Below are 56170 nucleotides of genomic sequence, written 5' to 3' on the forward strand. Positions count from 1 at the left end.
CGGTACGACCGGTGGCGGTACGACCGGTGGCGGTACGACCGGTGGCGGTACGACCGGTGGCGGTACGACCGGTGGCGGTACGACCGGTGGCGGTACGACCGGTGGCGGTACGACCGGTGGCGGTACGAACGGCGGCGGAACGACCGGTGGCGGTACGACCGGTGGCGGCACCAACGTCGTCACCAATCCGGTGATCGTACAGCAAGCGAGGGTCTTGGTGGAGAAGGCGACACAAGGGTTGCCGGGCACCACGGAGACGCGGAACCTGCCGCATCAGTCGATTGGTTCCTTCGAAAGTTCGCCGAGCTTTGGGTGGCTGGGCAAGGAACAGCTTCCGGGCAATCGTACGGTCGTGATGCATTTTGCGACCGATGTTCAAGCGGATACGGGCACCGGCGCAGCAGGGCTGAGTGCGCCGGGTGCGGTAAAGCCGGCGGACGAAGAGAAGCAGGACGCTTGCCAGGTTGGCGGTTCGCGCAACATGTGCGGTCCGGTGGTGGCGAGTGGGTTACCGTATCCGGGCAATAGCGTGATCACGCCGATGGTGCGCTTCACGACGCGGTGATCGGACTTCGGGTCTGATTGCACGACCCCGTCCCCGGCGTGGATGCCGGGGGCGGGGTTTTTGTTTTATTTTCCGGCGAGTTGGCGACGGAGAGCGTTCTATATGCGCGCTATATGCGATTGCCCGGAATCGCTCTCGAATTGCTATGCGTCGCGGGCCTAATCGCGCTTCCCTGAAGGCACCGCCATGAAGCGGCTGCCACGCCTTGGGGACGCGAATGTATTTGTATCGTATTGTGATCGCAGGGGTCTTTTGCGCGCTGCCGACACTGGCCCAGGCGCAGGACGAACCGCCGAAGGTGGTGGTGAGCGGGGCGGCGGCGATCGCGTCGGATTACCGGTTCCGGGGGGTCTCGCAGACCGACCGGAACATGGCGGTGCAGGGCGGGATCACGATCGCGCATCAAAGCGGCGTCTACGTCGGCACCTGGGGCTCCAATCTGGCCGGCTGGGGCACGTTCGGCGGCGCGAATATGGAGCTCGATCTCATCGCGGGATACAAGACGAAGCTCAACGACGCCGGAACGCTCGACATCGGGCTCACCTGGTACATGTATCCGGGCGGAGCGGCGAAGACCGACTTCGCCGAGCCCTATGTCAAGCTGAGCGGCACGACCGGCCCGGCGACGCTGACCGCCGGGGCGGCCTATGCGCCCAAGCAGCAGGCGATCGGCAAATGGTACGCGACCGGCGCCGATGCCGCCGCGGCGACCTACACCAGCCCCGGCGCGAAGGACGACAATCTGTACCTTTGGGGTGACGGTGCCGTCGCGGTGGCGGGGACGCCGGTTACAGCCAAGGCGCACATCGGGCACAGCTGGGGGCAGGACGGGCTGGGGCCGAATGCCACCGCCGTCGCGCCGACCGGCGCGTACTGGGACTGGTCGCTGGGCGCGGACGTCACCTTCGACAAGCTGACCCTGAACGTCAGTTACGTCGACACCGACATCACCGCGCGCCGGTCACGCTACCTCCAGCCCAGCTTCAGCGAAGGGCAGGACGGCACCGGATCGATTGCCGGCGGCACCGTCGTCGCGTCGCTGACCGCCGCCTTCTGAACCGGGAGACGATGCCATGCAGGATTTGCTGTGGATCGCGATCATGATCGGGCTGGTGGCGGCGACGCTCGCCTTCGTCCGGCTGTGCGACAACGCCTGAGGAGCCACGCGATGACCCTCGACCTCTGGCTCGCCGCGCTGACCGCGGCCGGGCTGCTCATCTATCTGGTGGCGGTGCTGATCCGCCCCGAACGCTTCTAGAAGGAGGCGATCCCATGACACTTCAGGGCTGGTTCCTGATCCTCGCCTTCACCGGCATCCTGCTGGCGCTGGCCAAGCCGGTCGGCCTGTGGCTGTTTGCGCTCTACGAAGGGCGGCGCACGCCGCTCCATGCGATCCTCGGCCCGGTCGAGCGGGGCTTTTACAGATTGTCCGGCATCGACCCCGCCGAAGAGCAAGGCTGGCGGCGTTATGCGGTGCACATGCTGCTGTTCAACGCGGCGCTGATGGCCTTCACCTATGCGGTGCTGCGGTTGCAGGCGGTGCTGCCGGGCAACCCGCAGGCGCTGGGCGCGCCGAGCGAGCATCTGTCGTTCAACACCGCGATCAGCTTCACGACCAACACCAACTGGCAGAGCTATGGCGGCGAGAGCACGATGTCGAATCTCAGCCAGATGCTGGGGCTGACGATCCACAACTTCCTGTCCTCGGCGACTGGGATCGCGCTGGCCTTCGCGCTGTTCCGCGGCTTCGCGCGGCGCGAGGCCAAATCAGTCGGCAACTTCTGGGCGGACGTGACGCGGATCACGCTCTACCTGCTGCTGCCGCTCTGCGTGGCGCTGACGCTCTTCTATATCGCGAGCGGCGTGCCGCAGACGCTGGCCGGGGTCGTCGACGTGCAGACGCTGGAGGGCGCGCGCCAGTCGCTCCTGCTCGGCCCGGTCGCCAGCCAGGAAGCGATCAAGATGCTCGGCACCAATGGTGGCGGGTTCTTCAACGCCAATTCGGCGCACCCGTTCGAGAATCCGACCGCGCTGACCAACCTGATCCAGATGCTGTCGATCTTCGTGATCGGCGTCGGGTTGACGTGGACGTTCGGCAAGGCGGTCGGCAACACGCGGCAGGGCTGGGCGATCCTCGCGGCGATGATGATCCTGTTCCTCGCCGGCACCGCCGTCAGCTATTCGGCGGAAGCGGCGGGCAATCCGGTGCTGCATCAGCTCGGCGTCGCGGGCGGCAACATGGAGGGCAAGGAAGTGCGGTTCGGCATCGCCGCCTCCGCGCTGTTCTCGGTCGTCACCACCGCGGCGTCGTGCGGCGCGGTCAATGCGATGCACGACAGCTTTACCGCGCTGGGGGGACTGGTGCCGCTGTTCAACATGCAATTGGGCGAGGTCGTGATCGGCGGCGTCGGCGCGGGGATCTACGGCTTCCTGCTGTTCGCGATCCTCGCGGTGTTCGTCGCCGGGCTGATGGTCGGGCGGACGCCCGAATATGTCGGCAAGAAGATCGAGGCGCGCGAGGTGAAGCTGGCGGTGCTGGCGATCGCGGTGCTGCCGCTGATGATCCTGGGGCTGACCGCTTTGTCGTCGGTGCTGCAACAGGGGCTGGCCGGGCCGCTCAACAAGGGGCCGCACGGGTTCAGCGAGATCCTGTACGCCTTTACCAGTGCGGTGGCGAACAACGGCTCCGCCTTTGCCGGGCTGACCGCCAATACGCCTTATTACGACGCGCTGCTGGGCGTCGCGATGTGGGTCGGGCGGTTCTTCATCATCGTGCCGATGCTGGCGATCGCGGGCAGCCTTGCCGCCAAGAAATACACGCCGGAAAGCGCGGGGTCATTCCCGACCACCGGCGGGCTGTGGGTGGGGCTGCTGGTCGGCATCATCCTGATCCTCGGCGGTCTCACCTTCCTGCCGAGCCTCGCGCTCGGTCCCATCGCCGATCATCTCGCGATGATCCGCGGCCAGCTCTTCTGATCGGGCACAACATGGCCAAGCAGACCAAAAGCCTCTTCACCGCCGACCTCGTCCTTCCGGCGATTTCGGCCTCGTTTCTCAAACTCAATCCGGCGCAGCTGATCCGCAACCCGGTGATGTTCGTCACCGCCGCCGTCGCGGCGCTGATGACCGTGCTGCTGGTGATCGGGCATGACGGGCTCGGCATCGGTTTCAAGGTGCAGCTGGTCATCTGGCTGTGGCTGACGGTGCTGTTCGGCACCTTCGCCGAAGCGCTGGCGGAAGGGCGTGGCAAGGCGCAGGCGGCGTCGTTGCGCGCCGCCAAGGCCGAACTGACCGCCAAGCGGCTGAAGCGCGACGGGCGCGACTATGACAACGTGCCCGCGAGCCAGCTGAAGATCGGCGACGTGGTGCTCGTCGAGACGAACGACCTGATCCCGTCCGACGGCGAGGTGATCGCGGGCGTCGCCTCTGTCAACGAGGCTGCGATTACCGGCGAGAGCGCGCCGGTGATCCGCGAAGCCGGCGGCGACCGCTCGGCGGTGACCGCGGGAACGCGCGTCATCTCCGACGAAATCCGCGTCAAGGTGACGGTAGAGCCGGGCAAGGGCTTCCTCGATCGCATGATCGCGCTGGTCGAGGGCGCCGAGCGGCAGAAGACGCCGAACGAGATCGCGCTGACATTGTTGCTGGTCGGGCTGACGATCATCTTCCTGATCGCGGTCGCGACGATTCCGGGCTTTGCGATCTATGCCGGTGGGAGCATCCCGGTCGCGATCCTCGCCGCGTTGCTCATCACGCTGATCCCGACGACGATCGCGGCGTTGCTGTCGGCGATCGGGATCGCGGGAATGGACCGGCTGGTGCGGTTCAACGTGCTCGCCAAGTCGGGACGCGCGGTCGAGGCGGCGGGTGACATCGACGTGCTGCTGCTCGACAAGACGGGCACGATCACGATCGGCGACCGGCAGGCGTCGGAGTTCCGCGCGGTCGGCGGCGCGAGCACGGCCGAGCTGGCCGAGGCGGCGTTGCTCGCCAGCCTTGCCGACGAGACACCCGAGGGACGCTCGATCGTGGTGCTGGCGCGCGAGGCGTTTCATGTGACGACTGCGCAATTGCCCGACGATGCCGAGGTGATCCCGTTCACCGCGCAGACGCGCATCTCGGGCGTGAAGACCGGCGGCGCGCTGATCCAGAAGGGCGCGGTCGATTCGATCCTGCGCGCCAACGACGGTAGCGGCGCAACCGCGGCGGCGACCGAGCTGCGCCGGATCACCGACGAGATCGCGCGCGCGGGCGGTACGCCGCTGGCGGTGGCGCGCGACGGGCGGTTGCTGGGCGCGATCTTCCTGAAGGACGTGGTCAAGGCCGGTATCCGCGAACGCTTCGGCGAGCTGCGCACGATGGGGATCCGCACGGTGATGATCACCGGCGACAATCCGCTGACCGCCGCGGCGATCGCGGCCGAGGCCGGGGTCGACGACTTCCTCGCGCAGGCGACGCCCGAGGACAAATTGGCGCTGATCCGCAAGGAGCAACAGGGCGGCAAGCTGGTCGCGATGTGCGGCGACGGCACCAACGACGCACCCGCGCTGGCGCAGGCCGATGTCGGCGTGGCGATGAACACCGGCACGCAGGCGGCGCGCGAGGCGGGCAATATGGTCGACCTCGACAGCGATCCGACGAAGCTGATCGAGGTGGTCGGGCTCGGCAAGCAACTGCTGATGACGCGCGGGGCGCTGACGACCTTTTCGGTCGCCAACGACGTCGCGAAATATTTCGCGATCATCCCGGCGATGTTCGTCGCGCTGTATCCGGGGCTCGGGGTGCTGAACGTGATGGGGCTGGCGTCGCCGCAATCGGCGATCCTGAGCGCGATCATCTTCAACGCGATCATCATCCCGTTGCTGGTGCCGCTGGCGCTGAAGGGCGTGGCGTACCGGCCGATGGCGGCCGGGCCGCTGCTGGCGCGCAACCTCGCGGTCTATGGTCTGGGCGGGCTGCTCGCGCCGTTCGTAGGGATCAAGATCATCGATGTGGTCGTCGGCGGGCTCGGGCTGGCGTGACGATCGAAGCCCCTCCCCCTCGGGGGAGGGGTTGGGGTGGGGTGGTTGTGGCGCGGGTCCGTTCCCGCTCCACCCCACCCCCAGCCCCTCCCCTCAAGGGGAGGGGAGCGAAGGGAAACAGATATGAACACCGACATCAAATCCGCCGTGCGTCCGGCGATCGTCATGACGATCCTGTTCGCGATCCTGCTCGGTCTGGTCTATCCTGTTGCGATGACAGGCATTGGCCAGATGATCTTCCCAGCACAGGCGAACGGCAGCCTTGTCCGCGATACGTCGGGGCGCGTGATCGGCTCGACCGTGGTCGGGCAGGCGTTCGTGGCGGGGCGCTACTTCCAGACGCGGCCGTCGGCGGCGGGCAAGGGCTATGACGGGCTGTCGTCGTCGGGGTCGAACCTCGGGCCGACCAGCAAGGCGCTGGCCGAGCGCGTGACGCAGGACGTCGCGACGCGGCGCGGCGAGGGGGTGACGGGCGGGGTGCCCGCCGATCTGGTCACCGCGAGCGGGTCCGGACTCGATCCCGATCTGTCGCCCGCCGCCGCGCTGGCACAGGCGCCGCGCGTGGCGCGGGTACGCGGATTGCCGGTCGCGCGGGTGCGCGCGCTGGTCGCGGCGCAGATCGAGCCGTCTTTGCTCGGCGAGGCGCACGTCAACGTGCTGGCGCTCAACCGCGCGCTGGACGCCGCCGCGCGCTGATGCCGCCGAACGGCGACGCCCGGCCCGACCCCGACGCCCTGCTGCGCGCCGCCGCGCAGGAGGGGCGAGGGCGGCTGAAGATCTTTCTCGGCGCGGCGCCCGGCGTCGGCAAGACCTATGAGATGCTGTCCGAGGGCAAGGCGCGGCGGCGCGACGGGGTCGATGTGGTGGTCGGCGTGGTCGAGACGCATGGCCGCGCCGAGACCGAGGCGCTGACGCGCGGGCAGGAGATCGTCGCGCGGCGCGCGGTCAATCATGACGGGCATGTGCTGCACGAGATGGACCTCGACGCGGTGCTCGCGCGCGCGCCGCGGCTGGTGCTGGTCGACGAGCTGGCACACACCAATGCGCCGGGCAGCCGGCATCCGAAACGCTACCAGGATGTCGAGGAACTGCTCGCCGCCGGGATCGACGTGTACTCGACGATCAACATCCAGCATGTCGAGAGCCTCAACGACGTCGTCGCCAGCTTCACGCGGGTGCGCGTGCGCGAGACGGTGCCGGACAGCATCCTCGAGGCGGCCGAGATCGAGGTGGTGGACATCCCGCCCGACGAGCTGATCGAGCGGCTGAAGGCGGGCAAGGTCTATCTGCCGGCGGAAGCGACGCGCGCGCTGGGGCATTTCTTCTCGCGCTCGAACCTGTCGGCGCTGCGCGAGCTGGCGCTGCGGCGCGCCGCGCAGGCGGTCGATGCGCGGATGCTCGACGACGTGCGCGCGCTCGGGCTCGGCGGGACATGGGCGGGGAGCGACCGGATCGTGGTCGCGATCAGCGAACTGCCCGGCAGCGACGTGCTGGTGCGCGCCGCCAAGCGGATCGCGGACGGGCTGCGGGGGCCGTGGACCGCGCTGTTCGTCGAGACACCGCGCGCCGCGCACTTCAGCGATGCGCAGCACGCGCGGGTGGCGGCGGCGATGACGCTGGCGACGCAATTGGGAGCGGCGGTCGCCACCGTGCCCGCGCCCAGCGTGGTGGAGGGGATACAGGGGTTCCTTGCGGACGCGCGCGCGACGCAACTGGTGCTCGGCAAGTCGCCGCGCTCGCGGTGGTTCGAGCTGCGGCACGGGTCGGTGGTCGACCGGCTGGTGCGCGATACGCCCGACGTGACGGTGCACGTGCTGCCGGTGGCGGCGGGGCGGAGCGAGCGCGGCGCACGGCGACCGGCGCGATGGGGAGCTCCGTCGGGCTATGCGGTGACGGGCGCGATGGTGGCGGCGGTGACCGCGGCGGCGAGCGCGCTGGTGCATGTGATCGACCTCGGCAATGTCGCGTTGCTGTATCTGCTGCCCGTCATGGCGGCGGCGAGCCTCTACGGGTTGCGGACCGGGCTGTTCGCGGGAATCGCCTCGACGCTCGCGTACAATTTCTTCTTCCTGCCGCCGGTGGGGACGCTGAGCATCAACAATCCCGAGAATGTCATCTCGGTCGTGGTGCTGCTGGGTATCGCGTTCGCGACCAGCCAGTTGACCGCGCGGGTGCGGGCGCAGGCCGACCTCGCCGCCGCCAGCGCACGCACCAATGCCACGCTCGCCGGGTTCCTGCGGCAGATCGCGGCGGTCAATGACGCGGATCAGGCGGCGCGGATGATCTGCGACGACGTGCGGCGGTTGCTTGACGTGCATGTCGTGCTGCTCGGCGCGGCGGCGGGCGGCGCGCTGGAGGTGCTGGCGGCGAGCGATCCCGGTTATCGGCTGGACGCGATGGACAATGCCGCCGCCAATTGGGCGTTCGACACCGGCAGCGCGGCGGGCAAGGGATCGGGGACGCTCGCCGCTTCCGAGTGGCTGTTCCAGCCGCTCAGGGCCGGCGAGCGGACGTTGGGCGTTTTGGGGGTCGCGAACGACGGGGGCACCAATCCGGTGCGCGCCGACCAATTGCCGCTGCTGAGCAGCCTGCTCGACCAGTCGGCGCTGGTGCTGGAGCGGCTGCGGTTGCAGGCGGAGATGCGCGATCTGGACGTGGTGCGGACGCGCGACCGGCTGCGCGCGGCGTTGCTGTCGTCGGTGAGCCACGATCTGCGCACGCCGCTGACCGCGGTGATCGCCGCCGCCGACCAGCTCGATCACGGTGCGACGCCGGAATTGATCGGCACCATCAAGGGAGAGTCGGCGCGGCTCAACCGCTTCGTCGCCAATCTGCTCGACATGGCGCGGGTCGAGGCGGGGGCGATCCGGCTGAACGTCGAGGCGATCGACCTGAGCGACGCGGTGACTGGCGCGGCACATGACGCGCGGCGCGCGCTGGAAGGGCATGGCGTACGGCTCGACGTACCGCCCGACCTGCCGCTGGTGCGCGCCGATCCGCAATTGCTGCATCATTGCCTGCTCAATCTGCTCGACAATGCGGGGCGCTACGGCGATCCGGGCAGCGAGATCGTGATCGAGGGGCGGCACCGGTTCGGCGAGTTGCGGCTCTCGGTGCTCGATCATGGGCCGGGGCTGCCGCCGGGGCACGAGGCGGAGGTGTTCGAGACCTTTACGCGGCTGGAGGGCTCGGACCGCGCGATCGGCGGTACCGGGCTGGGGCTGGCGATCGTCAAGGCATTTGCGGAGGCGATGGGGATGATGGTCGAGGCGAGCAACCGGAGCGACAGGGTCGGCGCGTCGTTCGCTCTCGTCTTTCCGGCGGCGCTGATCGTCCGCGATACCGCGATCGAAGGGCTTTCCTGATGCCTGCCAAGATCCTGATCGTCGATGACGAGCCGGCGATCCGGCGGCTGCTGCGCAACACGCTGACGCGCGCGGGCTATGAAGTTGTCGAGGCCGGCAATGCCAAGGACGCGTTGCAGCAGGCGGCAGCGGAGCATCCGGCGGCGATCCTGCTCGACCTCGGCCTGCCCGATCGTGACGGGCTGAGCCTGATCCCGCTGCTCCATGCCGGCGGGGAGGTGGTGATCCTTGTCGTCTCGGCGCGTGACGCGGTCGACGAGAAGGTCGCCGCACTCGATCTCGGCGCGGACGATTTCGTCGGCAAGCCGTTCGACACCGAGGAATTGCTGGCGCGGCTGCGCGTGGCGCTGCGGCATCGCGGGCCGCCGATCGAGGCGCAAAGGAGCGTGACGCGCGGCGATCTCGACATCGATCTCGACCGCAGGATCGTGCGACGCGGCGGCGCGGAGGTGCATCTGACGCGCAAGGAGCATGACGTCCTGGCGATGCTGGTGCGGCATATCGGTCGGATCGTCACGCACGACAAGCTGCTCGACGCCTGCTGGGGCGGCGACGAGGATGCGCGGATCGAATATCTGCGCATCGTGATCCGCAATCTGCGGCAGAAGCTGGAGGCGCCCGCGCCGGTCGGCAGCGTGATCGCGAACGAACTGGGGGTCGGCTATCGCCTGCGGAGCGATGGCGCGATTTGACGTGCGCGCGCAGAGCGACGATGGACGGCGGCGACGCGGTCGGCGTCCTTGCCACAGGGGTTGATGTGTCGCGACGCGGCGAGACGAAAATCGGCTATATCAGCGGCCCCGTCGACGCGCGGGTGGTGCACGACAGCTGGCGGAGCGGCGAACCGCTCGGCTATTTCGGCACCAGCTATCTGCTGCAATTCTTTGACGTCGCCGACGCGCTGGGCCGTGACCTGATCGTCACCACCAGCGCGGACACCACGCGCTATGACGAGGTGCGCGCGGGCGTCCATATCATGAACCGGCCGCGACGCGTGGCGGGTGGTCTCCGCTACCACCTTGCGGAGATCGCCTGGCTTTGGGCGCGGGTGCGCGAAACCGTGGCGGGCGGGGCGCGGGTGATCGTGCTGACCGACGCGATGTTCCATTGGTGGGCGCTGGTGCCGTGGCGCTGGCGTGGGGTGCGCTTCGTCAATGCGCTGCATTGCGCGATCCTGCGTCCCGCCGCGCGCGAACCGCTGACCCGGCGGGTGCTGGGGCGGTTGCTGGCGTGGCTCCACTATCGTTTCGGCGACCCGACGCTGGCCGCGTCGCCGTTGATCGTCGAGCAGGTGAAGGCACTGTCGGGCGGGCGGATCGACGCGACGCTGTTCCTGCCGACCTATGCACCGGCGCAGTTCGCGACGATCGCGCCGCCTGCCGCCTCGCCGCGAGACGACTTCCATGTGCTGTTCGCCGGGCGGGTCGAGCGTAACAAGGGCGTGTTCGACATGCTGGAGGCGTGTCGCCGGCTTCATGCCGAGGGCGGGCGGCGGATCGTCTTCCACATTTGTGGCGAGGGCACGGCAAGCATGGCGTTGCGCGACGAGGTGGTGCGCAGCGGGATGGAGGCATCGTTCCTGCTCCATGGCTTCTGCGACCGGGCGGCGTTGACGCAGCGCTTGTCGGAGAGCGACGCGGTGGTCGTGCCGACGCGGAGCGACTTCGAGGAAGGATTCGCGATGATCGTCGCCGAGGGCGTGATCGCGCGACGACCGGTGGTGACGTCTCGGGTGTGCCCGGCGCTCGAACTGGTGGCGGAGGCAGCGGTCGAGGTCGCACCGGACGATGTCGCCGGCTACGCCGCGGCGCTGCGTGCGCTGGCGAGTGACGGGGGGCTGTATGCGCGCAAGGTCGCGGCGGCCGAGGACCTGCGCGCGGCGTTCTTCGAGGAGGCCAACGGCTATGGCGCGAAGCTGCGCGGGGTGTTGCAGCGGTTGACCGGCTGACCGGAACGCGGCGTTTCGCTGCCAGTTGTTGCGGGATGGAACGTGGCAATCCAGCAGCGGCGATGATCCGCGATTTGCAGGAGCAGATGGAGGCGGCGGCGGCGGCGCTCGACTTCGAGGAGGCGCGGCGGCTTCGCGATACGATCGGTTTGTTGCGGAACGGTGCGACGATCGAGGAAGCGGCGGTGGCGGACGGCTTCACGCGCCAGCAGCCGGGCGCGATGGGGCTGGGGACCAGTCGCCAGCAGGTGGTGCCGCCGGAGGGGTGGAAGCCACCGCGGAAGCCGGATCTGATGACGCGAGGGAAGCGGTAAATCTTGCCGGTATGACGTCCAGGTCATGGTCACTGTGCGCGTAGCGAAGCAATCCAGCGCCGGATCAGGACGCCTTGGGTTGCGTCGCTACGCGCACAATGACGGATTGGTCGAATGGCGCCCGATGCGAAAGGTCATAAAGAACAAGCGGATCCCGGATCAGGTCCGGGATGCCGGCTTCCTCAGGTCAGCGCCTCGCGCAAGCCGGCGATGAGCGCGGCGTCGGTTGGAGCGTGGGCCGCGAACACCAGCCCGACGTCGCGGCTTGCGTCGAAATCCTCCAATGGCACGCGCACGACGCCGTCGGCGTGGAAGCTCCCTGGCATGACGGTAATTCCCAGCCGCGCGCGGACGTGCGACAGCGCGCGGTCGTCGCTGGTCGTGCGCGCGGGGAAGAACGGGCGGACGCCGCGCGTGGTGAAGAAGCGGCTGGTCTCGGACAGCATCTCGCAATGGCGGCGGACGATCATCGGTTCGTGCGCGATTTCCTCGGCGCGCAGCGATGCGCGCGCGGCGAGCGGGTGGGTCGCGCCGATCGCCAGCGCATAGCCCTCGGTAAGCAGATGCTGCCGCGCGCTGCGGTCGTCGCCGTCGCGCAGGATCGTCAACGCGGTGTCGATGCGCCCGCGCGCGAGCCGTGCGCGCAAATCGCGCTCGTTGCCCTCGACCAGTTCCACACGGTCGCCGCTGCGCGCCGCCAGCCAGCGCTCGATCCAGGCGCGTGGGATGGTGGTGAGAACGCCGAGCCGCAGCAGCGGCGCGGCGGCGGCACCGGTCACCGCGCGTTCGGCGGCGGCGAATCCGCTTTCGATCGCGCGGGCGTGGGCGAGCAGGCTCGCGCCGGCCTCGGTGAGCGCGACGCGGCGGTTGGTGCGGTTGAACAGCGTGCGGCCGAGCGATGCCTCCAGCCGGGCGATGCCGACCGACAAGGTGGGCTGCGCGACGTTGCACGCGGCGGCGGCGCGCGAGAAATTGCCGGTGTCGACCACCGCGAGGAAATAGCGCAGGTGATAGCGGTCGATCATAGACCGCATCTATACCCAGCTTCAGTGCGTTTCAATTTTGTGGGGGCTGGCTGGCGCTGTAAAGCATAGCCGAAGCGGAACGGCGTTCCTCTCCCCGTTCGTGCTGAGCCTGTCGAAGCGCGTGTTCCCGGGGCACGCCCTTCGACAAGCTCAGGGCGAACGGTGGCGATGGTCGGACCCGCGCGAGAAGATGTTCCGTGACAAAGCGACGGCGGATAGGAGAGAGCGATGGACCTCGATTTCGGCTTGGGCGAGATGGCGGACACGATCCGCGAGACGGTGCAGCGCTTTGCGGCCGACCGGATCGCGCCGATTGCGGCGCAGGTCGATGCCGAGGATCGCTTCGCGCGCGAGCTGTGGCCGGAGATGGGCGCGCTCGGGCTGCACGGCATCACCGTCGAGGAGGCTGATGGCGGGCTGGGGCTCGGCTATCTGGAGCATGTGATCGCGTGCGAGGAGGTCAGTCGCGCCTCGGCGGCGATCGGGCTCAGCTATGGGGCGCATTCCAACCTTTGCGTCAACCAGATCCGGCGCTGGGGCTCGGCCGAGCAGAAGGCCAAGTATCTGCCGAAGCTGATCTCGGGCGAGCATGTCGGCAGCCTCGCGATGTCGGAAGCAGGCGCGGGGTCGGACGTCGTGTCGATGAAGCTGCGCGCGACGAAGGTCGAGGGCGGGTGGCGGCTGAACGGCACCAAGTTCTGGATCACCAACGCGGCCTATGCCGATACGTTGGTCGTCTATGCCAAGACCGATGTCGAGGCGGGCTCGAAGGGGATTACCGCCTTCCTGATCGAGAAGGGCTTCGACGGTTTTTCGATCGGGCAGAAGATCGACAAGCTCGGGATGCGCGGCTCGCCGACCGCCGAACTGGTGTTCGACGATTGCTTTGTTGCCGACGAACAGGTGATGGGGCCGCTGAACGGCGGGGTGAAGGTGCTGATGTCGGGGCTCGATTACGAGCGAGTCGTGCTGTCGGGCATCCAGCTGGGCATCATGCAGGCGTGTATCGACACGGTGCTGCCCTATGTCCGCGAGCGCAAGCAGTTCGGGCGCCCGATCGGCGAGTTCCAGCTGATGCAGGCGAAGGTCGCGGACATGTATGTCGCGCTCAATTCCGCGCGGGCCTATGTCTATGCGGTGGCGAAGGCGTGCGACGCGGGGCGGACGACGCGCTTCGACGCGGCCGGGTGCATCCTGCTCGCGTCGGAAAGCGCGGTGAAGGTCGCGGGCGAGGCGATTCAGGCGCTGGGCGGCGCGGGCTATACCAAGGACTGGCCGGTCGAGCGGTATTGGCGTGACGCCAAGTTGCTCGACATCGGTGCGGGGACCAACGAGGTGCGGCGGATGCTGATCGGGCGCGAGTTGATCGGGCACGACGCGCCGAGGGCACAATGACGGCGATCCGCTCGCTGGTCGACGCGGAGTCGGAGACGTTCGCGGCCAATGACGCGCACAACCGCGCGCTGGCGGCGGCGTTGCGCGAGAAGGTGGCGCAGAGTGCGCTGGGCGGGTCGGAGCAGCATCGCGCGCGGCATGTCGCGCGCGGCAAGCTGCTGCCGCGCGAGCGGGTCGACCGGCTGCTCGATCCGGGTGCGCCGTTTCTGGAAATCGGCGCACTGGCGGCGAACGGCATGTATGATGACGGCGCGCCGGGCGCCGGGATGATTGCGGGCATCGGGCGGGTGTCGGGGCGCGAGTGCATGATCGTCGCCAACGACCCGACCGTGAAAGGCGGCGCGTACTTCCCGATGACGGTGAAGAAGCATCTGCGCGCGCAGGAGATCGCGCGCGAGAACCGCTTGCCGTGCCTGTATCTGGTCGACAGCGGCGGGGCGAACCTGCCGCACCAGGCCGAGGTGTTCCCGGATCGCGAGCATTTCGGGCGGATCTTCTTCAACCAGGCGCAGATGTCGGCGGAGGGGATCGCGCAGATCGCGTGCGTGATGGGGAGCTGCACCGCGGGCGGCGCCTATGTGCCCGCCATGTCCGACGAGAGCGTGATCGTCCGCAATCAGGGAACGATCTTTCTCGCCGGGCCGCCGCTGGTGAAGGCGGCGACCGGCGAGGTGATTTCGGCCGAGGAGCTGGGCGGGGCGGAAACGCATGGGCGGCGCTCGGGGGTGGTCGACCATGTCGCGGAAAATGACGAGCACGCGCTGTTGATCGTGCGCGACATCGTCGCGACCTTGGGCAAGCCGCGCACGCCGGATGTGGCGCTTGCCGCGCCGCGCGCGCCAATGCTCGACGCGGAGGAGCTGTACGGGATCGTGCCGCAGGATGTGCGCGCGCCCTATGACGTGCGCGAGGTGATCGGGCGGATCGTCGACGGCTCCGAGTTCCACGAGTTCAAGGCACTGTATGGCACCACTCTCGTGTGCGGCTTTGCGCATATCTGGGGAATGCCGGTCGCGATTCTCGCCAACAACGGTGTGTTGTTCAGCGAGTCGGCGCTGAAGGGCGCGCATTTCATCGAGCTGGCCTGCCAGCGGCGCATCCCCCTGCTGTTCCTCCAGAACATCTCCGGCTTCATGGTCGGTGGGAAATATGAGGCGGAGGGGATCGCGAAGAACGGCGCGAAGCTGGTCACCGCTGTCGCGACCGCCTCGGTGCCGAAGATCACATTGCTGATCGGCGGCAGTTTCGGCGCGGGCAATTACGGGATGTGCGGGCGGGCTTACTCGCCGCGGTTCCTGTTCAGCTGGCCGAACGCGCGCATCTCGGTGATGGGAGGCGAGCAGGCGGCGAGCGTGCTGGCGACGGTGCACCGCGATGCCGAGACGTGGACGCCCGAGGAAGCCGAGCGCTTCAAGGCGCCGATCCGCCAGAAATATGAGGACGAGGGCAATCCCTATTACGCGACCGCGCGGCTGTGGGACGACGGTATCATCGACCCGGCCCAGACGCGCGACGTGCTGGGGCTGGCCTTTGCTGCGACTCTGAACGCGCCGGTGCCAGAGCGCGCGCAGTTCGGCGTGTTCCGGATGTGATCGAGGAGAGACGATGATGATCCTGCTGATGCTGCTCTTGCAGACCACGCCGGTCGCCCCGATCGTCAAGGGCACCGCCCTGCCGCCGCCGGGCACCGAGGAGGCGCAGGTGATGGCACCGGTCGAGGCGCTGCTACGCGCGATCGAGACAAGCGATGGTGCCGCCGCGCTTGCCGCGACCTTGCCCGAGGGCACGATCACCGCGACGCGCACCGGGCCGGACGGCATGCCGCAGCGGCAGACGGTGCGCTGGGGCGATTGGGCCGCGAAGCTGAGCCCCGAGCCCGGTCCGGCGGTGGAGAAGCAGGGAACGCCGGCGATCGAGATCGACGGCAATCTCGCGATGGTGTGGGCGCCATATACCACGCTGATCGCGGGCAAGCCGAGCCAGTGCGGCTATAACCTCTTTGACGTGGTGCGCGGGGCGACGGGGTGGAAGATCCTCAACGTCACCTATTCCGCGCGCAGCGAGGGCTGCACGCCATGATCGCCTCGCTGCTGATCGCCAATCGTGGCGAGATCGCGCGCCGGATTATCCGCACCGCGCGCGCGCTGGGTATCCGCACGATCGCGGTCCATTCCGACGTCGATGCGGACATGCCGTTCGTGCGCGAGGCCGATGAAGCGGTGTGCATCGGGACGGCTTCGGCAGCGGACAGCTATCTGCGGCAGGATCGCCTGCTCGATGCGGCGCGTGCTACGGGCGCGGAGGCGATCCATCCGGGCTATGGCTTCCTGTCCGAAAATGCCGACTTCGCCGAGGCGGTGGTCGCGGCCGGGCTGGTGTGGGTCGGCGCGTCGCCCGCGGCAATCCGCGCGATGGGGCTGAAGGATGCCGCCAAGGCGCGGATGATCGCGGCGGGGGTGCCGGTGACGCCGGGCTATCTGGGCGCGGACCAGTCGCCCGACCGGCTGAAGGCAGAGGCGGACACGATCGGCTATCCGGTGCTCATCAAAGCGGTCGCGGGCGGCGGCGGCAAGGGAATGCGGCAGGTCGACGCGCCCGGCGACTTCGCGGAGGCGCTGGCGAGCTGTCAGCGCGAGGCGGCGGCGTCGTTCGGCGACGATCGCGTGCTGATCGAGAAATACATCCTGTCACCGCGCCACATCGAGGTGCAGGTGTTCGGCGATACGCACGGGCAGGTGGTGCATCTGTTCGAGCGCGATTGCTCGCTCCAGCGCCGGCACCAGAAGGTGATCGAGGAAGCGCCCGCGCCGGGGATGGACGTAGCGACGCGCGCGGCGGTGTGTGACGCGGCGGTGCGTGCGGCGAAGGCGGTCGATTACGTCGGGGCGGGGACGATCGAGTTCATCGCCGACGCCTCCGAGGGGCTGCGCGCCGACCGCATCTGGTTCATGGAAATGAACACGCGGTTGCAGGTCGAGCATCCCGTCACCGAGGCGATCACCGGGCAGGATCTGGTCGAATGGCAATTGCGCGTCGCGAGCGGCGAGCCGTTGCCCAAGGTGCAGGACGAACTCGCGATCACCGGCTGGGCGATGGAAGCGCGGCTGTATGCCGAGAATCCGTCGACCGGGTTCCTGCCGTCGACCGGGCCGCTGGAGCGGCTGCGCTTTCCGGCGGGCGTGCGCATCGACAGCGGGGTTGAGGAGGGCGGGGCGGTGACGCCCTTTTATGACCCGATGATCGCCAAGCTGATCGTCCATGGCGCGACGCGCGCACAGGCGGCGCAGCGGCTCGCGACGGCGGCGGCGGGGACGCAGGTATGGCCAGTGCGAACCAACGCCGCGTTTCTGGCGCGCGCGGCAGCGCATCCGGACTTCGTGGCAGGGCACGTCAATACCGGATTTATCGCGCGCCACGCCGAGGCGCTGATTCCGCCGGCTGAGCCGTCTTCGCGTGTTGTGGCGGCAGCGGCGGCGGCGCTGTTGCCGGCGGCGGGTGCGACGCCATGGACGGCGTTGCGCGGATTCCGCGCCAACGCCGCGCCTTCGGTACAGGTGGCGGTCGAGGTGGCGGGTACGCCGTATGTCGCGGAGCCTGCGGCGTTGCCGGGCGCCGAGGTCGCGGACGGCGTGCTGTTCACGGGCGGCGAGGCGTGGCCGTTCGGCGCGCGGCGGGCGGATCATCTCGGCGGGGCGAGCGAGGGCGACGGCGCGCTGCTCGCGCCGATGCCGGGGCGCGTGATCGCGGTGCCGGTGGCGCAAGGGCAGCGCGTCGCGCGCGGCGAGCGGTTGCTTGTGCTGGAGGCGATGAAGATGGAGCAGGCGTTGCTCGCGCCGTTCGACGGCGTGGTCGCGGAGTTGAAGGTCAGTGAGGGCGCGCAGGTGAGCGAGGGCATGTTGCTCGCGCGGATCAGCGCGGGAGACGAGTGATGGCGGGGCGGCACTATGACGAATGGCAGGTCGGCGACCGGATCGTCCACGAGATCCGCCGCACCGTCACTGAAACCGACAATCTGCTGTTCTCGACGATGACGCACAATCCGCAGCCGCTGCACCTCGATGCCGAGGCGGCGAAGGCGAGCGAGTTCGGGCAGATCCTCGTCAACGGCACCTTCACCTTCGCGCTGATGGTCGGCCTTTCGGTGGGCGATACGACGCTGGGGACGCTGGTCGCCAATCTGGGGTATGACAAACTGGTGATGCCGAAGCCGGTGTTTATCGGCGACACGTTGCGCGCCGAGACCGAGGTGCATGCGCTTAAGGACAGTCGCTCGCGGCCGGAGGCGGGGATCGTCACCTTCGCGCACCGGCTGCTCAACCAGCGTGACGAGGTGGCTTGCCAATGTCTGCGCACCGCGTTGCTCAAGCGGCGCGCGGCATGAGGCTGCGCTCGCTGCTGTTCGTGCCCGGCGACCGGCCCGAGCGCTTCGATAAGGCCGCTGCGAGCGGGGCGGATGCGCTGATCCTCGACCTGGAAGATGCGGTCACCCCTGCGGCGAAGGCAGCGGCGCGGGCGGCCGTGGCGGCGCGGTTGCGGGCCGGGCGCGGAGGCGTGGCGGTCTTCGTGCGGGTCAATCCGCTCGGGACCGCGTTGCTCGACGAGGATCTCGCGGTGCTGGGCGGACTGTCGCCGGACGCCGTGGTGTTGCCGAAGGCGGAGGGGGCGGCGAGTGTTCGCGATCTCGCGGCGCGATTGGCGGCGGCGGGGATCGTCGCGCCGATCCTGCCGATCGCGACTGAGACGCCGGCAGCGATCTTCCAGCTTGGCAGCTATGCGGGATGCGGCGTGGCGCTTGCCGGACTGACGTGGGGGGCGGAGGATTTGCCGGCTGCGATCGGGGCGGCGACCAGCCGCGAGGAAGACGGGCGATTCACCGCGCCTTATGAGCTGGCGCGGTCTTTGGCGTTGTTTGCTGCACATGCCGGGGGGCTGGCGGCGATCGAGACGGTCTATCCGGCGTTTCGGGATGACGCGGGGCTGGCGGCCTATGCGGCGCGGGCGGCGCGTGACGGCTTCACGGGGATGATGGCGATCCATCCGGTTCAGGTCGCGACGATCAATGCTGCCTTTAGCCCCAACGATGAGCAGGTCGCGCATGCGCGGGCGGTGGTGGCGGCGTTCGAGGCAGCGCCGGGGGCGGGGGTGTTGCAGCTCGACGGCAGGATGATCGACGCGCCGCATCTGGTGCAGGCGCGGCGGTTGCTGGCGCGGGTTTGAGCCTTCTTACATCATTGCGAGCGTAGCGAAGCGATCCAGAGCCGGATCACGACGCCCTTGATTGCTTCGCTGTGCTCGCAATGCCGGCGGGGGGCGGACGGAACCGCGCGCCATCCTCCCGCGCTCTGCCGCCATGCAGGATGATGAAGTTCCCAATGCCCGCCATCGTGCGGTGCCGAGCGGGCGGCTAGCGCGGCTTGGCGGGTTCGGGCGGCTGGCGGGCGGGGTCGCGGGCGGAATGCTCGCCGAGGGCGCGCGGCGGCTGGCGGCGGGTGAGCGGCCGAAGGTCGGCGACCTGATCCTAACGCCGGGTAATGCGGCGCGCGTCGCCGACCGGCTGTCGCACCTGCGCGGCGCGGCGATGAAGCTGGGGCAGATGATCTCGATGGACGCGGGTGACGTGCTGCCGCCCGAGTTGCAGACGATCCTCGCGCAGCTCCGCAACCAGGCGTACCGGATGCCGCCGCAACAGCTCGACCGCGTGCTGCGCGAGGAATGGGGCGCGGACTGGCGGCGCCGCTTCCGGCATTTCGAGGCATCGCCGGTCGCCGCCGCGTCGATCGGGCAGGTGCACCGCGCAACCTTGCCCGATGGGCGGGTGCTGGCGATCAAGGTGCAATATCCGGGCGTTGCTGACAGCATCGGCTCGGATGTCGACAATGTCGCGACGTTGCTGCGGGTGTCGGGACTGTTGCCGGGGACGCTCGACCTCAAGCCGCTGCTTGCGGAGGCCAAGCGCCAGCTCGCCGAGGAAGCCGATTACGTCCGCGAGGGCGCGGAGTTGCGCGCGTACCGCGAGCGGCTGGCGGGCGATACACGCTATGTCGTGCCGGCGCTGGAGGAAGCGCTTACCACGAAGCGCGTGCTGGCCATGGAGTTCGTCGCGGGGCGGCCGATCGAGGCGCTGACCGAGGCGTCGCAGGACGAGCGCGACGTGGCGATGACATCCCTGATGACGTTGGTGTTGCGCGAGTTGTTCGAGTTCGGGGTGATGCAGACCGATCCGAACTTCGCCAATTACCGCTGGCAGCCGGAAACGGGCGCGCTGGTGTTGCTCGACTTCGGTGCGGCGCGGCGCGTGCCGACAGAGACGGCGGCGGGGTATCGGCGGCTGATCGAGGCCGGGCTGGCGCGCGATCGTGATGCCATCCGCGAAACGGCGGTGGCGGTCGGGTTTCTGGGCGCGGCGGCGGCGCACGCGCATCGCCCGGCGATCGATCGGATCATCGCGGCGATCGACGAGGCGCTCAACCAACCGGGCGCGTTCGACTTCGGCGATCGCGCGTTCGTGCCGGTGGTGCGCGAGGAGGCCAAGGCGATGATCGCTGACCGGGCGACGTGGCATGTGCCGCATGTCGAGACGTTGTTCGTCCAGCGCAAGGTGAGCGGGACGGCGCTGCTCGCGGCGCGGCTGAAGGCGCGGGTCGATGTGCGTGGGTTGGCGGCGGCGGCGGTGGATTAACACCCCGCCCGCTATTGTAGACTTGCGCCCAGATCGTGGCGCTTCGACCGCATCCAGGCGACTCGGGTAGCCGCTGCCCGACAATAGCAACCACCATACTGGGTCGAATAGCCGATCACCGCGGGTGGTCCGCAGGCGGAAGCTTGGGCGATCCTTGCGGCGAAACGAACGCATCGGCTCAGCCGGCTCATCAGGACGCACGTCCAGTAAAAGCCACCTTGACGGCACTGCAACAAAACTTCCATATTCGTATACGGTATATGAAAAGTAGGCGGCAATTGCTGGCGCCTACAATGGTTTGAAGGGGGGCAAGTCACATGAAGGCTAAGATTGTGTTGCAGCTGGCCGGGGGGTGCGCTGCTCTTTCGATCGCGTCGATGGCGCAAGTGGCTCGCGCGAGCGACTTAGGCGCCGTTGCCGGACAGGATGCACAAGAGCCAGCACCACGGACGCCCGCCGCCAGCGCAAGCAACGAAGTCGTCGTCGTCGGTCTTCGCCGAAGTGTGGAGAAGGCAGCAGAGAAGAAGAAAAACGCAAAGCAGATCGTCGACTCAATCGTTTCAGAGGACGTCGGCAAGCTGCCCGACAACAATGTCATCGATGCGTTGGCACGCGTCACCGGCGTCCAGATCGACCGCTCGTTTGGCGAGGGCAGTGATTTGACGATCCGCGGCTTGAGCGACGTGCAGACGACCTTGAACGGCAACAATACAAACCTCGGTTCCGGTCGGGCGCTCAATCTAGCCGACATCCCGTCCGAGCTGATCAAGTCTATCGACGTTTACAAGACCCGGTCTCCCGATCAGGTGGAAGGTGGCATCGGCGGCAGCGTCAACGTCGAGCTGCGCCGTCCGCTCGACTTCAAAAAAGGGCTGACCGTCGCAGGAAGCATCCGCGGGGTGTATAGCGACAATCCCAAGAAGGTCAGTCCGTTCGGCAGTTTGCTCGTGTCCAAGCGCTTCGATACCGGCATTGGCGAGATCGGTTTGCTGGTTAACGGGTCGTACCAGAAGAACTTCTATCGTGAGACATTCGTCGCCAGCGAGGGTGTCGAGCAGTTCTGCTGCACCTTCCGCGCGCCTGATCCAAATGCCGGCCAAATCATACCTCAAACGCCGCGCCTGACGCTGTTGCCAACCACGCTGCGCGATATTGCGATCCCGTACCGCGTTCCTTACGGACTGGACGACGGATATAGCAAGCGAAAGTCACTCAACGTCTCGGCGCAATGGAAGCCGAGCGACGGCCTGAATTTCATCCTTGAGGGCAGTTATTTCGGGGCCGACAATCGGAACCAGAATGACGGCTTGTATCTTCAGACCCGCGACGTGCGCCTGTCGAACGTCGTGTTGCAGCCGGATGGTGCCACGGTCCGCTCGGCGACGGTGAATGCGTTTACGCCCGGTGGCACCGACCTCCCCGCCGGCTTCACTTCAAACGCGTCCCGTAGCCAGTCGTACCTGTACACCACCAATGCCGAGATGAATTGGCATACCGGAATTGCGCGGATTCATGTCGGCGCACAGTATAACTGGAGCAAATCCAGCAGGTATGGCACGCAAGTCCTGCCGCAGTTGCGGGGCGCGAGCAGCGCCGACGTGGATTTCGCGTCGGACCGTTTCAATGGTATCGGACCCTTCATCAGCTTTTCCGGCATCGACCTTACTGACGTCAACAACTATGTTGTGGATCGTTTTCAGGATCTGCGCGACAGCAACGAAAACAAGGAGTTTGCCGCGCAGTTTGACGTCGAACTCGCGGTAAGTGACACCGGACTGATCCGTCGTATCAAAACGGGTTATCGCTTCAACCATCGGCTGCCCAGCCGGTCCTCTGGTTATCGCGACGGCTACCCACGCATCGATGGTGCGAAGGTTCCGCTGTTCGCGTTTCCCGGAGCCGACGCCATCGCGCCGGTCAGCGCGCTGGTGCCGGGCGCGGAGGCGCTGACGTGGTTGCATATTCCTGGCCAGACGCTTCAGAACAATATCGACGCGATCCGTCAATATATCCGGGCTAACGATCCAGAGGACGCCGAAACGTGGGAAGGCGATCGCCCGCCGGCGGATCGCGGGCAGAATTTCGTATCGGAAGAAATGATTTCGGCCTTCTACGGGCAGATCGACTATCGCTTTGACATCGGCTTCCCGGTCGACGGTTATTTCGGTGGACGATTGACGAACACGTTCGGTTCGGCGTCCAGCACCAATTTCCGCTATGGTCCGAACATACCGAACGAGCCTTTGATCGAAACTGGCTATGGCAGGGCCAATTATCTGGACTTCATGCCCTCGGTCGTCGCAATCCTCCACTTCACGCCAAAGGTTCAGCTTCGTCTGTCATTTACGAGGAATATCGAACGGCCTAGCTTCTATAGTACGCGACCGTCCGCAATCATCGACGACTACCGTAACCCCACCACGGTTTATGCCGGCAATCCCACGTTGCGGCCGAACGTATCGGCCAATTACGACGCCAGTCTTGAGTATTATTTCAAGGACGGCTCGGCGTCGCTTGCCGGTTTCGTCAAGAAGCAAAGCGGGCTGCTGTTCGGTTTCGAACGGCCGGTGAGCAGCCTCTCCGCTTATGGCATCGATGGTCCGGGCTTGATCGCGTCGGAGTATAATACGGGGAACGGGACCGTCGTGGGTGTCGAGAGCCGTGTGGAGAGCTTCTTCCGGTTCCTGCCCGGCCTGTTGCGCAACTTTGGCGCCAGCCTCAACGGCACGTACATTCCCACCGCGACGCAGAAATTCCCGTATCCTGATGGCACGCCGAACGTGCCCGGAATGGATGACGTCGATGGCCTGTCCCGCTACACGGGTAATGCAGCGCTATATTATGAAAGCCCGAAGTTCAGCACGCGTATCAGCTACAATTACCGGTCCGGATACCGGAACGGCATCAGCCTGTACTATCCGCAATACTCGCCGTTTACGCTGGAGACTTCACGGCTCGATGGGGCGGTGAACTACACGCCCGTAAAATTCCTTACGCTATCGATCGAGGGCACCAATATGTTGCGCAACAACACCGTAACATATTTCGGAAAGGACCGGTTGTTGCCGACGGGCGCACGCCTTCAGCCTCGTACGATCCAGGCAAGCGCGCGCTTCCGCTTCTGATCCTGAGGTGATCGATCGCGGCGCACTCCATCGTGCCCGCGATCGATCAAACCCGGCTCGCAGGTTGATGTCGCATGCCCGTGCTGTGCACATCCATCGGCATAGGGCTGGATGGAGTGTGCCTTAACAAGCATGAAGTCAGCAGCGGCGTCCCGGGGATGTACCGGCTGCGACCTGTGTCGGCTGACCAAGGTTCATGAACGCGTAAATCTCACCCGTCAGTGTGACACTTGCTCGCAGGTCCGGGTATCTGCCCCGTCGACAGTTACGCGCTACGCCGCCCCGCCTCGACCGCCGCGTCGCTCGCCAGCCGGTCAGCGCGTTCGTTTTCGGGGTGGCCGGCGTGGCCCTTGACCCACTTCCATTCGACACGGTGTGGCCGCGCCGCCTCCAGCAATGCTTGCCAAAGGTCGGCGTTCTTGACCGGCTTCTTGTCGGCGGTCTTCCAGCCGTTCTTCTGCCAGCCGTGAATCCATTTGGTCAGTCCGTCCATGACGTAGCGGCTGTCGGTCGACAGCGTCACGCGGCACGGGCGGGTCAGCGCGTTGAGCCCCGCGATCGCGGCGGTCAGTTCCATGCGATTGTTGGTGGTGAGCGGCTCGCCGCCGGCCAGCTCCTTTTCGTGCTTGCCCGACCGGATCACCGCGCCCCAGCCGCCGGGGCCGGGATTGCCCTTGCACGCACCGTCGGTGAACAGCTCGACCTGCGTCAGCTCGGTCATGCGAACGCCTGCGGGTGCGCTTCGTACCAGTCGAGCCGGCGAAGATAGGCGAGCGGGTCCTTGCGCATCACCAGCGCGTCGGCCGGCGTGTGGAGCCAGTCCCACGCGCGGCTGAGCAGGAAGCGGATGCACGCCCCGCGCGCGAGCAACGGCAGCGCGGTGCGCTCGGCATCGCTGAGGCCAAAGGCGGCGGTGTAACCCGCCAGCAGTGCAGCGCCGACCGGCGCGCTGGCGTTCTCTCCCCGCGCATCGAACGTCCACGCCGAATGCATCACCGCGAGATCATAGGCGCGCACGTCGGTGCAGGCGAAGTAGAAGTCGATCAGCCCGGTGACGGTGTCGCCCTGCATCAATACGTTGTCCGGAAACAGGTCGGCGTGGATCGCGCTGACCGGCAGCCCGAGCGGCCACGATCGTTCGACGGTCGTCAGCGCGGTGTCGATGCGGTCGAACAGCCCGGGATGGATCGTGTCGAGGTCGCGTCCGCATTTCTCCAGCAGCGGACGCCACGTGGCGATGCCCATCGAATTGACGCGCGTCTGGCGGAAGTCGGCGAGCGCGGCGTGTATTTCGCCCATCGCAATCGCCGCCGCCTGCGCCTGTGCCGGGGTCGGATGCGATACCGACACGCCGGTCAGGAAGCGGATCAGACAGGCCGGACGCCCCTCGAGCGTCTGGATCACGGTGCCGTCGCGATCGGGGATCGCCGGAGGAACCGCCAGCCCGCGCGCGGCGAGATGATCGAGCAGCGCCATGAAGAACGGCAGATCGTCCGCCGCGACCCGCTTTTCGTAAAGCGTCAGGATGAAGCGCGCCGAGGTGGTGTCGACGAGGTAGTTGGAATTCTCCACCCCCTCGGCGATACCCTTGACGGAAACCAGCTCGCCGACATCGTAGCGGCGGAGGAAGGCGGCGAGCGCCTCGGCGGAGACGTGCGTGTAAACGGCCATGGTGCGTGCGTCAGGCGGCGGCTTCGAGCCCGCGCGGCAGCTTGAACGCGATCGTTTCGCGCGTCGTCTCTTCCTCACGCTCGGTCACGTCGAAGCGGGTCGCCAGCCGATCGACCAACTCGCGCACCAGCAACTCCGGCGCGGAGGCACCAGCGGTTATTCCGAGCGTGCCGACGCCATCGAGGAACGACCATTCCAGATCGCTGGCGCGCTGGATCAACGCGGCGCGGATACCCTGCCGCTCCGCCACTTCGACCAGCCGCACCGAGTTCGACGAATTGGGCGCGCCGATCACCAGCACCGCGTCGCACGCATCGGCAATCGCCTTGACCGCCGCCTGGCGATTGGAGGTGGCGTAGCAGATGTCCTCACCGCGCGGGGCCTGAATGGCGGGAAAGCGGCGGTGGATCGCGGCGACGATCGCGGCGGTATCGTCGACCGACAGCGTCGTCTGGGTCAGGAACGACAGGTTCTGCGGATCGGGGACGACCAATGTGTCGACGTCCTCGACCGTCTCGACCAGCGACATCGCGCCTTCGGGCACCTGTCCGAAGGTGCCGACCACCTCCGGGTGGCCGGCATGACCGATGAAGAGGATGTGACGACCGGACTCGACGAGCCGTTCGGCCTGGCGATGCACCTTCGACACCAGCGGACAGGTCGCGTCGAGATAGTCGAGCCCGCGGTTCTGCGCCTCGGCAGGCACTGACTTGGGGACGCCGTGCGCGGAGAAGACGACCGGCGCGCCATCGGGCACCTCGGTCAGCTCCTCGACGAACACCGCGCCCTTCGCCTTGAGCGAGTCGACGACGAACTTATTGTGGACGATCTCGTGCCGGACATAGACCGGCGCGCCGTGCTTCTCGATCGCCAGCTCGACGATGCGGATCGCGCGGTCGACGCCGGCGCAGAAGCCGCGTGGTGCGGCGATCAGCAAGTCCAGAGGGCGGCGCGGCGCGGCGGCGGGGTCGGTGACGGGATCGGCCATGCCGGCGGCTCTACGCGAATGCTTGCTCCGGCGATAGACGGTTCCTATGCTGGCGACGACCCGGGGCCGTTTGGCGGCGCCGTATCATTTGTGCCCATTGCCCGGGATTGTGTTTGTGAACGCTCGCCATATCGCCGCTCCGCTGATCCTCCTGCTCGTGGGTGGATGCGCGAAGAGCGGGGAGATCGATGTCTCCGGCGGGGGTGCCGGCATCACCGCGGTCCGCAGCGCCTGCCCGACGGTCGGCGTCCCTGCGGGCACCGGCGACGTGACCTTGTTCGATCCGTCGAACAGCCGTGCCGCCAGCGCGATCGACGTGGTCGCGACGATCAGCAACGTGCGATCGACCTGCGACGATCAAGGGGCGGACGTGACGACGCGCGTCACCTTCGACGTCCGCGCGCGGCGCACCCGCACCGATGGCGCGCGTGACGTGACCTTGCCCTATTTCATCGTCGTCACCCGCGGCGGAAGCCAGGTGGTCGCCAAGCGCGTGTCGCAAGTGGGGTTGCACTTCGATGCCGGGCAGGGTGTCGCCACCACCAGCGCCGAGGCAAGCAGCGCGGTCGCGCGCAGCGCCGCGACGTTGCCGCAGGAAGTGCGCGACCGGCTGACGCGCCGCCGCAAGGCGGGTGACGAGGATGCGGCGGTCGATCCGCTTGCGGATCCCAAGGTGCGTTCGGCGGTCGCCTCAGCGTCGTTCGAGGCGCTGGTCGGATTTCAGCTCACGCAGGATCAGCTTCGCTACAACGCGACCCGCTGACCCGGACGCCATCAGATATTTCAGCCGATCCGGCGGATTGTTTCGGGCGTTAAATCTTTGAGCAAGATTCGGCTGCGTAAAGCCGGTGGTCCGCCGTCGTTCTGACGCGACCAAAGGATTTTGGACGTGAACAGCCTGTCTCCTCTTGCCAGTCCGCTGTCGACGATGCGGTCGGTAACGGCCGCGCGCCCGGCCGCGCTGGCGGTGGCCGCGCCGGTGGCCGCGCCGGACGCGACGCCGCGGGCGGAGCCAAGTGCGACCTCCACGGGCAGCCTGATCCGCACCGCGGGCGAGCAACTCGATCAATTCGATCGCGTCATGGAGAAACTGCGCGCCAGCATGAACGCTAGCGCGGTCACGTATGGCGGCAACCCGGCCCTCGGGCAGACCGGGCAGATCGTCGACCGCCTCGGCTGAGGCTGCGCCGGGACTTGCCCCCGCCGCGCGCTTCGCTACGGAACGAAGCGTGACCGAGGACGACCGCCTGATCTCGCCCGCGCGCCGTGTCGAGGATGTCGACGCCGCGCTGCGCCCCAAAACGCTCGATGATTTCGTCGGGCAGAAGGCCGCTCGCGAGAATTTGCGCGTCTTCATCGAGGCCGCGAAGGGGCGTGGCGACGCGCTGGACCATGTGCTGTTCTTCGGGCCCCCGGGGCTGGGCAAGACCACGCTCGCGCAGATCGTCGCGCGCGAAATGGGGGTGGGCTTTCGCGCAACGTCCGGGCCGGTGATCGCCAAGTCGGGCGATCTGGCGGCGCTGCTCACCAATCTCGAGGACGGCGACGTCCTGTTCATCGACGAAATCCACCGCCTGCAACCGGCGGTGGAGGAAGTGCTCTATCCGGCGATGGAAGACCGCGCGCTTGACCTGATGATCGGCGAGGGGCCATCGGCGCGTAGCGTACGGATCGACTTGCCGCGCTTCACGCTGGTCGGTGCGACGACGCGCCAGGGGTTGCTGACCACGCCGCTGCGCGATCGCTTCGGTATTCCGGTGCGGCTGCAATTCTACACCGTCGAAGAGCTGGAGCGCGTGGTGTCACGCGCCGCACAGCTGCTCGACCTCGGCATCGCGCGTGACGGGGCGATGGAGATCGCGCGGCGCGCGCGCGGCACGCCGCGGATCGCCGGGCGGCTGCTGCGGCGGGTGCGTGACTTCGCCAACGTCGCGGGAGCGGCGGTGGTCGATGCGATGGTCGCGGATCGTGCGCTAAACCGGCTGGAGGTCGACTCACTCGGCCTCGATGCGATGGATCGCCGCTATCTGACGATGATCGCGGATATATACCGGGGCGGGCCGGTCGGGGTCGAGACGCTGGCGGCCGGGTTGAGCGAGCCGCGCGACACGATCGAGGAGGTCATCGAGCCGTACCTGATCCAGCTCGGACTGGTCGCGCGCACTGCGCGGGGGCGCGTGCTGAATGCGGGCGGGTGGAAGCATCTGGGCCTGAACCCGCCGGCGGGATCGCAGGACGGGCTGTTCGATTGACCTAGCGCGGATAGCGTGCGGCGAACGCGCGATCGGACATGATGAGATAGCGGACGGTATCGACCAGCGCCCAAATTCCCGTGATGATCAGACCGAAGAAGGTAAGCGTCAGCACGAGCATCACGATCGCCGATGCGGTGCGGCCAAGATAAAAGCGGTGGACGCCGAGCGTGCCGAGCAGGAAGGCAAGCGCTGCGGCGACATATTTGTTACGGTCGTTGTGCGGGACGGCGCTGGTTGCAAGCGGGGCCTGGGCAGGGGCCAACGGAAAGATGTTGAGCGCGCGGCTGCCCGAGGTTTCGAAGTCGACCGACTGGCCGATTGCCGGTTCACCGCGCTGCGCCCAATCCTCCGGCAGGAAGGTGTAGCGCTGCCCGTCGTTGCCGGCCACCAAACCATGCCCGCTGCGCGCATCGACGCCCAGAACCTGCCCTTGCATCACATTCCCCTTACCCCTGCGATGCGTCACAACATCGCCCCGCTGTTTTGGCAAGAAGCAGCGCCCAGGGACACGGACAAAAATATTTTGCTGCGTGGCACCCAGGCCACAGGTCTGGTAGCCACGGGTTCATGCCTGTGTCCGCCGCCCGCTCCGCTCGCGAAATCCTCGTCAATCTTCACGACGTGATGGCCGCGCGCTCGAACGCACAGGCCAAGCTGAATTCGGTGGTGGAGATCATCGGCGAGGCGCTGGATAGCGAGGTCTGCTCGATCTACCTGCTGCGCGAGGGCGTGCTGGAGCTGTTCGCGACCCGGGGGCTCGATCCGGCGGCGGTGCACGTCACCAAGCTGGCGATGGGCGAGGGGCTGGTCGGCACGATCGCGCAGCATAACGAGGTGCTCAACCTCGACGAGGCCGCCAGCCATCCCGACTTCGCCTACAAGCCCGAAACCGGCGAGGATCGTTACCATAGCTTCGCGGGGGTGCCGATCATCCGGCGCGAGCGGGCGGTGGGCGTGCTTGCGGTGCAGCACGCCGATCCGCGCCGCTACGAGGACGTCGAGATCGAGGCGCTGCAGACGGTGGCGATGGTGCTGAGCGAGCTGATCGCCAATGCCGGGCTGATTGACGAGGCGGGGCCGCGCGACCGGCCGCAATCGACCGCGCCGACGCGCATTCCGGGGCAGAAGCTGGTCGACGGGATGGCGGTGGGCTGCGCCGTGTTCCACCAGCCGCGCATCCATATCGAACATACCGTTGCCGAGGATACCGAGGCCGAGCGCCACCGCGTCTATGCGGCGTTCGACAAGATGCGCGAGCAGATCGACCGGATCGCGCGCGAGGCGGAATTTGGTGTCGGCGACGAGCATCAGGAGGTGATCGCCACCTACAAGATGTTCGCCTATGACGAGGGCTGGGCGCGGCGCATCAACGAGGCGATCGACAGCGGGCTGACCGCCGAGGCGGCGATCGAACGTGTCCAGCAGCGCACCCGGCAACGGATGCGCGAAATCGACGATCCGCTGCTCGCCGATCGGATGCACGATCTGGAGGATCTGTCCAACCGGCTGCTCCGCATCGTTTCCGGGCAGATGGGGACCGCGGCGCAGATGGGGCTGCGGCAGGACACGATCCTGATCGCGCGCAATCTCGGCCCTGCGGAATTGCTCGAATATGACCGCCGCCGCCTCAAGGGTGTCGTGCTGGAAGAGGGGTCGCTGACCGCGCATGTCACGATCGTCGCGCGGGCGATGGGCGTGCCGGTGCTCGGGCGCGTCCGCGACGTGCGGCGACTGATCGCTGAGGGCGATCTGCTGCTGCTCGACGTCAACGAGGGAACGCTGACGGTGCGCCCGACCGGCGCGATGGAGGAGGCGTTCGAGGCGAGTCTGGCCGCGCGCCAAAAGCGCCGCGCTGCCTATGCCGCGTTGCGCGACGTCGCACCGGTGACGAAGGACGGGCACCGCCTGACCGTGATGGTCAATGCGGGGCTCCGCGACGACGTCGCGGCGCTAGACGTAACCGGCGCGGACGGGATCGGGCTGTTCCGTACCGAATTCCAGTTCCTCGTTTCCGCGACGCTGCCGCAGCGCGAGCGGCAGCAGCGGCTGTACCGCGAGGTGCTGGATGCAGCGGGATCGCGCCCGGTGATCTTTCGCACCGTCGACATCGGCGGCGACAAGGCCCTGCCGTATCTGATCCACGCCGAGGACGAGGAAAATCCGGCGATGGGCTGGCGCGCGCTACGGCTGGCGCTGGAACGCGACGGGTTGATGAAGGCGCAGGCGCGCGCGCTGCTGGAGGCGGCGGCGGGGCGGACGCTGAACGTCATGTTCCCGATGGTGTCGGAGGCGTGGGAGTTCGACGAGGCGCGCGCCTTGTTCGAGAAGCAGCGCGATTTCCTCGCCGCGCGAGGCAAGCGGCTGCCGCTGGAGGTGCGTTATGGCGCGATGCTGGAGGTGCCGGCGCTCGCCTATCAGCTCGACCTGCTGCTGCCCGCGGTCGATTTCCTCTCGATCGGTACCAACGATCTGACCCAGTTCCTGTTCGCCGCCGATCGTGCCAATCCCAAGCTGGCCGACCGCTACGACTGGCTGTCGACATCGATCCTGCGCTTTCTGCGGCAGGTCGCGGTGCCCGCCGCGCAGGCGGGGGTGCCGGTTGGTGTGTGCGGCGAGATGGGCGGCCGACCGCTCGAGGCAATGGCGTTGATCGGGATCGGTATTGACCGGCTGTCGATCACGCCGGCGGCGGTCGGCCCGGTCAAGGCGATGATCCGCTCGCTGGATCGCGGTGCGCTGACCGCGTTCATGGAGACGCTGCTCGCCGATCCACCGCGCGATATGCGCGGCGCGCTGGCGCGCTGGGCGGCGGAGCAGGGCGTCGAATTGGCATAGCGATCCGACGAACCGAGTCAGCGTCTGACGGTGCGGCGTGTTGACACGCCCGTGACGCTTTGAAAGACGATGGTGAAGCATCGCGGTAAATGCAGGGTCGGAGACAGGAATGAGCGAAGGCGAGCATCCGGCGCAGGCGACGTCGCCGAGCGGCGCTCCGCAGTCCGGCACGGTCGGAGCACGTCTGCGGGCCGCTCGCGAGGCGCAGGGACTGTCGGTGGCCGAGGTTGCCGCGCGGACCCGTGTGACGCAGCGTTTCCTGGAGGCGCTGGAGGACGACCGGCTCGATCTGCTGCCCTCGCCGACCTATGCCTCTGGATTTGCGCGGGCCTATGCGCGTGCGGTCGGATTGGACCAGGCTGAGATCGGGCGGGGAATTCGCGGCGAGCTGGCGCGTGGCGCGATGCCGATGCGGCAGCACCATATCGAGGAAATCGCCGATCCTTCGCGCGGCCCGTCGCGCGGGACGGTGATCGTCGCCGCAGGGGTCGCACTGGCGGTGTTGATTCTCGGTGTGCTGTGGCTGTCGACCGGCATGTTCCGTGGCACGCAGGAGTCGCCCGAAGCCACGGCGAGCCCGACGACGGTGGCCCGCAGCGCTCCGGTGCCGCCGCCCAGCCCCACGCCCGCGACCGGCAAGGTGGTGTTGACTGCCAAGAACGAAGTCTGGATGCGTGTCTATGACGGCGCGAACAAGACGCTGTTTACGGGCACGTTGCAGCCCGGGCAGACGTTCGAAGTGCCCGTGGGCACCGATCGCCCGATGCTGAACATCGGACGTCCGGACCAGCTGCAGGTAACGGTGGATGGGCGCGCGCTGCCGCCGCTGGGCGACGGCAAGCGCGCGATGAAGGACGTCGGCGTCAGCGCCGAGGCGCTCGCGGTGCGGTTCGCGGGCCCGTCCGCCCCGGCCGTAACCCCGTCAGCGAGCAGCAGCCCGACTCCCGCCGCCAGCGGCGCGGCGGTGCCGCCCGCTTTTCAGTCGAGCGGCGGATGACGTAAGGCTGTGGCCGCTTCAGGCTGGCGACAGCAATAATATTCCAGAACTTTATCCGGTGCCGATGTACCGGGGGACGAGAAGATGACCAAGTTTCTAGCCGGCGCTGCAATAGCGCTCACCCTTGCCAGCCCTGCGCTTGCGCAACGCAACGCACCGGTCGAGGTGCGCGTCGACAAGCTGGAGAGTGAAATGCGCGCGGTGCAGCGCAAGGTTTTTCCGGGCGGGGCGGGAATGATGGTCGAGCCGCAGATCGCGCCGAGCGCGCCGACGCCGGTCGAGGTGACGGGGGTGCCTGCCTCGGGTGCGATCACCGACCTGACCGCCCGCGTGACCTCGCTCGAACAGCAACTGGCGTCGATGACCGGGCAGATCGAGCAGAACGAGTTTCGGCTGCGCCAGTTGGAAAGCCAATTCTCCGACTATCGCAAGGCGACCGACGCCAAGCTCGCCGCGCCGCCCGCCGCCACCCCGGCTGCGCCGGTCGGCGGCCCCGACGTGACCGTTCCCGAAGCACCGGAACCGGCCGACAAGCCCACCAGCTCCGCCACCGTCGTCAAGCCGAGTACCGGTGACGCGGCGGAGGATGGCTACCTCTATGGTTTCCGGCTGTGGGAGGCGAAACGTTATGGCGATGCGGTGACGGCGCTGAAGAAGGTCGTTGCCGATTATCCCAAGTCGCGCCGCGCGAGCTACGCGCAGAATTTGATCGGTCGGGCCTATCTCGACGATGGTAAGCCGAGCCTCGCCTCGATCGCTTTCTACGACAACTACAAGAAGTTCCCTGATGGCGAGCGCGCGCCGGACAGCCTCTATTATCTCGGCAGCGCGTTGGTGAAGCTCGACAAGGCGGCGGACGCCTGCAAGGTCTATGGCGAGTTGACCGACGTCTATGGCGCAACGCTTTCCGCCAAGATGAAGGCTGATGTCGCCAAGGCCCGGACCGCCGCCAAGTGCAAGTGAGGTGACGTTGCGCCCGCTGCCGGAGGCGGCGGTCGCGCGGTTCCGGCGAGATGTCGAGCGGCTGGCCGGGCGTGCGTTCGACGGTGCGGTGCTGGCAGATGGCGCTCGGCTGGCGCTGGCGGTGTCAGGCGGGGCAGACAGCATGGCGATGCTGCGGCTGGGAGCAGCGGCTTTTCCGGGATGCGTTACCGCCGCCACGTTCGATCATCGGCTTCGCGTGGAGTCGGCGGCGGAGGCGGCGATGGTCGGCCGGGTCTGCGCGGCGCTAGACGTTCCACATCACACGCTTACTCCTTTCCAGCCAATCGGTGGCAACAGTGTGCAGATGCGGGCGCGGACGGCGCGCTACGCAGCACTCGGGACGTGGGCGGACGGCGAGAATTTGTCGTTCCTGCTGACCGCGCATCATGCGGACGATCAGGCCGAGACCTTGCTGATGCGGTTGCAGCGTGGCTCCGGGCTGTCGGGGCTGTCGGCGATCCGCGCGATACGCTTCGACACGTTCGGCGTCGTCCTGCGACCACTGCTGGCGTGGCGGCGCGCGGAATTGCGGGCGCTCGCCATGGAAAGCGCGACGCCGTTCGTCGACGATCCGTCGAACATCGATCCGCGGCATGATCGAACGCGCATCCGCGCACTGCTTGCCGCAACGCCGGCGCTGGATCCGGCCGCACTGGCGGCTTCGGCAGGCTTTTTGGCCGAGGCGGAGGACGTGCTGGTCCGGCATGCCGAGCGGATGTGGTCCGAGCGCTGGCACGGGCCCGATCGCGGCCTTTCGATCGCGGACGAACCGCGCGATGTGCGCCGGCGGCTGGTGCGGCGCGCGCTGACCGAGACACGGGCGCGACTCGGGGTGGTGCTGCCGTCGTTTGCGGGCGACTCGGCCAATGTCGAGCCGCTGCTTGATGCGCTCGAGGCGGGGCGAAGTGCGACCCAGGCCGGGATTCTGGTGCGTAACAGCCCGACGGGCTGGTTATTCTCGCCAGCGCCACCGCGTCGATCACTCTGACCAACGTTGTTCCATTGCCATTAACCTGTCCGAGCCTACATTATAGACGACGGAAAGGTAGCCGATGAACGAGAACGACAGGCAGCCCGGAAACGGCAGCAACGACAATGGCGGTTCGGGCGGTCCGAACCCGTGGATGAAGAGCCTGCTGATCTGGGTCGGCGTGCTGCTTTCGCTCGCGGTGGTGGTGACGCTGTTCGATGGCCGGACAAGCGCCGCGCAGGGCAACACGATCGCTTACTCCACCTTCCTCGACAAGGTCGACGAGGGGACGGTGAAGAGCGTGAACGTCAGCCGCGACATGATCTCCGGCAGCTTCTCGAGCGGTGACAAGTTCCGCACCTACCCGGTTCAGGATTCGGGATTGATCGACCGGCTGCGCAAGTCGGGCGTCGAGGTTGCTGGCAAGCCGGAGGAAGGGCCGTCGATCTGGATGGTGCTGCTGTATCAGTCGCTGCCGTTCCTGTTGTTCCTCGGCATCGCCTTTTTCGTGCTGCGCCAGATGCAGAAGGGCGGCGGCGCGGGCGGTGCGATGGGCTTTGGCAAGAGCCGCGCCAAGGTGCTGACGCAGAAGGAAGGCAAGGTCACCTTCAACGACGTCGCCGGTATCGACGAAGCACGCGAGGAGTTGGTCGAGATCGTCGACTTCCTCAAGGACCCGACGAAGTTCGCGCGGCTGGGCGGCAAGATCCCGAAGGGTGCGTTGCTGGTCGGTTCGCCGGGCACTGGCAAGACGCTGCTGGCGCGCGCGATCGCGGGCGAGGCGGGCGTGCCGTTCTTCACCATCTCGGGTTCCGACTTCGTCGAAATGTTCGTCGGCGTTGGCGCGAGCCGCGTCCGTGACATGTTCGAACAGGCCAAGAAGAGCGCGCCATGCATCGTCTTCATCGACGAAATCGACGCGGTCGGCCGTCATCGTGGGGCCGGGCTCGGCAACGGCAATGACGAGCGCGAGCAGACGCTCAACCAGCTGCTGGTCGAGATGGACGGCTTCGAGGCCAATGAAGGCATCATCATCGTCGCGGCGACCAACCGCCCCGACGTGCTCGACCCCGCGTTGCTGCGGCCGGGCCGCTTCGACCGGCAGGTCGTCGTGCCGCGACCTGACATCGATGGACGCGTCAAGATCCTCGAAGTGCATATGAAGAAGGTGCCGCTGGCGCCCGATGTCGATGCGCGGACGATCGCACGCGGTACGCCGGGCTTCTCGGGCGCCGATCTCGCCAACCTCGTCAACGAGGCGGCGCTGATGGCAGCGCGCAAGGGCAAGCGGCTGGTCGCCAACGCCGAGTTCGAAGAGGCCAAGGACAAGGTCATGATGGGCGCCGAGCGTCGCAGCATGGTCATGACCGAGGACGAAAAGCGCATGACCGCCTATCACGAGGCCGGCCACGCGATCGTCGCGCTGCACGAGCCGGCGTCGGACCCGATCCACAAGGCGACGATCATCCCACGCGGTCGCGCGCTGGGCATGGTCATGCGGCTGCCGGAGCGTGACAGCTACAGCTACCATCGCGACAAGATGTACGCGAACCTGGCGGTGGCGATGGGCGGGCGGATCGCCGAGGAAGTCATCTTCGGCTATGACAAGGTATCGAGCGGCGCGAGCGGCGACATTCAGTACGCCACCGGTCTTGCGCGCGACATGGTCACCAAGTGGGGCATGTCCGACAAGGTCGGTCCGGTCGAATATGCCCAGCCGGAAGGCGAGAGCTTCCTCGGCTACTCGTCGAGCCAGCCGGTACGGATGTCGAACGCGACCGCGCAGCTGATCGACGACGAGATCAAGGCGATCGTCGAGGGCGGCTTGCATCGCGCCAAGCAGGTGCTGACCGACCATCTCGACCAGCTGCATACGCTGGCGGGTGCACTGCTCGAGTATGAGACGCTGAGCGGAGACGAGATCAAGCGGTTGATCGCGGGTGAGGAACTCGATCGGCGCGATCAGGGGCCGAAGGCGCCATCGATGCCGGCGGTCGGGACGTCGATCCCGAAGACCAAGCGGCCGTCAGGGCCGTTCGGCAATCCGTCGCCCGCCGGGGCGTGATTACCGCGGTTGATGCTTGAAGGGGGAGGCGGCCTGCGGGTCGCCTCTTTTTTGCGGCTCGTCGTCGGAAGCGCAGCAAAGCAATCCAGAACCGGGCCATGACGCCCTGGTTTGCTTCGCTATGTTCGCAACGCCGTCGACCGGCGTGGCGGCCGGTGCCGCGCCCTTTTTTTGAGGATGTGGCCTGCTCCCATCCTTCGTCGTTCCAAACTTGCTCCGGGGCCCGCTTGCTTCTGCTCGGGAAGCAGCAAGGAAGAGGTGGAGTTCCGGATCAAGTGTGGGAGGACGAGCGGGACGGGTTATTCTCCCGCGCGCGCGACGATCGCGTTCCAGCCGGCTTCGTCGATCACCGTGATCCCCAGTTCGGCGGCTTTGGTCGCCTTCGACCCGGCACCGGGGCCGGCGACGAGCAGGTCGGTCTTCTTTGACACCGATCCGGCAACATGCGCGCCGAGTCGTTCCGCCTGCGCCTTTGCCTCGTCGCGGCTGAGCGTCTCGAGCTTGCCGGTGAAGACGACGGTCTTGCCCGTTACCTCCGAGCCGCGCGTCTCGACCACGAACGGGGGCGGGGACACTTGTGCGAGCAGATCGTCCCACACTGCCTCATTGTGCGGCTCGTGGAAGAAGTCGGCGAGTGCATGGCCGACTGCCGCGCCGACATTCTCAACCCCAATCAGTTCGGCGATCGCCTTGTCCAGGCGCGTGCGATGCCGTTCGGCGGTTTCGCCGATCACCGCGGGCAGGGCGTCGCGCAGCGCGATCACCTCGCGCGCCTTCTCGGCAAGCGCGGCGAGCGTGACGTAGCGCTTGAGCAAGTCGCGCGCGGTGACAATCCCGACGTGGCGGATGCCGAGCCCGAACAGCAGCCGGGCGGCATCGGGGGCGCGCCGCGCCTCGATCGCGTCGAGCAGTGCGTCCACCGAGCGCGCCTGCCAGCCGTCGCGGCCGACCAGTTCGTCGCGGTGCGCGGCGAGGCGGAAGATGTCGGCGGGTTCGGTAATCCAGCCGAGGTCGATCAGTTCGACCAGCGTTTTCTCGCCGAGCCCGTCGATGTCGAGCGCGCCGCGGCTGACGAAATGCTTGAGCCGTTCGAGCCGCTGCGCCGGGCAGACCAGCCCGCCGGTGCAGCGCACATCGACCTCTCCTTCTTCGGCGACCGCCTCGCTGTCGCAGATCGGGCAATGATCGGGAAAGGCGAACGGCGGCAGTTCGGCAGTGCGCGGCAGTACCGCCACGATCTGCGGGATCACGTCGCCGGCGCGTTGCAGGATCACGCGGTCGCCCTCCCGCGCATCAAGCCGCGCAATCTCGTCGCGGTTGTGGAGCGTGGCGTTGGTGACCACCACGCCGCCGACGGTGACCGGGGTGAGCCGCGCGACCGGGGTCAGCTTGCCGGTGCGGCCGACCTGGATGTCGATCCGCTCCAGCGTGGTCTGCGCCTGCTCGGCGGGAAATTTGTGCGCAATCGCCCAGCGCGGTGCGCGACCGACGCTGCCCATCCGCTCCTGCCAGTCGAGCCGGTCGAGCTTGTAGACCACGCCATCGATATCAAAGGGCAGATCGGCGCGCTGCGCCTCGATCGCGCGATAGACCGCCAGCGCGCCGGCTGCATCGTCGCAGCGCGTGAAGGCGTCAGCGACAGGAAAGTCCCAGTCGCGTAAGGCTGCGACAACCGCCGTCTGGGTGTCGCCGGGGATCGCGCTGACCTCGCCCCAACCGTGCGCGAGGAAACGCAGCGGGCGCGCGCGTGTGACCTCCGGGTCCTTCTGGCGCAACGAGCCTGCCGCGGCGTTGCGGGGGTTGGCGAACTGACGCGCGTCCTTGCCCGTCACAGCGGCCTCATCGGCGAGCCGGCGGTTGAGCGCCGCGAATGCGGCCTTTTCCATATAGACCTCGCCGCGCACCTCGAACACGTCGGGCGCGGCGGGGGGGAGCGTCGCCGGGATGTCGGCGATGGTGCGGACATTGGCGGTCACGTCCTCGCCTACGGCGCCATCGCCGCGGGTGAGCGCCTGCACCAGTCGGCGGTCCTCGTAGCGCAGCGAGCAGGACAGGCCGTCGATCTTGGGCTCGGCGGTCAGTGCGACGGGCTCCTCGCCGCCAAGCCGCAGGAAGCGGCGGACGCGCGCGACGAACTCGAAGACATCTTCATCGGAGAAGGCGTTGTCGAGGCTCATCATGGCGCGGGCGTGCGCGATCTTGGCGAGATGTGCGGCGGGTGCGGCGCCCACTTGTCGGCTCGGCGAATCGTCGCGGATCAGCGCGGGAAACGCGTGTTCGATCGCGCGGTTGCGGCGGACCAGCGCGTCATAGGCCGCATCGCTGATCTCGGGTGCGTCCTCGCTATGGTAACGCCGATTGTGGTAGGCGATTTCGATTGCCAGCTGCGCCAGTTCGGCAGCAGCGGTGGTGTCGTTCTCTGGCAGCGGCGCGTCGGTCATCGTACCGGGTTAGGAAACCCGCGCGGCAGCGTCCATCACTTCACGCAGCGGCAAGCTTCTGCGCGGTCGCGTCGGCGAGACTGGTACCGTCGAGGATGCGCGCGGTTTCGTCGCGCACGCGAGCCATTGCGAGGCGGATTGCGCAATCGGCCTCGCTCTTGCAATCCTTGCACGGACGATAGGCGGTACGGCTGACACAGGGGACGAGCGCGAGCGGCCCCTCGATCACCCTAATTATCTCGCCCAGCGAGATCAGATGCGCCGGACGCGACAGGACGTAGCCGCCCATCTTGCCGCGATAGCTGTGCAGCAACCCGGCATCGCGCAGGTCGGCGAGGATCAACTCAAGGAATTTGCGCGGAACATTCGCTTCGGCCGCGATGCGCGTCATCGGCGTCGGCGGCGCGCCACCCGGGGCGGTGGCCAGGAACAGCATCGATCGCAAGGCATAACGGGAGCGCTGGGTAAGCATGACCCACTATATATAGGGATATTGTGGCGGGCAAATGGCCGTTCGCCCCTTTTCCAAACGCTTTGTACGTCCTATATGACTTCCGTCGGGTTCTACCCGGCTATGGCGATAAACTGCGGCGTAAAATAGACGCAGCGGACCCGGGGGCAGTACCCGGCGGCTCCACCATAAGGGGTGGGTGCATCATATATGATGCGCCTAGACACCGTTTCTGATGGGGCCGAACCAGGATCGACGTGTGTTGAAAGGCGCTGTTTTCGCTCGGAATGGGACCACCGCAACGGCCCATTACACAAGTGCCAACGATAACGAAGCACTCGCGATTGCGGCGTAACTGATGGCCTAACGGCCTGACGTTACACCAAAATAGCGCGGTCGGACCCCACCGGGCAACAGAAGGGGATTCCAGCGGTACGGGGAGCACCGGGCAACAGAAGCTCCCCACTTCCCACTTTATATGTCAGTCGTCGCCTAGCAGCGACGATTTGCGCGGGATCGTCTCTTCGTTGGGCTGGTCCTTGTCGAGCTGATCGGAAGGACGGCGGGCGTCGCCATCCTGCTGATGCTCGGTCGAGAGGTTGGGGCGCTTCGTCTCGGTAGTCGGGCGGATCGTATCGTCGGTCATCGGATCGTCTCCTATGATCAAGCAACGGGCTGCATTGCCTGGACGTTCCCGCAACCGAGGCAAGAAGTGCGACCACCCGGATCAAGCCGGAAATTACGCAGTTGCGGGTGAGGGCGCCGCCCTCAGCCGTCGATGCTGCCGCCCAGCGCGGCGTGGACGAGCCCGCCATCGACCGCGATCGTCTCTCCCACGACATAGTCTCCGGCGCGGCTGGCAAGATAGATGGCGGTGCCGGCCATGTCCTCGTCGGTGCCGATACGGCGCGCCGGGATGGCCTTGGCCACGGCATCGCCGTGGTCGCGTGCGGCACGGTTCATCTCGCTGGCGAAGGCACCAGGGGCGATGGAGGTGACGTTGATGCCATCGCGAATCAGCCGTGCGGCCAGCCGTTTGGTCAGGTAGATCAGCGCCGATTTTGACGCGTGATAGCTGTACGTCTCCCACGGGTTGAGCCGCAGTCCGTCGATCGAGGTGATGTTGATGACCTTGGCGGGGCGCTGTGCGCTCGCGCCGGCCTTTAGCAACGTGTGAAGCGACTGGGTAAGGAAGAACGGTGATTTGACGTTAAGGTCCATGACCTTGTCCCAGCCGCTTTCCGGAAACTCCTCGAAGGCGACGCCCCACGCCGCGCCGGCATTGTTGACGAGGATGTCGAGCCGGTCCTCGCGCTCCGCCAGGGCGGTGGCGAGCGCGCGACAGCCGTCGACCGTCGAGATATCCTGTGGAAGCGCGATGCAATTCTCACCAAGCTCGGCGGCAGTTTCGGCGCAGGCCTCGGCCTTGCGGCTGGAGACATAAACACGCGCACCCTGCGCGACGAAGCCCGCGGCGATCATCCTGCCGATCCCGCGACTGCCGCCCGTGACCAGCGCGACGCGACCGTCGAGCCGGAACAGCTTGCCGGTATCCATGTGAATCCTCTCCCTTATGCGCCGCGCTTCAACGTCTCGCGTGCGATGATCAGTTGCTGGATTTGGCTGGTGCCTTCGTAGATCCGGAATAGCCGGACGTCGCGATACAGTCGCTCGACGCCGTAATCGGCGATATAGCCGGCGCCGCCGAGTATCTGCACCGCGCGGTCGGCGACGCGTCCGACCATCTCGCTGGCAAAATATTTGGCGGCGGCGCTCTCCAGGATCACGTCATCGCCAGCGTCCTTCTTTGCGGCGGTGTCGAGCATCAGCGCGCGCGCGGCGAGCGCCTCGGTTTTCGAATCGGCGATCATTGCCTGGATGAGCTGATGCTCAGCGATCGGCTTGCCGAACTGGCGGCGGCTGACGGCATAAGCGACCGCATCGGTGATCAGGCGTTCAGCGACGCCGACGCACACGGCGGCGATGTGCAGCCGCCCGCGATCGAGCACCTGCATCGCGATGCGGAAGCCATCGCCTTCGGCTCCCAGCCGGTTCGCGACTGGCACCGGCACATCGTCGAACACGACGTCGGCGACCTTCGCGCCTTTTTGCCCCATCTTCTTCTCGGGCGCGCCGACCGTTACGCCGCAAAGATCGCGGGGCACGAGCAAGGCGGAGACGCCGCGCCCGCCCTTTTCCTCGCCGGTCCGCGCCATCACTGTGAACAGGTCGGCGCGATCGGCATTGGTGATGTAGCGTTTGGTACCGGTCAGCCGGTAAACGTCCCCTTCGCGCACCGCGCGGGTCGTGACGCTGCCCGAGTCGCTGCCGACCTCGGGTTCGGTAAGCGCGAAGCTGGTGATGATCTCGCCGCTGGCGATCCGCGGTAGCCAGGCGGCTTTCTGTTCGGGGCTGCCGGCGATCACGAGGCCCTGGCTGCCAATGCCGACATTGGTGCCGAAGGCGGAGCGGAACGCCGGGGTGGTGCGCCCGAGTTCGATCGCGACGCGCACCTCCTCGGCCATCGTCAGCCCGAGGCCGCCATAATCGGGCGCGATCGACAGACCGAACAATCCGAGGTCACGCATGTCGGCGATCACGGCCTCGGGGATGGCATCGTCGGCCTCGACCTGCGCCTCCAGCGGACGAAGCCGTTCCGCGACGAAGCGCCGGACCGTCGCGATCAGGGCTTCGAACGTTTCCGAATCAAGCGCCATGGTGACAGCCTCATCCTCTCCTCGGGCAAGGGCCGGCTTAGGTGCAGTGGGAAGGGTCGGCAAGCCTGCAGATGTACCGGACATTCAAAAATATCGCGGCCATCCTCATGTAAAAATCCGTACTGAGTGTCCGAAAAGTCGATGACGCTTCGGCGCGACTCGCTCATAGTCATCTGGACAGGCAGATTTTAAGAGGCTGATAAGACTCAACGACAGCATCGCTGCCGTGTTTTCGGGCCCATTGTTCGGCTCATCGTCAGTCATCCTCGGTTCATCCGAAAAGGTTCCCGTGACGTTTGTTGATTCAGAACTTTCTGGTTAGCCGACCTTCATCAGTCCTGTTGACCGGGGGGTCGCCCGTGAACGTCAAGGTTTGGACAGCGCGTTTTGCGCTGGTGGTTTCGTGCGTCCTGATGACGACTGCGCCGGCACAGGCGCGCTATCTTCAGTGCGTGCCGTTTGCGCGTGAAGTTTCGGGTATCGATATTCGTGGTAACGCGAATACCTGGTGGGCCCAGGCCGCCGGTCGCTACGATCGTGGCGCCGTGCCGCAGATCGGCGCAGTGATGGCGTTCAAGGCGACCCGCGCGATGCCGGTCGGGCATGTTGCGATGGTCAGCCGGATCGTCAACGAGCGTGAGGTGCTGCTGACCCACGCCAACTGGTCGCGCCGCGGCGGGATCGAGCGCGATGTCCGAGCGATTGACGTGTCGGCGGCGGGCGACTGGAGCGAAGTACGGGTGTGGTTCGCCGGAGTCGGCGATCTGGGTACGAGCAGCTATCCGCTTGCCGGCTTCATCTATGCCGACAAGACGCCGGCAACGAACGAGAATGCGGCGCCGCTCGCGCCGCTGACGATCGCGACCGCCGCGGTGGTGCCGGTCGCAGGCGCGCTGCCCGCCGACCGCTGAGAGACGTCAGGCGGGCCGGAAGGTCATCGCCACGCCGTTCATACAATAACGTTTTCCGGTCGGGCGCGGACCATCGTCGAAGACGTGACCGAGATGCCCGCCGCAGCGGTTGCAATGCACCTCGGTTCGCACCATCCCCAGCGTTGAATCGCGATGATAGCCGACCGCGCGGGGCAGCGGGGCATAGAAGCTGGGCCAGCCGGTGCCGCTTTCGAACTTGGTTTTCGATGTAAACAGCGGCTGCGTGCAGCCCTTGCACGCGAACGTGCCGGCACGGTGTTCACCGTTGAGCGGGCTGCTGTACGGGCGTTCTGTCCCTTCCCGGCGCAACACGTCGAATGCCGCCGTTCCGAGCTGCGCCTGCCATTGCGCGTCGGTGCGGGTAACGGGAAAACGCTCGGCCGCGTCGGCGCTTCGCGATCCGCATGCCAGCAAGGTCGTGGCGAGAAGCCCACCACCGGCGAAGGCGAAAAAGCGGCGACGGTCCAAAGCTGTATCGATCATGCCGATGATATGGTGAGCGCGGCGCCGACTGCCAGCACCGAGCGGTCCGACCGGTGAATTTAGCAAAAGCAAAGGCGGGGTTCGTCTCGCGTCGGGCAGGTTTGGGGGTTCCTGGACTTGCATGCTACGCCGTGTGCCATGCTGGACACCGATACGCCCACCTCCCTGATCGCCACGATGGCGGCGCGCGCACGAACGGCGGCGCATCAACTCGCCGCATCAAGCGACGCGCAAAAAGCGGCCGCGCTGCGATCGGCGGCGCACGTGCTGCGTCAGGCCAGCGAGACGATCCTCGCGGCCAATGCGCTGGATCTGGAACGAGGACGCGGCAATGGCCTCTCCGATGCGATGCTCGACCGGCTTCGACTGACCGAAGCGCGGATCGAAGGTGTCGCAGCGGCGGTCGCGACGGTCGCCGATCTGCCGGATCCGGTCGGGCAGGTGATCGACGAGGCCGTTCGGCCGAACGGGCTGTCGCTCAGCCGCGTGCGGGTGCCGATCGGGGTGATCGGGATCATCTACGAAAGCCGTCCCAACGTCACCGCCGATGCGGCGGCGCTGTGCGTTCGCTCGGGCAATGCAGTGATCCTGCGTGGCGGCTCCGAGGCGGTGGAGAGCAATCGCGCGATCCATTCGGCCCTGGTGCGTGGGCTTGAAGCGGCGGGCGTGTCCGGTGACGCGGTCCAGCTCGTTCCCACCACCGATCGTGCGGCAGTCGGGGCGCTGCTTACCGCGTCGGGAGCGATCGACCTCATTATCCCGCGTGGAGGACGCAGTCTGGTCGAGCGGGTGCAGAACGAGGCGCGGGTGCCGGTGCTCGCGCATCTCGACGGGATCAATCACGTCTTCGTCCATTGCTCCGCCGAGCGAGATATGGCGACACAGATCGTGCTGGACGCGAAGATGCGGCGGACCGGCATTTGCGGCGCGATGGAGACGTTGCTGATCGATCGTCACTGGCCGCACGCTGCCGCGCTGATCGCCGCACTGGGCGAACGCGGCTGCGCGGTGCGCGGTGACGAGGCTGCGCGGGCGCTGGTGCCGTCGATCGATCTGGCTGAGGCAGCGGACTGGGATACCGAATATCTCGATGCGATCGCTTCGGTCGCGATCGTCGACGGGCCGGACGGTGCGCTGGCGCATATCGCCGCGCATGGCTCGCATCATACCGATGCGATCGTCGCGGAGAATCGCGCGGTCGCGGAGCGCTTTCTGCGCGAGGTCGATTCGGCCATCGTGCTGTGGAATGCCTCGACGCAATTCGCGGATGGCGGCGAGTTCGGGCTGGGGGCGGAGATCGGTATCGCGACCGGACGGCTCCATGCGCGCGGGCCGGTCGCACTGGAAGGGCTGACGACCTATAAGTGGCTGGGGCGCGGCAGCGGGCAGATCCGCGGTTGATGATCCGGCGCATCGGGCTGCTGGGCGGCTCGTTCAATCCCGCGCATCGCGGGCACCGCCATGTCACGCTGGAGGCCATCCGGCTGCTCGGGCTCGATGAGGCATGGTGGCTGGTATCGCCGGGCAATCCGCTCAAGCCGCGTGCGGGCATGGCGCCGCTTGCCGCGCGGCTCGCCTCGGCGCGGACGATGGCCCGGCGGGCGCCGATCCGCGCGACCGATCTGGAGGCGCGATTGCGGACGCGCTACACCGTCGACACGCTGCGGCGGATCGTGCGGCGCTACCCGCGTAATCGCTTCATCTGGATCATGGGCGCGGACAATCTGGCGCAATTTCATGCGTGGCGACAGTGGCGCACGATCGCGCGCACGATGCCGATTGCGGTTTTGACGCGTCCGGGCTATGACGACGATGCTCTCGCGGCTCCCGCGATGGGCTGGCTGCGGCGCTATCGGCGGCCCGCGCGCCAGGCAACGAATTGGGCCGAGTGGAGTGTGCCAGCCCTGGTGCTGCTACGGTTCCGCCCCGACCGGACATCCGCGACGCAATTGCGCGCCGTCGATCCCGACTGGCATGTTCGCTTTGCCGATCCGATATCTGTGACTGCAATCCCCGCCGCGTCGTCGTCGCGGCAACCCCAGGAGTAACCTTGCCCGCCACCGAACCCGCCCGCCGCTCGCCCGATTCCACGGATGTCGAGGCGCTGCATCGTCTGGTCCTGCAATCGCTGGACGACGATCAGGCGGTGGACACGATCTCGATCCCGCTCGCGGGCAAGTCGTCGATCGCCGATTATATGGTCATCGCCAGCGGGCGTTCGACCCGGCAGGTCGCGTCGATGGCGCAGAAGCTGTCGGAGCGGATCAAGGGCGAAACCGGCCGTCCGGCGCGCATTGAGGGGCTGCCCAATGCCGATTGGGTGCTGATCGACGGCGGCGACGTGATCGTCCACCTGTTCCGGCCCGAGGTGCGCAGCTTCTACAATCTGGAGCGAATGTGGTCGTTTGGCGATGCGCCGGCGCCGAGTGTCGCACCGAACTGAGGTCTGTCTGCGGTTCACTGATTATTTGCCGCTTCTTACCTCGACCGCCAAAAAGAACGCCGAGCGCCGGATCAGGTCCGGGGCGACGGTGACGGGGGACGTTCCGGTCGGCTCCACAGGTCGGCCGGTTCTGATAGAGGGCGCCTATGTTGCTGCACATCGTCGCGCGCGGCCGGATTGGGCGGTCGCCCGAGGCTGAACTCGTCGATCGCTATCTCAAGCGGATCGTCTGGCCGACGCGCGTGAGCGAGTTGCCCGATCGCGGCGGGCGCGAGCCCGACCGGCCGGCGCAAGGGCGCCGCATCCTGCTCGACGAGAAGGGCGAGGTACTCGGCTCGACTGCTTTCGCCGAGCGGATCGGGCGGTGGCGCGACGATGGCGTGCGCGAGGCACGGTTCCTGATCGGGGCGGCGGACGGCTTTTCCGACGCCGAGCGTGGCGAGGCCGACATGTTGCTATCGTTCGGCCGGGCGACGTGGCCGCATCTGCTCGCACGCGCGATGCTGGCCGAGCAATTGTTCCGGACTACCAGCATCCTCGCAAACCACCCTTATCACCGCGAGGGCTGATGCCGCGACGGTCGTCAGCGGCGGCGCTTGGGGTGCTGGGACTGTGCGGGTTGGCGGCGCTCGCTACCGCGCAGCCCGGGTTGAGCGCCAAACGGCGCGCGCAATGGCTGGAGGAGCAAGCGGATCGCATCGCCGACCCCGCGCAGCGCGCGCAGCTTCGGGAGGCGGCGGTCGCGGCGCGGGTAACGGCGGCGGAGGCGGATCTCGCAGCGCTTCAGGCGCAGTCGGTGGCGATCGACCAGCAACTGGCACGACAGCGCGCGCTGCTCGCCGCGCGTGAGGCACCGGTCGTGCGTTTGCTGGCGACGCTGTCCGCGCTGGCGCGGCGACCGGCGATCGTCGCGCTCGCGCAGCCGGGGAGCGTCGCGGACCTCGTCCATGCCCGTGCCGTGTCGACGGCGATCCTGCCGGTGCTGCGCGAACGCTCGGCGGCTTTGCGCGCTGCGGTGGCGCATGGCCGGACGATGCAGGCGAGTGCGGCGACCGCGCAGCACCGGCTGCGCGCCGCGCGAGCGCGGCTGGTCGAGGCGCGCGAGCAGCTTGCGGCGGTGACGGGCGGCGACGACGAACGCGCGCTGGCGATGGAGGAGGCGGTGCGCGACACCGCCGAACGGCTCACCTCGCTGGGCAGCGAGCAGGCGGTGCTTGCCGACCTCATGGCGCTGCCGCTGCCGGCGATCCCGCGCAGGCTGCCGGCGGCGAAAAACCCGGCGTACCGTTTGCCGGTGACGGGACGGCTGGTGACGGGGATGGGCGAGGTGTCGGGCAATGGCGTCCGCGCGCGCGGGCTGACGCTGGCAGTGCGGGCGGCGGCGTCGGTCGTCGCTCCGGCGGGCGGTCGGGTCCGCTTCGCCGGGCCGTTCCGCAGCTTCGGCCGGATCGTGATCGTCGATCATGGCGCGGGCTGGACATCGCTGATCGCGGGTTTGGGCAACGTGACGGTCGAGAGCGGAGCAACTGTCGCGGCGGGCGCGCCGCTGGGTATCGCGCCAAAGGTCGATGGCGCGCGCGTTATAGTGGAATTACGCCGAAAGGGCCGTCCGGTCGACATCGCGCAGCTTGTCGGGTGACGGGCGCGTCGCTCAGCCACCATTCAGCCGCGCGGGCGCTTTGATCGCTCCGGCAATTCCGCTACACCGTGGGATCGTCCATTCGCAGGAACAGTTTCGCCCGTCATGAAGTCAAAGCTGCTCCCGGCCGTCGCGCTGGTCACTGCCATCGCCACCGTGCCGGTCGCCACCGGAGCGATGGCCGCGTCGGACACCGCCACCTATCGACAGCTCGACAAGTTTCTCGACGTCTACAATCGCGTGAAGGCGGATTACGTCGACAAGGTCACTGACGATCAGCTGATGAAGGGCGCGATCGACGGGATGCTGGCAGCGCTCGACCCGCACAGCAGCTATGTCGACGCCTCCGACTTCGACAATCTGCGCATCCAGACCGAGGGCAATTACGGCGGCCTCGGCCTGACCGTTTCGATGGAGGATGGCGCGGTCAAGGTGATCGCGCCGCAGGAGGATACGCCCGCCGGGCGCGCCGGGATCAAATCCGGCGACTTCATCACGCATATCGACGGCAAGCTGATTTACGGCGGTACGCTGGACGAGGCGACCGCGCAGATGCGCGGCAAGCCCGGCACCAAGGTGACGCTGACGCTGATCCGGCCCGGTCGCGACAAGCCGATCGTCGTGACGCTGGTGCGTGAAGTGATCGTACAGCGCCCGGTGAAGTGGGAAGTGAAGGGCGATGTCGGCTATATCAACATCAACACCTTCTCCGAACAGACCGGCGCGGACACCCGCGCCGCGATCATGGCGATCGACAAGTCGCTGGGGCACCGTCCGCTCGGTTACGTCGTCGACCTGCGCGAGAATGGTGGCGGGTTGCTGACGCAGGCGATCGAGGTGTCGGACGCCTTCCTCGACCGCGGTGAGATCGTCAGCCAGCGCGGGCGCGAGAAGGATGATATCGAGCGGTACTTCGCGCGACCGGGCGACGATGCGCACGGGCTGCCGGTGATCGTGCTGACTGACTCGGGCACTGCTTCCGCCAGCGAAATCGTCGCGGGCGCGCTTCAGGATCATCACCGCGCGTTGGTGATGGGCGAGCGCACGTTCGGCAAGGGCTCCGTGCAGACGTTGCTCCAGCTCGGGCCGCGCACCGCGCTGCGACTGACGACGGCGCGTTACTTCACCCCATCGGGGCGCAGTGTGCAGGAGGGCGGAATCGAGCCCGACATCAAGGTGCCGCAAATCTCCGACCCCGACTACAAGTCGCGTCCGGTATTCCGCGAGGCCGATCTGCGCCGGCATCTGATCAACGAGATCAAGTCACCCGACAATGCGGTGCTTGAGGAGGATGTGAAGGACGATCCGCGCTTTGCGACCTCGCCCGAGGCGCTGAAGAAGCAGGGGATCGAGGATTTTCAGCTCTGGTACGCGCTCAAGACGATCGCGCGGCTGGGTGGCGCGACGCAGGTCGCGGCGGTGACGCAGGCGATGACGGTCAAGCCGACCGCCACCGCCACGCCGACACCGGTCAAGAAGTGATGGCGACCGGCCTGCGCAACGCACGGCTGCTCGCGCTGCTGATCCCGGCGGCGCTGCTCGGCGGGGCGTGGGCGTTCCAGCTCTTCGGCGGGCTGTATCCGTGCGAGATGTGTCACTGGCAGCGTTGGCCGCATTATGGCGCGCTGATCATGGCGTTGCTCGCGTTCGTAAGCGGCGGGGCGAGGGTCAAGGCGACGCTGGTTGCGGGCGCGGCGGCGCTGATCGCGGTGTCGGGTCTGATCGGCGTCTTCCACGCCGGGGTCGAATATCATTGGTGGCAGGGGATCACCGCCTGCACGCAGACGACCAACCTGTCCGGCCTTTCGACCGATCAGGCGTTGAAGGACCTGCTCGCCGCCCCCATCATCCGATGTGACGCGCCGCAATGGTCGCTGCTCGGCGTGTCGCTGGCAGGGTGGAATGCGGTGGTCTCGTTGATCGGCGCAGGGCTGATCGCGATGCAACTGAGGAGGCGTGGATGACCTGGAAGCCCGGCGATCGGCCGCATCCGTCCGCATCGATGATCCGCGTCGATCAGGCCGGCGAGTTCGGCGCGATTCGCATCTATGCGGGGCAGCTCGCGATCATGGGGCAACGATCGCCGATGGCGCGCAAGATCTCGGCGATGGCCTTGCAGGAAGAGAAGCACCGCGCGTTCTTCGATCGGATGATTGTCGCGCGCGGCGTGCGGCCGACGCTGTTCCAGCCGTTCTGGGACGTCGCTGGCTTCGCGCTGGGTGCGGTCACCGCCGCGATCGGGCCGGAGGCGGCGATGGCGTGCACCGCCGCAGTAGAGACCGAGATCGACAAGCATTACGAGGAACAGCTCGTCGCACTGGGCGACAGCGACCCCGAGTTGTCCGACGCGATCCGTGAGTTCCAGGCCGAGGAGCTTGAGCATCGGGATACCGCGCTCGCCAACGGGGCGGAGGACGCACCGGCCTATCCGTTGCTGTCGGCAGTGATCCGGCTGGGGTGCCGGGTCGCGATCGCCACCGCCAAACGTATCTGAGAGGATTTATGCCGTTGCGACGTCTCCCCCTCGTGCTGCTGATGCTTGGTACACTCCCCGCGGCGGCGCAGAGCGGACCTCCCACCGTTACAGAGCGAGTGTCACGCACGACCCCGGCCGAGGGTGTGTCGCGCAGCGCGCCGGTAAATGGCGTGATCGTGCTTTACGGCAACGAACGCTGCCCGACCGACAACGCCGGCAACGAAGTGGTCGTGTGCACCCGCCGTCCTGCGGAAGAACAGTTCCGTATTCCCAAGGAGCTGCGCAATTTCGAGGTGACGCCCGAGAATGAAAACTGGGCGGCGCGCGAGCAGGCGAACCGGGATGTCGGTACGGTCGGCGTCGGGAGCTGTTCGACGGTCGGCGCTGCGAGCGCTACCGGCTGCATCACGCAGAATGCGACGCGGTGGAAGAAGGAGCGCCGTGCCGAGGCGAAGCGGGATACGCCGGAATTTTAATTAGCAGGGTAGAGCGAGGGCGGCGAGTGGGTGTCAGCCCTTCGCCTTCATCCCCTTGACGCGGTGCCATATGTAGAAGGCAATTGCGGCGACCAGCACGACGCCGATCGCGGCATCGGCGCGGTGGAAGAACGCCTTGAGCCGAGGATCGCTGTTCCATTTGTCGCCGAGCGTCATGCCGATCCATGCCAGCAACAGGCAGAACGGCCACGAGCCGATGAACGTGTAGAGGTGGAAGGGGATCAGCTTCATTCGCGCGACTCCGGCAGGGAAGGCGATGAACGTGCGGATCACCGGCAGCATCCGCCCGATCAGGATCGCCCACGCGCCCCAGCGATTGAAGAAGCGATCGGCCAGATCGAGTTCCCCCGGCCCGAGCAGCACATAGCGCCCGAACTTCTCCGCCATCGGCCGCCCGCCGCGTCGTCCGATCTCATAGGCGACGATCGAACCGAGATTGCACCCCAGCGCCCCCGCGGTCGCGGCGAGGAACAGGTTCAGCTCGCCGGTCGAAACCAGATAGCCCGCGAACGGCATGATGATCTCGCTGGGCAAGGGGATGCACGCGCTCTCGATCGCCATCAACAGCGCGATACCCCAATAACCGCCGGCAGAAATGACGGCGATGGCAAAGCCCGCGAGGGCGGCAAGGATCTTTTCGACCATGAACTGCGCTTGCGGCACGGCGGCACGAAAGGGAAGCGGGAATCCGGGAACCGCGTTGGGACAGCAACGGTTCGTCGCGGATGACAGAACTTACGCTAAACGACGGTCGTACCATGCCCCAGCTGGGGCTCGGCACTTACCAAATTCCGGATGCACAGGTCGCGCAGGTGGTCCGTGCCGGGCTCGATCTCGGCTTCCGGCTTGTCGACACCGCCGCGCTTTATCATAACGAGCGTGGCGTGGGTGAGGGGCTCTCTCATGACGATGTCTGGGTGACCACCAAATTATGGCACGACCAGCATGGCGATGCCGCCGCCGCGCTCGACGCCAGTCTGGCGTTGCTCGGACGCGACAATGTCGATCTCTACCTGATCCACTGGCCGCATCCTGCCGGTGGGCGGTTCGTCGATGCGTGGAAAATGCTGATCGAGCTGCGCGAGCGCGGGTTGGCGCAGTCGATCGGCGTTTCGAACTTCCTGCCCGAGCATCTCGACGCGATCATCGAGGCGACCGGGGTGGTGCCGGCGGTTAATCAGATCGAGTTGCACCCGACCTTCCAGCAGCGTGCGGTACAGGATGCCAATCGCGTGCACGGGATCGTGACGCAGAGCTGGAGCCCGCTGGGGCAGGGCGCGACGCTCAAGGACGAGCGCATCCTGCGGATCGCGGAGGCGGTCGCCGCCACGCCGGCGCAGGTCATTATCGCCTGGCATCTCGCAAAGGGTTTTTCTGTGATCCCCAAGGCGGGCGATCTGGATCACCTCGCCAGTAACTGGCGCGCGCAGGAGGTGCATCTGTCGGACGAGCAGATCGCGGCGATCGACGCGATGGACGATCCCGACGGGCGCATGGGACCTGATCCTCGGGAGATGTAAAGGGGATCGGCCAGCACCGTTTCTCGTCATTGCGAGCGCAGCGACGCTACGCTCGCAACGATGACACTTCAGGCCAGCGCCGCGTGGGCCAGCTTCAAATCCTCGACGAAACGCGCGAACTCCGCAGTGCGTGCGTCCTCGTCCGGCAGGCGCAGCAAATAGCTGGGATGGACCGTGATCCACGCCGCGCCGCCATCCGGCAGGCGCTGCTCGCGACCACGCTCGCGACCGATCGTCATCACCTTGCCGAACAGGCTACGCGCTGCCGTAGCGCCGAGCGCCACCGTCACCTTCGGGCGTAGCAACAATTGCTCCTGCTCGATCCACCAGCGGCAGGCCTCGATCTCGCCCGCGTCGGGTTTGGCATGGATGCGGCGCTTGCCGCGCGGCTCGAACTTGAAGTGCTTGACCGCGTTGGTGACATAGGTTTGCTCGCGCGTAATCCCGGCGGCGGTCAGGGCGCGATTGAAGACCTGACCCGCAGGACCGACGAACGGGTGACCGGCGAGGTCCTCCTGATCGCCGGGTTGTTCACCGACGAACATCATCGGTGCCGACACCGGCCCTTCGCCGAACACCGTCTGCGTCGCATGTTTATGGAGGTGGCAGCGTGTGCAGGCGGCAGCTTCGTCGCGCAAGGCTTCCCAGGCGAGTTGCGCGTTGCCACCAATTTCCTCGCGACCACGGGCACGTTCGATCATTCCGCTCTCCCGTGCCTGCGCGCTGGCCAGCAATTGCGGGACCAGCGCGGTTTCCGGCATGTTCTTCCAGTATTTGCGCGGCATCTCCTTCAGCATCGCGGTTACCTTGACGCGCGCCGGGTTGAAGATGCTGGCGTAATAGGTCTTCCACATTTCCTCGACCGGGTCGCCCTCCGGCGCATCGCCGCGCACCGCGGGCGGTCCTTCGCGCAGCCGCGCGCCGTCCCAATGAACCGACACTTCTGGTGTCAGGATCGACCATCGCATCGATGCAAAGCGGTTAACGAAGAAGGCGGCATTGGCGCGGACGATATGATGTTCGGGCTCGAACCACGCGACATAGCGGTCGCCCTCGTCGTCGGTGACGCTGCGGAAGCGGACGAAAGCGCGCATCTTGTGGATGTCGCGCCGTACTGCCTTCGCCAGCCCTTCGAGGCGACGGACGAGCGGATCGGCATGATCCTCGACCAGCCGCGGCATCTCACGCAGCCGCCACAGCAACGTGTAGAGCAACGCGAACCGCTCCGGATCGTGGTGGAGGATCGCATCACCGGCCAGCGCGATGAACGCGCGCGACACACGCAGCGGTGAAGCGATGACGGGTGGCGATGCGGTCGGCTCTGCGCCGCTCGCGAACAGATCCTCTGCCGCGGCGCCGACCTGCCACACGACCCGGTCGGGCGGCACGTCGGCGGCGATCAGCGCCCGCGCCGCCTCGCGCCAGGCGTCCATGTCGTCGGGCGCGGAAAGCGTGGCGACGCGCATCAACGGTGTCTATTCGCGCTCGTCGCCGCCGGGCGGATTGTCGCGCGCCAGCTCCAGCTCGGCGGGCTTGCGCTCCTCATAGGTGTCGGCGAGCCGTTCCTCGGTCGCGTCGTCGAGCTTCTCCTCGGCGGCGGGGAACATTTCTTCCTCTTCCTCGTCGATGTGATGCTCGTAGCGGTGGCGCATGTGCGCGAACTTCTGCTCCCAGGCATCGGAGCCGAATTCCATGTCGAGCAACTCACCAATTAGGTCGTCGACTTCCTTGTGCTCGGCGACGGAGTGCCGGGCGTCATCGCGCAGATCCGGATTGCCGAGCATCGTGGCGTAGAGTGATTCCTCCTCAGCGGCCGCGTGGCTTTGCACCTCCAGCCGGAACGCTTCGAATAGCGCGCGGCGCTCGGCACTGTCGCTGTCCATGCCATCCAGCCGCTTGAGCATGTCGCGCTGCTTGTCGTGGTCGCGCTTCAGGTCCGCGTAAATTTCTGCTTGCGCCATATCGATCTCCTTCGAGGCCGAAGCGCATGAACCGGCGCACCGTTTCACCCGCGATTCATTCTCAGGCGCCGAACAATTCCAGCTGCTGGCGGGCGGGGCGCGGCGCGACGAGCGGCTTAAGCTCGGCGCGATCGGTAAGCGTGATAGGGCGCCAGTCCTCGGCGACGATAAACGGGCGGACGCGCGCGATCGATACGGTGAGCCGCGCGACATCATCGAGCCGCAGACGGCGCCAGCGGCGCGCGGCGAGGATGCTCTTGACCGCCTTGGTGCCGAGGCCAGGGACCCGCCAGAGCAATTCGCGTGGCGCGCGATTGACGTCGACCGGAAATTGATCGCGAAATTTCAGCGCCCAGGCGAGCTTGGGATCAATGTCGAGCGGCAACATGCCGGTCGCATCGTCGGTGGCGGCCACCACCTCGCGCGGCTGGAAGCCGTAAAAACGCATCAGCCAGTCCGACTGGTACAATCGATGTTCGCGCATTAGCGGCGGCCGCTGCAAGGGGAGTACGCTTGATGCGTCCGGGATCGGGCTGAACGCCGAATAATAAACGCGGCGCAAGCCGAAGCGATCGTACAGCGTCGAGGCCTTGGTCACGATGTCGCCGTCGGTCGCGGCATCGGCACCGACGATCATCTGCGTCGACTGCCCGGCGGGGGCGAAGCGCGGCGCGGACTTGTACTTGATGCGCGCCTCGGCGGTATCGACGATCGCCGCCTTCATCTCGCCCATCGCGCCCTCAATGCGCGCGTTGTCCTTCTCGGGCGCGAGCCGCTTCAGCCCGCCCACGGTCGGCAGCTCGACGTTGATCGAGACACGGTCGGCGTAAAGCCCAGCCTGATGCACCAGCTCGGGATCGGCGTCGGGAATCGTTTTGAGATGGATATAGCCGCGGAAGTGATGATCCTCGCGCAGGCTGCGGGCGACCTCGACCAACTGTTCCATCGTATAATTCGAAGATTTGATAATCCCCGATGAGAGAAACAATCCTTCGATATAGTTGCGTCGGTAGAAGGAGATGGTGAGGTTGACGACCTCCTGCGCGGTGAAGCGCGCGCGGCGGACGTTCGAGCTCTTGCGGTTGATGCAATAATGGCAGTCGAAGATGCAGCTGTTGGTCAGCAGAATCTTGAGCAGCGAGATGCAGCGGCCGTCGGGCGCATAGGCGTGGCAGATGCCCATGCCCTCGGTCGAACCGATCCCCTTGCCATCAGCGGAGTTACGCTTCGCGGTCCCCGACGACGCGCAGGACGCATCATATTTCGCCGCATCAGCAAGGATTTCTAGCTTCTGTCGGACATCCAGTTGCGCCATGTGTTCGATGTATGTTCGCAAAGGTGGCTTGTCGAGGGCTGATCGCTTTGCCATGGATCAGCTCCGTGCAGAGGATCGTCGATCGGCTTGGCCTCAATGGCCCGTATCTCGCGCTGGCGCTGACGTGCCTGCTCGGCTGGGGGTTCAAGGCGCATTGTGGGGCGGGCTGGGGCGCATCCGAGCAATATATTACTGGCTGCTACAGTGACGCGGTGCCGTTCTGGGGCCTGCGGGGGGTCGCTGCCGGGCAGATTCCCTATTTCGGGGCACGGATGGAATATCCGGTGCTGACCGGCGCGCTGATCTGGATCGAAGGGCTGGTGGCGCGCGTGATCGGCGGGCGTGGAGCGGATGCGGCGGATTTCCTGAATGCGGTGACGCTGGGAAATGCGGTGCTCGCCTTCGTCGTGCTGGAATTCATGCGGAACGCGGGCGTCGGGGTGCGTCGGCAATATGCATGGGCGCTCGCGCCGCCGCTGGTGCTGTACCTCGGCCATAACTGGGACTTGCTGGCGGTGACGTTCGCGGTCGCAGCGCTGCTTGCGGCGCGGCGCGGTGCCGAGCGCAAGGCGACCGCGCTGGCGGCGCTGGGCAGCGCTGCAAAGCTGTTTCCGGTGCTGATGCTGCCGCTGTTCGGGTTGGGGGCGCTCTTCCGATCCGGCTTGGGCTGGCCGAGGCGGATCGTGGCGGCGGCGGTGCTGGTGGCGACCGCCGTGGCGGCGTGGGGCGTCGTGAATTTGCCCGTGGCAGCGCTGGCATTCGAGAATTGGCGCGAGTTTTACGTCTTTTCCAGCGAGCGAAGCGGGACGGCGGCGAGCGTCTGGGAGTTGATGGCGCAGTTCGGCTGGTGGACGACCGACATACCGACGCGCAATTTCTGGTCGTTCGTGCTGTTTGCGGGCGGCGCGGCGACGATCGTCGCGGTGGGGTGGCGCAAGCACGGCGCGCGGCCATGGTTGTTGTTCATGCCGGTGCTGGCGTGGTTCCTGCTGACCAACAAGGTCTATTCGCCGCAGTTCGACCTATGGCTGTGGCCGATGATCGTGCTGACGAGCACGCGGGTGCGGGCCATGGCGCTGTTCCTGCTCGGCGA

Annotated in this window: 53 protein-coding genes and 1 other RNA gene (1 of these 54 running past the window's edge); 39 read left to right on the forward strand and 15 right to left on the reverse strand. The window is 66.9% G+C overall.

Annotation, left to right across the window (positions count from 1 at the left end; all coding sequences use genetic code 11):
* From ACI2JO_RS09880 to ACI2JO_RS09925, 10 genes are all read left to right on the forward strand, one after another.
* Positions 1–565: hypothetical protein (locus tag ACI2JO_RS09880; protein WP_404720534.1), on the forward strand; the 565-nt coding region annotated here is incomplete at its 5' end.
* Between the two features lie 217 nt (positions 566–782).
* Entirely contained in the window at positions 783–1622 is an 840-nt protein-coding gene (locus ACI2JO_RS09885) for a TorF family putative porin (RefSeq protein WP_404720535.1), read from the forward strand.
* 111 nt (positions 1623–1733) lie between these two features.
* Complete coding sequence (kdpF, locus tag ACI2JO_RS09890) at positions 1734–1823, forward strand: K(+)-transporting ATPase subunit F (protein WP_037488267.1); 90 nt, start codon at positions 1734–1736, stop codon at positions 1821–1823.
* 14 nt (positions 1824–1837) lie between these two features.
* Positions 1838–3541 (forward strand): potassium-transporting ATPase subunit KdpA, encoded by a 1704-nt coding sequence (kdpA, locus tag ACI2JO_RS09895; protein WP_404720536.1) that lies wholly within the window; start codon positions 1838–1840, stop codon positions 3539–3541.
* 11 nt (positions 3542–3552) lie between these two features.
* Positions 3553–5586, forward strand: a complete 2034-nt coding sequence (gene kdpB, locus ACI2JO_RS09900) for a potassium-transporting ATPase subunit KdpB (RefSeq protein WP_404720537.1) — start codon at positions 3553–3555, stop codon at positions 5584–5586.
* 123 nt (positions 5587–5709) lie between these two features.
* Entirely contained in the window at positions 5710–6282 is a 573-nt protein-coding gene (kdpC, locus tag ACI2JO_RS09905; protein ID WP_404720538.1) for a potassium-transporting ATPase subunit KdpC, read from the forward strand.
* Positions 6282–8951, forward strand: coding sequence for a DUF4118 domain-containing protein (locus tag ACI2JO_RS09910; RefSeq protein WP_404720539.1), 2670 nt, complete (start codon positions 6282–6284; stop codon positions 8949–8951). Before kdpC ends, ACI2JO_RS09910 begins: the two co-directional genes overlap by 1 nt.
* The gene (locus ACI2JO_RS09915) at positions 8951–9643 is read left to right on the forward strand and encodes a response regulator transcription factor (RefSeq protein ID WP_404720540.1); all 693 of its coding nucleotides are present in this window, start codon (positions 8951–8953) and stop codon (positions 9641–9643) included. The genes ACI2JO_RS09910 and ACI2JO_RS09915 overlap by 1 nt, the downstream gene beginning before the upstream one ends.
* Before the next feature lie 20 nt (positions 9644–9663).
* Positions 9664–10899, forward strand: coding sequence for a glycosyltransferase family 4 protein (locus ACI2JO_RS09920; RefSeq protein WP_404720541.1), 1236 nt, complete (start codon positions 9664–9666; stop codon positions 10897–10899).
* 62 nt (positions 10900–10961) lie between these two features.
* Positions 10962–11213, forward strand: coding sequence for a UvrB/UvrC motif-containing protein (locus tag ACI2JO_RS09925; RefSeq protein ID WP_404720542.1), 252 nt, complete (start codon positions 10962–10964; stop codon positions 11211–11213).
* A 182-nt stretch (positions 11214–11395) separates the two neighbouring features.
* Here ACI2JO_RS09925 and ACI2JO_RS09930 read toward each other — a convergent pair whose 3' ends face one another.
* Positions 11396–12238, reverse strand: coding sequence for a LysR family transcriptional regulator (locus ACI2JO_RS09930; protein WP_404720543.1), 843 nt, complete (start codon positions 12236–12238; stop codon positions 11396–11398).
* A 228-nt stretch (positions 12239–12466) separates the two neighbouring features.
* On the opposite strand from ACI2JO_RS09930, the gene ACI2JO_RS09935 reads away from it, so the two are divergent.
* From ACI2JO_RS09935 to ACI2JO_RS09970, 8 genes are all read left to right on the forward strand, one after another.
* A complete protein-coding gene (locus tag ACI2JO_RS09935) occupies positions 12467–13633 on the forward strand; it encodes an isovaleryl-CoA dehydrogenase (protein WP_404720544.1) in 1167 nt (388 codons plus the stop codon).
* Positions 13630–15225 (forward strand): carboxyl transferase domain-containing protein, encoded by a 1596-nt coding sequence (locus tag ACI2JO_RS09940; RefSeq protein WP_404720545.1) that lies wholly within the window; start codon positions 13630–13632, stop codon positions 15223–15225. Before ACI2JO_RS09935 ends, ACI2JO_RS09940 begins: the two co-directional genes overlap by 4 nt.
* Positions 15226–15238: 13 nt before the next feature.
* Positions 15239–15712, forward strand: coding sequence for a hypothetical protein (locus ACI2JO_RS09945; RefSeq protein WP_404720546.1), 474 nt, complete (start codon positions 15239–15241; stop codon positions 15710–15712).
* Positions 15709–17562, forward strand: a complete 1854-nt coding sequence (locus ACI2JO_RS09950) for an acetyl/propionyl/methylcrotonyl-CoA carboxylase subunit alpha (RefSeq protein WP_404720547.1) — start codon at positions 15709–15711, stop codon at positions 17560–17562. Before ACI2JO_RS09945 ends, ACI2JO_RS09950 begins: the two co-directional genes overlap by 4 nt.
* A complete protein-coding gene (locus tag ACI2JO_RS09955; RefSeq protein WP_404720548.1) occupies positions 17562–18014 on the forward strand; it encodes a MaoC family dehydratase in 453 nt (150 codons plus the stop codon). Before ACI2JO_RS09950 ends, ACI2JO_RS09955 begins: the two co-directional genes overlap by 1 nt.
* Positions 18011–18850 carry an HpcH/HpaI aldolase/citrate lyase family protein gene (locus ACI2JO_RS09960; protein WP_404720549.1) on the forward strand — a complete coding sequence of 280 codons (840 nt, stop codon included), beginning with the start codon at positions 18011–18013 and terminating at the stop codon, positions 18848–18850. The genes ACI2JO_RS09955 and ACI2JO_RS09960 overlap by 4 nt, the downstream gene beginning before the upstream one ends.
* A gap of 133 nt (positions 18851–18983) precedes the next feature.
* On the forward strand, positions 18984–20312 hold the full coding sequence (locus ACI2JO_RS09965) for an ABC1 kinase family protein (protein ID WP_404720550.1): 1329 nt from the start codon (positions 18984–18986) through the stop codon (positions 20310–20312).
* 317 nt (positions 20313–20629) lie between these two features.
* Complete coding sequence (locus tag ACI2JO_RS09970) at positions 20630–23437, forward strand: TonB-dependent receptor (protein ID WP_404720551.1); 2808 nt, start codon at positions 20630–20632, stop codon at positions 23435–23437.
* A gap of 265 nt (positions 23438–23702) precedes the next feature.
* Here ACI2JO_RS09970 and rnhA read toward each other — a convergent pair whose 3' ends face one another.
* From rnhA to ispH, 3 genes are read right to left on the reverse strand one after another with little or no spacing between them, the layout of a single operon-like run.
* Positions 23703–24158, reverse strand: a complete 456-nt coding sequence (gene rnhA, locus ACI2JO_RS09975) for a ribonuclease HI (protein ID WP_404720552.1) — start codon at positions 24156–24158, stop codon at positions 23703–23705.
* Complete coding sequence (gene thrB / locus ACI2JO_RS09980) at positions 24155–25108, reverse strand: homoserine kinase (protein WP_404720553.1); 954 nt, start codon at positions 25106–25108, stop codon at positions 24155–24157. Before thrB ends, rnhA begins: the two co-directional genes overlap by 4 nt.
* 10 nt (positions 25109–25118) lie before the next feature.
* The gene (ispH, locus tag ACI2JO_RS09985) at positions 25119–26096 is read right to left on the reverse strand and encodes a 4-hydroxy-3-methylbut-2-enyl diphosphate reductase (protein WP_404720554.1); all 978 of its coding nucleotides are present in this window, start codon (positions 26094–26096) and stop codon (positions 25119–25121) included.
* A 106-nt stretch (positions 26097–26202) separates the two neighbouring features.
* Here ispH and ACI2JO_RS09990 point away from each other — a divergent pair, with 106 nt between their 5' ends.
* The 3 genes from ACI2JO_RS09990 to ruvB all read left to right on the forward strand — a co-directional run bounded on the left by ACI2JO_RS09990 (position 26203) and on the right by ruvB (position 28348).
* Positions 26203–26859 carry a hypothetical protein gene (locus ACI2JO_RS09990; protein WP_404720859.1) on the forward strand — a complete coding sequence of 219 codons (657 nt, stop codon included), beginning with the start codon at positions 26203–26205 and terminating at the stop codon, positions 26857–26859.
* Between the two features lie 126 nt (positions 26860–26985).
* A complete protein-coding gene (locus ACI2JO_RS09995) occupies positions 26986–27276 on the forward strand; it encodes a hypothetical protein (protein WP_404720555.1) in 291 nt (96 codons plus the stop codon).
* Positions 27277–27325: 49 nt separating this feature from the next.
* Positions 27326–28348 (forward strand): Holliday junction branch migration DNA helicase RuvB, encoded by a 1023-nt coding sequence (gene ruvB, locus ACI2JO_RS10000; protein ID WP_404720556.1) that lies wholly within the window; start codon positions 27326–27328, stop codon positions 28346–28348.
* 1 nt (position 28349) lies between these two features.
* Here the strand turns inward: ruvB and ACI2JO_RS10005 are convergent, their stop codons facing one another.
* Entirely contained in the window at positions 28350–28787 is a 438-nt protein-coding gene (locus tag ACI2JO_RS10005; RefSeq protein ID WP_404720557.1) for a TM2 domain-containing protein, read from the reverse strand.
* A gap of 131 nt (positions 28788–28918) precedes the next feature.
* Here ACI2JO_RS10005 and ptsP point away from each other — a divergent pair, with 131 nt between their 5' ends.
* The 5 genes from ptsP (at position 28919) to ftsH (ending at position 36202) form a co-directional block, all read left to right on the forward strand.
* Positions 28919–31186, forward strand: a complete 2268-nt coding sequence (gene ptsP / locus ACI2JO_RS10010; protein ID WP_404720558.1) for a phosphoenolpyruvate--protein phosphotransferase — start codon at positions 28919–28921, stop codon at positions 31184–31186.
* Positions 31187–31295: 109 nt separating this feature from the next.
* Positions 31296–32183 (forward strand): helix-turn-helix domain-containing protein, encoded by an 888-nt coding sequence (locus ACI2JO_RS10015; protein ID WP_404720559.1) that lies wholly within the window; start codon positions 31296–31298, stop codon positions 32181–32183.
* 84 nt (positions 32184–32267) lie between these two features.
* The gene (locus tag ACI2JO_RS10020) at positions 32268–33146 is read left to right on the forward strand and encodes a tol-pal system YbgF family protein (protein WP_404720560.1); all 879 of its coding nucleotides are present in this window, start codon (positions 32268–32270) and stop codon (positions 33144–33146) included.
* A gap of 1 nt (position 33147) precedes the next feature.
* Positions 33148–34155: a tRNA lysidine(34) synthetase TilS gene (gene tilS, locus ACI2JO_RS10025; RefSeq protein ID WP_404720561.1), complete on the forward strand. Its 1008-nt coding sequence runs from the start codon at positions 33148–33150 to the stop codon at positions 34153–34155.
* A gap of 64 nt (positions 34156–34219) precedes the next feature.
* Positions 34220–36202, forward strand: coding sequence for an ATP-dependent zinc metalloprotease FtsH (gene ftsH, locus ACI2JO_RS10030; RefSeq protein WP_404720562.1), 1983 nt, complete (start codon positions 34220–34222; stop codon positions 36200–36202).
* A gap of 299 nt (positions 36203–36501) precedes the next feature.
* Here the strand turns inward: ftsH and ligA are convergent, their stop codons facing one another.
* Positions 36502–38643, reverse strand: a complete 2142-nt coding sequence (gene ligA, locus ACI2JO_RS10035) for an NAD-dependent DNA ligase LigA (RefSeq protein ID WP_404720563.1) — start codon at positions 38641–38643, stop codon at positions 36502–36504.
* A 40-nt stretch (positions 38644–38683) separates the two neighbouring features.
* Complete coding sequence (locus tag ACI2JO_RS10040; RefSeq protein WP_404720564.1) at positions 38684–39115, reverse strand: RrF2 family transcriptional regulator; 432 nt, start codon at positions 39113–39115, stop codon at positions 38684–38686.
* A gap of 45 nt (positions 39116–39160) precedes the next feature.
* Between ACI2JO_RS10040 and ssrA the strand changes: the two genes are divergently transcribed.
* Positions 39161–39561, forward strand: a transfer-messenger RNA (tmRNA) gene (gene ssrA / locus ACI2JO_RS10045).
* Between the two features lie 14 nt (positions 39562–39575).
* On the opposite strand, the gene ACI2JO_RS10050 is transcribed toward ssrA, so the two are convergent.
* From ACI2JO_RS10050 to ACI2JO_RS10060, 3 genes are all read right to left on the reverse strand, one after another.
* Positions 39576–39740 carry a hypothetical protein gene (locus tag ACI2JO_RS10050; protein WP_404720565.1) on the reverse strand — a complete coding sequence of 55 codons (165 nt, stop codon included), beginning with the start codon at positions 39738–39740 and terminating at the stop codon, positions 39576–39578.
* Between the two features lie 122 nt (positions 39741–39862).
* Positions 39863–40651, reverse strand: coding sequence for an SDR family oxidoreductase (locus ACI2JO_RS10055; RefSeq protein ID WP_404720566.1), 789 nt, complete (start codon positions 40649–40651; stop codon positions 39863–39865).
* A 14-nt stretch (positions 40652–40665) separates the two neighbouring features.
* A complete protein-coding gene (locus ACI2JO_RS10060; protein WP_404720567.1) occupies positions 40666–41811 on the reverse strand; it encodes an acyl-CoA dehydrogenase family protein in 1146 nt (381 codons plus the stop codon).
* A gap of 413 nt (positions 41812–42224) precedes the next feature.
* On the opposite strand from ACI2JO_RS10060, the gene ACI2JO_RS10065 reads away from it, so the two are divergent.
* Entirely contained in the window at positions 42225–42722 is a 498-nt protein-coding gene (locus ACI2JO_RS10065) for a CHAP domain-containing protein (RefSeq protein WP_404720860.1), read from the forward strand.
* A gap of 6 nt (positions 42723–42728) precedes the next feature.
* On the opposite strand, the gene msrB is transcribed toward ACI2JO_RS10065, so the two are convergent.
* Entirely contained in the window at positions 42729–43226 is a 498-nt protein-coding gene (msrB, locus tag ACI2JO_RS10070; protein ID WP_404720568.1) for a peptide-methionine (R)-S-oxide reductase MsrB, read from the reverse strand.
* Between the two features lie 138 nt (positions 43227–43364).
* On the opposite strand from msrB, the gene ACI2JO_RS10075 reads away from it, so the two are divergent.
* The 9 genes from ACI2JO_RS10075 (at position 43365) to ACI2JO_RS10115 (ending at position 50260) form a co-directional block, all read left to right on the forward strand.
* Complete coding sequence (locus ACI2JO_RS10075) at positions 43365–44627, forward strand: glutamate-5-semialdehyde dehydrogenase (RefSeq protein WP_404720569.1); 1263 nt, start codon at positions 43365–43367, stop codon at positions 44625–44627.
* Between the two features lie 2 nt (positions 44628–44629).
* Positions 44630–45274, forward strand: a complete 645-nt coding sequence (locus ACI2JO_RS10080; protein WP_404720861.1) for a nicotinate-nucleotide adenylyltransferase — start codon at positions 44630–44632, stop codon at positions 45272–45274.
* 2 nt (positions 45275–45276) lie between these two features.
* Complete coding sequence (gene rsfS / locus ACI2JO_RS10085; RefSeq protein WP_404720570.1) at positions 45277–45669, forward strand: ribosome silencing factor; 393 nt, start codon at positions 45277–45279, stop codon at positions 45667–45669.
* 146 nt (positions 45670–45815) lie between these two features.
* Positions 45816–46238: a 23S rRNA (pseudouridine(1915)-N(3))-methyltransferase RlmH gene (locus tag ACI2JO_RS10090; protein ID WP_404720571.1), complete on the forward strand. Its 423-nt coding sequence runs from the start codon at positions 45816–45818 to the stop codon at positions 46236–46238.
* Positions 46238–47308 (forward strand): murein hydrolase activator EnvC family protein, encoded by a 1071-nt coding sequence (locus ACI2JO_RS10095; protein WP_404720572.1) that lies wholly within the window; start codon positions 46238–46240, stop codon positions 47306–47308. Before ACI2JO_RS10090 ends, ACI2JO_RS10095 begins: the two co-directional genes overlap by 1 nt.
* Positions 47309–47413: 105 nt before the next feature.
* Positions 47414–48790 carry a S41 family peptidase gene (locus tag ACI2JO_RS10100; protein ID WP_404720573.1) on the forward strand — a complete coding sequence of 459 codons (1377 nt, stop codon included), beginning with the start codon at positions 47414–47416 and terminating at the stop codon, positions 48788–48790.
* A complete protein-coding gene (locus ACI2JO_RS10105; protein WP_404720574.1) occupies positions 48790–49272 on the forward strand; it encodes a disulfide bond formation protein B in 483 nt (160 codons plus the stop codon). The genes ACI2JO_RS10100 and ACI2JO_RS10105 overlap by 1 nt, the downstream gene beginning before the upstream one ends.
* Entirely contained in the window at positions 49269–49802 is a 534-nt protein-coding gene (locus ACI2JO_RS10110) for a demethoxyubiquinone hydroxylase family protein (RefSeq protein WP_404720575.1), read from the forward strand. The genes ACI2JO_RS10105 and ACI2JO_RS10110 overlap by 4 nt, the downstream gene beginning before the upstream one ends.
* A gap of 8 nt (positions 49803–49810) precedes the next feature.
* Positions 49811–50260, forward strand: coding sequence for a hypothetical protein (locus ACI2JO_RS10115; RefSeq protein WP_404720576.1), 450 nt, complete (start codon positions 49811–49813; stop codon positions 50258–50260).
* Positions 50261–50293: 33 nt separating this feature from the next.
* Here ACI2JO_RS10115 and ACI2JO_RS10120 read toward each other — a convergent pair whose 3' ends face one another.
* Complete coding sequence (locus ACI2JO_RS10120; RefSeq protein WP_028966160.1) at positions 50294–50926, reverse strand: DedA family protein; 633 nt, start codon at positions 50924–50926, stop codon at positions 50294–50296.
* A 113-nt stretch (positions 50927–51039) separates the two neighbouring features.
* On the opposite strand from ACI2JO_RS10120, the gene ACI2JO_RS10125 reads away from it, so the two are divergent.
* On the forward strand, positions 51040–51801 hold the full coding sequence (locus ACI2JO_RS10125; protein WP_404720577.1) for an aldo/keto reductase: 762 nt from the start codon (positions 51040–51042) through the stop codon (positions 51799–51801).
* A gap of 68 nt (positions 51802–51869) precedes the next feature.
* Here the strand turns inward: ACI2JO_RS10125 and ACI2JO_RS10130 are convergent, their stop codons facing one another.
* The 3 genes from ACI2JO_RS10130 to ACI2JO_RS10140 all read right to left on the reverse strand — a co-directional run bounded on the left by ACI2JO_RS10130 (position 51870) and on the right by ACI2JO_RS10140 (position 55077).
* Positions 51870–53267 (reverse strand): UdgX family uracil-DNA binding protein, encoded by a 1398-nt coding sequence (locus tag ACI2JO_RS10130; RefSeq protein ID WP_404720578.1) that lies wholly within the window; start codon positions 53265–53267, stop codon positions 51870–51872.
* 9 nt (positions 53268–53276) lie between these two features.
* Positions 53277–53762 (reverse strand): hemerythrin domain-containing protein, encoded by a 486-nt coding sequence (locus ACI2JO_RS10135; RefSeq protein WP_404720579.1) that lies wholly within the window; start codon positions 53760–53762, stop codon positions 53277–53279.
* A 61-nt stretch (positions 53763–53823) separates the two neighbouring features.
* Entirely contained in the window at positions 53824–55077 is a 1254-nt protein-coding gene (locus ACI2JO_RS10140; RefSeq protein ID WP_404720580.1) for a putative DNA modification/repair radical SAM protein, read from the reverse strand.
* Between the two features lie 65 nt (positions 55078–55142).
* Here ACI2JO_RS10140 and ACI2JO_RS10145 point away from each other — a divergent pair, with 65 nt between their 5' ends.
* Positions 55143–56170: the 5' portion of a hypothetical protein gene (locus tag ACI2JO_RS10145; protein WP_404720581.1), read on the forward strand. The gene runs 217 nt beyond the window's last position; 1028 of the gene's 1245 nt are visible here — the first part of the coding sequence; it begins with the start codon at positions 55143–55145; its stop codon lies off the right edge, out of view.

The sequence above is a fragment of the Sphingomonas sp. NPDC079357 genome (genome assembly GCF_044901155.1).
Classification (GTDB): domain Bacteria; phylum Pseudomonadota; class Alphaproteobacteria; order Sphingomonadales; family Sphingomonadaceae; genus Sphingomonas.

Bases quoted from the DNA above. Each gene is read 5' to 3' on its own strand.
- ACI2JO_RS09915 (WP_404720540.1), top strand. From the start codon at position 8,951: ATGCCTGCCAAGATCCTGATCGTCGATGACGAGCCGGCGATCCGGCGG.
- ACI2JO_RS10110 (WP_404720575.1), top strand. From the start codon at position 49,269: ATGACCTGGAAGCCCGGCGATCGGCCGCATCCGTCCGCATCGATGATC.
- ACI2JO_RS10100 (WP_404720573.1), top strand. From the start codon at position 47,414: ATGAAGTCAAAGCTGCTCCCGGCCGTCGCGCTGGTCACTGCCATCGCC.
- ACI2JO_RS10115 (WP_404720576.1), top strand. From the start codon at position 49,811: ATGCCGTTGCGACGTCTCCCCCTCGTGCTGCTGATGCTTGGTACACTC.
- ACI2JO_RS09930 (WP_404720543.1), bottom strand. From the start codon at position 12,238: ATGATCGACCGCTATCACCTGCGCTATTTCCTCGCGGTGGTCGACACC.
- ACI2JO_RS10130 (WP_404720578.1), bottom strand. From the start codon at position 53,267: ATGCGCGTCGCCACGCTTTCCGCGCCCGACGACATGGACGCCTGGCGC.
- ACI2JO_RS09920 (WP_404720541.1), top strand. From the start codon at position 9,664: ATGGACGGCGGCGACGCGGTCGGCGTCCTTGCCACAGGGGTTGATGTG.
- ACI2JO_RS09935 (WP_404720544.1), top strand. From the start codon at position 12,467: ATGGACCTCGATTTCGGCTTGGGCGAGATGGCGGACACGATCCGCGAG.
- ACI2JO_RS10050 (WP_404720565.1), bottom strand. From the start codon at position 39,740: ATGACCGACGATACGATCCGCCCGACTACCGAGACGAAGCGCCCCAAC.
- ACI2JO_RS10055 (WP_404720566.1), bottom strand. From the start codon at position 40,651: ATGGATACCGGCAAGCTGTTCCGGCTCGACGGTCGCGTCGCGCTGGTC.
- kdpB (WP_404720537.1), top strand. From the start codon at position 3,553: ATGGCCAAGCAGACCAAAAGCCTCTTCACCGCCGACCTCGTCCTTCCG.
- ACI2JO_RS10120 (WP_028966160.1), bottom strand. From the start codon at position 50,926: ATGGTCGAAAAGATCCTTGCCGCCCTCGCGGGCTTTGCCATCGCCGTC.
- ACI2JO_RS09950 (WP_404720547.1), top strand. From the start codon at position 15,709: ATGATCGCCTCGCTGCTGATCGCCAATCGTGGCGAGATCGCGCGCCGG.
- ptsP (WP_404720558.1), top strand. From the start codon at position 28,919: ATGCCTGTGTCCGCCGCCCGCTCCGCTCGCGAAATCCTCGTCAATCTT.
- ACI2JO_RS09940 (WP_404720545.1), top strand. From the start codon at position 13,630: ATGACGGCGATCCGCTCGCTGGTCGACGCGGAGTCGGAGACGTTCGCG.
- ispH (WP_404720554.1), bottom strand. From the start codon at position 26,096: ATGGCCGATCCCGTCACCGACCCCGCCGCCGCGCCGCGCCGCCCTCTG.
- ACI2JO_RS10090 (WP_404720571.1), top strand. From the start codon at position 45,816: ATGTTGCTGCACATCGTCGCGCGCGGCCGGATTGGGCGGTCGCCCGAG.
- ACI2JO_RS10105 (WP_404720574.1), top strand. From the start codon at position 48,790: ATGGCGACCGGCCTGCGCAACGCACGGCTGCTCGCGCTGCTGATCCCG.
- ACI2JO_RS09945 (WP_404720546.1), top strand. From the start codon at position 15,239: ATGATGATCCTGCTGATGCTGCTCTTGCAGACCACGCCGGTCGCCCCG.
- kdpF (WP_037488267.1), top strand. From the start codon at position 1,734: ATGACCCTCGACCTCTGGCTCGCCGCGCTGACCGCGGCCGGGCTGCTC.
- ACI2JO_RS09965 (WP_404720550.1), top strand. From the start codon at position 18,984: ATGCAGGATGATGAAGTTCCCAATGCCCGCCATCGTGCGGTGCCGAGC.
- ACI2JO_RS09960 (WP_404720549.1), top strand. From the start codon at position 18,011: ATGAGGCTGCGCTCGCTGCTGTTCGTGCCCGGCGACCGGCCCGAGCGC.
- ACI2JO_RS09885 (WP_404720535.1), top strand. From the start codon at position 783: ATGTATTTGTATCGTATTGTGATCGCAGGGGTCTTTTGCGCGCTGCCG.
- rnhA (WP_404720552.1), bottom strand. From the start codon at position 24,158: ATGACCGAGCTGACGCAGGTCGAGCTGTTCACCGACGGTGCGTGCAAG.
- ACI2JO_RS09910 (WP_404720539.1), top strand. From the start codon at position 6,282: ATGCCGCCGAACGGCGACGCCCGGCCCGACCCCGACGCCCTGCTGCGC.
- ACI2JO_RS10015 (WP_404720559.1), top strand. From the start codon at position 31,296: ATGAGCGAAGGCGAGCATCCGGCGCAGGCGACGTCGCCGAGCGGCGCT.
- ACI2JO_RS09955 (WP_404720548.1), top strand. From the start codon at position 17,562: ATGGCGGGGCGGCACTATGACGAATGGCAGGTCGGCGACCGGATCGTC.
- ACI2JO_RS10140 (WP_404720580.1), bottom strand. From the start codon at position 55,077: ATGGCGCAACTGGATGTCCGACAGAAGCTAGAAATCCTTGCTGATGCG.
- ACI2JO_RS10125 (WP_404720577.1), top strand. From the start codon at position 51,040: ATGCCCCAGCTGGGGCTCGGCACTTACCAAATTCCGGATGCACAGGTC.
- msrB (WP_404720568.1), bottom strand. From the start codon at position 43,226: ATGATCGATACAGCTTTGGACCGTCGCCGCTTTTTCGCCTTCGCCGGT.
- kdpC (WP_404720538.1), top strand. From the start codon at position 5,710: ATGAACACCGACATCAAATCCGCCGTGCGTCCGGCGATCGTCATGACG.
- ACI2JO_RS10020 (WP_404720560.1), top strand. From the start codon at position 32,268: ATGACCAAGTTTCTAGCCGGCGCTGCAATAGCGCTCACCCTTGCCAGC.
- ACI2JO_RS10040 (WP_404720564.1), bottom strand. From the start codon at position 39,115: ATGCTTACCCAGCGCTCCCGTTATGCCTTGCGATCGATGCTGTTCCTG.
- ACI2JO_RS09925 (WP_404720542.1), top strand. From the start codon at position 10,962: ATGATCCGCGATTTGCAGGAGCAGATGGAGGCGGCGGCGGCGGCGCTC.
- ftsH (WP_404720562.1), top strand. From the start codon at position 34,220: ATGAACGAGAACGACAGGCAGCCCGGAAACGGCAGCAACGACAATGGC.
- ACI2JO_RS10095 (WP_404720572.1), top strand. From the start codon at position 46,238: ATGCCGCGACGGTCGTCAGCGGCGGCGCTTGGGGTGCTGGGACTGTGC.
- ACI2JO_RS09970 (WP_404720551.1), top strand. From the start codon at position 20,630: ATGAAGGCTAAGATTGTGTTGCAGCTGGCCGGGGGGTGCGCTGCTCTT.
- kdpA (WP_404720536.1), top strand. From the start codon at position 1,838: ATGACACTTCAGGGCTGGTTCCTGATCCTCGCCTTCACCGGCATCCTG.
- ACI2JO_RS10065 (WP_404720860.1), top strand. From the start codon at position 42,225: ATGACGACTGCGCCGGCACAGGCGCGCTATCTTCAGTGCGTGCCGTTT.
- ACI2JO_RS10075 (WP_404720569.1), top strand. From the start codon at position 43,365: ATGCTGGACACCGATACGCCCACCTCCCTGATCGCCACGATGGCGGCG.
- ACI2JO_RS10005 (WP_404720557.1), bottom strand. From the start codon at position 28,787: ATGCAAGGGCAGGTTCTGGGCGTCGATGCGCGCAGCGGGCATGGTTTG.
- thrB (WP_404720553.1), bottom strand. From the start codon at position 25,108: ATGGCCGTTTACACGCACGTCTCCGCCGAGGCGCTCGCCGCCTTCCTC.
- ligA (WP_404720563.1), bottom strand. From the start codon at position 38,643: ATGACCGACGCGCCGCTGCCAGAGAACGACACCACCGCTGCTGCCGAA.
- ACI2JO_RS10135 (WP_404720579.1), bottom strand. From the start codon at position 53,762: ATGGCGCAAGCAGAAATTTACGCGGACCTGAAGCGCGACCACGACAAG.
- ACI2JO_RS10060 (WP_404720567.1), bottom strand. From the start codon at position 41,811: ATGGCGCTTGATTCGGAAACGTTCGAAGCCCTGATCGCGACGGTCCGG.